The organism is Halorussus caseinilyticus, assembly GCF_029338395.1.
In the GTDB taxonomy this organism is placed as follows: Archaea; Halobacteriota; Halobacteria; order Halobacteriales; family Haladaptataceae; genus Halorussus; species Halorussus caseinilyticus.
Genome location: NZ_CP119809.1, coordinates 1,334,652 through 1,390,345, shown reverse-complemented (window position 1 = coordinate 1,390,345; position 55,694 = coordinate 1,334,652). Strand labels below are relative to the sequence as shown.

Annotated in this window: 54 protein-coding genes, 2 tRNA genes and 2 pseudogenes (1 of these 58 only partly in view); 33 read left to right on the top strand and 25 right to left on the bottom strand. The window is 64.7% G+C overall.

Annotated features, from left to right (window positions below; genetic code table 11):
• Window positions 1-144, top strand: the 3' portion of a protein-coding gene (locus P2T60_RS07070) for a PRC-barrel domain-containing protein (protein ID WP_276281845.1). Its footprint begins 150 nt before the window's first position; 144 of the gene's 294 nt are visible here — the last part of the coding sequence; its start codon lies beyond the left edge, outside the window; the stop codon is at window positions 142-144.
• 20 nt (window positions 145-164) lie between these two features.
• Here the strand turns inward: P2T60_RS07070 and P2T60_RS07065 are convergent, their stop codons facing one another.
• Both P2T60_RS07065 and P2T60_RS07060 read right to left on the bottom strand, forming a co-directional pair.
• Window positions 165-902, bottom strand: coding sequence for a hypothetical protein (locus P2T60_RS07065; RefSeq protein ID WP_276281844.1), 738 nt, complete (start codon window positions 900-902; stop codon window positions 165-167).
• Window positions 903-1,008: 106 nt separating this feature from the next.
• On the bottom strand, window positions 1,009-2,460 hold the full coding sequence (locus tag P2T60_RS07060; RefSeq protein WP_276281843.1) for a DHH family phosphoesterase: 1,452 nt from the start codon (window positions 2,458-2,460) through the stop codon (window positions 1,009-1,011).
• A gap of 182 nt (window positions 2,461-2,642) precedes the next feature.
• Here P2T60_RS07060 and P2T60_RS07055 point away from each other — a divergent pair.
• The 4 genes from P2T60_RS07055 (at window position 2,643) to P2T60_RS07040 (ending at window position 9,344) form a co-directional block, all read left to right on the top strand.
• Window positions 2,643-2,716 (top strand) — tRNA-Lys (locus P2T60_RS07055).
• 280 nt (window positions 2,717-2,996) lie between these two features.
• On the top strand, window positions 2,997-5,762 hold the full coding sequence (locus P2T60_RS07050) for a DUF1156 domain-containing protein (RefSeq protein ID WP_276281842.1): 2,766 nt from the start codon (window positions 2,997-2,999) through the stop codon (window positions 5,760-5,762).
• A gap of 86 nt (window positions 5,763-5,848) precedes the next feature.
• Complete coding sequence (locus P2T60_RS07045; protein ID WP_276281841.1) at window positions 5,849-7,840, top strand: AAA family ATPase; 1,992 nt, start codon at window positions 5,849-5,851, stop codon at window positions 7,838-7,840.
• Window positions 7,833-9,344 (top strand): hypothetical protein, encoded by a 1,512-nt coding sequence (locus tag P2T60_RS07040; protein ID WP_276281840.1) that lies wholly within the window; start codon window positions 7,833-7,835, stop codon window positions 9,342-9,344. The genes P2T60_RS07045 and P2T60_RS07040 overlap by 8 nt, the downstream gene beginning before the upstream one ends.
• Before the next feature lie 488 nt (window positions 9,345-9,832).
• Here the strand turns inward: P2T60_RS07040 and guaB are convergent, their stop codons facing one another.
• Entirely contained in the window at window positions 9,833-11,326 is a 1,494-nt protein-coding gene (gene guaB / locus P2T60_RS07035) for an IMP dehydrogenase (RefSeq protein WP_276281839.1), read from the bottom strand.
• Between the two features lie 254 nt (window positions 11,327-11,580).
• Here guaB and P2T60_RS21960 point away from each other — a divergent pair, with 254 nt between their 5' ends.
• The 7 genes from P2T60_RS21960 (at window position 11,581) to dinB (ending at window position 16,611) form a co-directional block, all read left to right on the top strand.
• On the top strand, window positions 11,581-11,790 hold the full coding sequence (locus P2T60_RS21960; protein WP_465261657.1) for a DUF8099 family protein: 210 nt from the start codon (window positions 11,581-11,583) through the stop codon (window positions 11,788-11,790).
• 6 nt (window positions 11,791-11,796) lie between these two features.
• Window positions 11,797-12,732, top strand: coding sequence for a DUF5794 domain-containing protein (locus P2T60_RS07030; protein ID WP_276281838.1), 936 nt, complete (start codon window positions 11,797-11,799; stop codon window positions 12,730-12,732).
• Between the two features lie 101 nt (window positions 12,733-12,833).
• Window positions 12,834-13,061: a DUF5795 family protein gene (locus P2T60_RS07025; protein WP_276281837.1), complete on the top strand. Its 228-nt coding sequence runs from the start codon at window positions 12,834-12,836 to the stop codon at window positions 13,059-13,061.
• A 45-nt stretch (window positions 13,062-13,106) separates the two neighbouring features.
• Window positions 13,107-13,286 (top strand) — tRNA-Trp (locus tag P2T60_RS07020).
• Between the two features lie 467 nt (window positions 13,287-13,753).
• On the top strand, window positions 13,754-14,272 hold the full coding sequence (locus P2T60_RS07015; protein ID WP_276281836.1) for a hypothetical protein: 519 nt from the start codon (window positions 13,754-13,756) through the stop codon (window positions 14,270-14,272).
• Window positions 14,273-14,568: 296 nt separating this feature from the next.
• Window positions 14,569-14,979 (top strand): hypothetical protein, encoded by a 411-nt coding sequence (locus P2T60_RS07010; protein WP_276281835.1) that lies wholly within the window; start codon window positions 14,569-14,571, stop codon window positions 14,977-14,979.
• Between the two features lie 105 nt (window positions 14,980-15,084).
• Complete coding sequence (dinB, locus tag P2T60_RS07005) at window positions 15,085-16,611, top strand: DNA polymerase IV (protein ID WP_276281834.1); 1,527 nt, start codon at window positions 15,085-15,087, stop codon at window positions 16,609-16,611.
• A 19-nt stretch (window positions 16,612-16,630) separates the two neighbouring features.
• Here the strand turns inward: dinB and P2T60_RS07000 are convergent, their stop codons facing one another.
• Window positions 16,631-17,548, bottom strand: coding sequence for a DMT family transporter (locus P2T60_RS07000; RefSeq protein WP_276281833.1), 918 nt, complete (start codon window positions 17,546-17,548; stop codon window positions 16,631-16,633).
• Between the two features lie 89 nt (window positions 17,549-17,637).
• On the opposite strand from P2T60_RS07000, the gene P2T60_RS06995 reads away from it, so the two are divergent.
• From P2T60_RS06995 to tpiA, 4 genes are all read left to right on the top strand, one after another.
• Entirely contained in the window at window positions 17,638-19,191 is a 1,554-nt protein-coding gene (locus tag P2T60_RS06995; protein WP_276281832.1) for an ATP-binding protein, read from the top strand.
• 487 nt (window positions 19,192-19,678) lie between these two features.
• The gene (locus P2T60_RS06990; RefSeq protein WP_276281831.1) at window positions 19,679-19,957 is read left to right on the top strand and encodes a hypothetical protein; all 279 of its coding nucleotides are present in this window, start codon (window positions 19,679-19,681) and stop codon (window positions 19,955-19,957) included.
• Window positions 19,958-20,091: 134 nt separating this feature from the next.
• Window positions 20,092-22,047: a PQQ-dependent sugar dehydrogenase gene (locus P2T60_RS06985; RefSeq protein WP_276281830.1), complete on the top strand. Its 1,956-nt coding sequence runs from the start codon at window positions 20,092-20,094 to the stop codon at window positions 22,045-22,047.
• Between the two features lie 263 nt (window positions 22,048-22,310).
• The gene (tpiA, locus tag P2T60_RS06980) at window positions 22,311-22,955 is read left to right on the top strand and encodes a triose-phosphate isomerase (RefSeq protein ID WP_276281829.1); all 645 of its coding nucleotides are present in this window, start codon (window positions 22,311-22,313) and stop codon (window positions 22,953-22,955) included.
• 418 nt (window positions 22,956-23,373) lie between these two features.
• On the opposite strand, the gene P2T60_RS06975 is transcribed toward tpiA, so the two are convergent.
• From P2T60_RS06975 to P2T60_RS06950, 6 genes are all read right to left on the bottom strand, one after another.
• Window positions 23,374-23,898, bottom strand: a complete 525-nt coding sequence (locus tag P2T60_RS06975) for a multiprotein bridging factor aMBF1 (protein ID WP_276281828.1) — start codon at window positions 23,896-23,898, stop codon at window positions 23,374-23,376.
• A gap of 84 nt (window positions 23,899-23,982) precedes the next feature.
• Complete coding sequence (locus P2T60_RS06970; protein ID WP_276281827.1) at window positions 23,983-24,237, bottom strand: hypothetical protein; 255 nt, start codon at window positions 24,235-24,237, stop codon at window positions 23,983-23,985.
• A gap of 85 nt (window positions 24,238-24,322) precedes the next feature.
• Window positions 24,323-24,931, bottom strand: coding sequence for a CDP-alcohol phosphatidyltransferase family protein (locus P2T60_RS06965; RefSeq protein WP_276281826.1), 609 nt, complete (start codon window positions 24,929-24,931; stop codon window positions 24,323-24,325).
• On the bottom strand, window positions 24,928-25,455 hold the full coding sequence (locus P2T60_RS06960) for an adenylate kinase family protein (protein WP_276281825.1): 528 nt from the start codon (window positions 25,453-25,455) through the stop codon (window positions 24,928-24,930). The genes P2T60_RS06965 and P2T60_RS06960 overlap by 4 nt, the downstream gene beginning before the upstream one ends.
• Window positions 25,452-26,525: a histidinol-phosphate transaminase gene (hisC, locus tag P2T60_RS06955; protein ID WP_276281824.1), complete on the bottom strand. Its 1,074-nt coding sequence runs from the start codon at window positions 26,523-26,525 to the stop codon at window positions 25,452-25,454. Before hisC ends, P2T60_RS06960 begins: the two co-directional genes overlap by 4 nt.
• A 368-nt stretch (window positions 26,526-26,893) precedes the next feature.
• Window positions 26,894-27,160 (bottom strand): hypothetical protein, encoded by a 267-nt coding sequence (locus P2T60_RS06950; protein ID WP_276281823.1) that lies wholly within the window; start codon window positions 27,158-27,160, stop codon window positions 26,894-26,896.
• Between P2T60_RS06950 and P2T60_RS06945 the strand changes: the two genes are divergently transcribed.
• The 4 genes and pseudogenes from P2T60_RS06945 (at window position 27,128) to P2T60_RS21855 (ending at window position 31,292) form a co-directional block, all read left to right on the top strand.
• Window positions 27,128-27,490, top strand: coding sequence for a hypothetical protein (locus P2T60_RS06945; RefSeq protein ID WP_276281822.1), 363 nt, complete (start codon window positions 27,128-27,130; stop codon window positions 27,488-27,490). The genes P2T60_RS06950 and P2T60_RS06945 overlap by 33 nt on opposite strands.
• A 150-nt stretch (window positions 27,491-27,640) precedes the next feature.
• Window positions 27,641-29,320 carry an NADH-quinone oxidoreductase subunit D gene (locus tag P2T60_RS06940; protein ID WP_276281821.1) on the top strand — a complete coding sequence of 560 codons (1,680 nt, stop codon included), beginning with the start codon at window positions 27,641-27,643 and terminating at the stop codon, window positions 29,318-29,320.
• Between the two features lie 189 nt (window positions 29,321-29,509).
• Window positions 29,510-30,364 (top strand): hypothetical protein, encoded by an 855-nt coding sequence (locus tag P2T60_RS06935; RefSeq protein ID WP_276281820.1) that lies wholly within the window; start codon window positions 29,510-29,512, stop codon window positions 30,362-30,364.
• 58 nt (window positions 30,365-30,422) lie between these two features.
• Window positions 30,423-31,292, top strand: a pseudogene (locus tag P2T60_RS21855) (TIGR03557 family F420-dependent LLM class oxidoreductase).
• A 30-nt stretch (window positions 31,293-31,322) separates the two neighbouring features.
• Here the strand turns inward: P2T60_RS21855 and P2T60_RS06925 are convergent.
• Together P2T60_RS06925 and P2T60_RS06920 are read right to left on the bottom strand one after the other, a co-directional pair.
• Complete coding sequence (locus P2T60_RS06925) at window positions 31,323-32,192, bottom strand: universal stress protein (protein WP_276281819.1); 870 nt, start codon at window positions 32,190-32,192, stop codon at window positions 31,323-31,325.
• Window positions 32,193-32,264: 72 nt separating this feature from the next.
• A complete protein-coding gene (locus P2T60_RS06920) occupies window positions 32,265-33,653 on the bottom strand; it encodes a hemolysin family protein (RefSeq protein WP_382209629.1) in 1,389 nt (462 codons plus the stop codon).
• Between the two features lie 261 nt (window positions 33,654-33,914).
• On the opposite strand from P2T60_RS06920, the gene P2T60_RS06915 reads away from it, so the two are divergent.
• On the top strand, window positions 33,915-34,868 hold the full coding sequence (locus P2T60_RS06915; protein ID WP_276281817.1) for a DUF4349 domain-containing protein: 954 nt from the start codon (window positions 33,915-33,917) through the stop codon (window positions 34,866-34,868).
• Window positions 34,869-35,057: 189 nt separating this feature from the next.
• Here P2T60_RS06915 and ndk read toward each other — a convergent pair whose 3' ends face one another.
• From ndk to rpl7ae, 4 genes are read right to left on the bottom strand one after another with little or no spacing between them, the layout of a single operon-like run.
• Window positions 35,058-35,522, bottom strand: coding sequence for a nucleoside-diphosphate kinase (gene ndk, locus P2T60_RS06910; protein WP_276281816.1), 465 nt, complete (start codon window positions 35,520-35,522; stop codon window positions 35,058-35,060).
• Window positions 35,519-35,710, bottom strand: coding sequence for a 50S ribosomal protein L24e (locus tag P2T60_RS06905; protein WP_276281815.1), 192 nt, complete (start codon window positions 35,708-35,710; stop codon window positions 35,519-35,521). Before P2T60_RS06905 ends, ndk begins: the two co-directional genes overlap by 4 nt.
• Window positions 35,711-35,713: 3 nt before the next feature.
• Entirely contained in the window at window positions 35,714-35,941 is a 228-nt protein-coding gene (locus P2T60_RS06900) for a 30S ribosomal protein S28e (RefSeq protein ID WP_137287534.1), read from the bottom strand.
• Between the two features lie 12 nt (window positions 35,942-35,953).
• On the bottom strand, window positions 35,954-36,316 hold the full coding sequence (rpl7ae, locus tag P2T60_RS06895; protein WP_276281814.1) for a 50S ribosomal protein L7Ae: 363 nt from the start codon (window positions 36,314-36,316) through the stop codon (window positions 35,954-35,956).
• Between the two features lie 285 nt (window positions 36,317-36,601).
• On the opposite strand from rpl7ae, the pseudogene tmcA reads away from it, so the two are divergent.
• A pseudogene (gene tmcA, locus P2T60_RS06890) lies at window positions 36,602-38,964 on the top strand (tRNA(Met) cytidine acetyltransferase TmcA).
• 57 nt (window positions 38,965-39,021) lie between these two features.
• Here the strand turns inward: tmcA and P2T60_RS06885 are convergent.
• The gene (locus P2T60_RS06885) at window positions 39,022-39,318 is read right to left on the bottom strand and encodes a DdfA family disk-determining factor (protein WP_276281813.1); all 297 of its coding nucleotides are present in this window, start codon (window positions 39,316-39,318) and stop codon (window positions 39,022-39,024) included.
• A gap of 101 nt (window positions 39,319-39,419) precedes the next feature.
• Here P2T60_RS06885 and P2T60_RS06880 point away from each other — a divergent pair, with 101 nt between their 5' ends.
• The 3 genes from P2T60_RS06880 (at window position 39,420) to P2T60_RS06870 (ending at window position 41,917) form a co-directional block, all read left to right on the top strand.
• Complete coding sequence (locus P2T60_RS06880) at window positions 39,420-39,578, top strand: DUF8014 family protein (protein WP_465261680.1); 159 nt, start codon at window positions 39,420-39,422, stop codon at window positions 39,576-39,578.
• A gap of 593 nt (window positions 39,579-40,171) precedes the next feature.
• Window positions 40,172-41,008 (top strand): hypothetical protein, encoded by an 837-nt coding sequence (locus tag P2T60_RS06875; RefSeq protein ID WP_276281812.1) that lies wholly within the window; start codon window positions 40,172-40,174, stop codon window positions 41,006-41,008.
• A gap of 207 nt (window positions 41,009-41,215) precedes the next feature.
• The gene (locus P2T60_RS06870) at window positions 41,216-41,917 is read left to right on the top strand and encodes a TMEM165/GDT1 family protein (protein WP_276281811.1); all 702 of its coding nucleotides are present in this window, start codon (window positions 41,216-41,218) and stop codon (window positions 41,915-41,917) included.
• 13 nt (window positions 41,918-41,930) lie between these two features.
• On the opposite strand, the gene P2T60_RS06865 is transcribed toward P2T60_RS06870, so the two are convergent.
• Both P2T60_RS06865 and P2T60_RS06860 read right to left on the bottom strand, forming a co-directional pair.
• Window positions 41,931-42,326: a hypothetical protein gene (locus P2T60_RS06865; protein ID WP_276281810.1), complete on the bottom strand. Its 396-nt coding sequence runs from the start codon at window positions 42,324-42,326 to the stop codon at window positions 41,931-41,933.
• Window positions 42,327-42,872: 546 nt separating this feature from the next.
• Entirely contained in the window at window positions 42,873-44,288 is a 1,416-nt protein-coding gene (locus P2T60_RS06860; RefSeq protein ID WP_276281809.1) for a class II fumarate hydratase, read from the bottom strand.
• 331 nt (window positions 44,289-44,619) lie between these two features.
• Here P2T60_RS06860 and P2T60_RS06855 point away from each other — a divergent pair, with 331 nt between their 5' ends.
• From P2T60_RS06855 to P2T60_RS06840, 4 genes are read left to right on the top strand one after another with little or no spacing between them, the layout of a single operon-like run.
• Window positions 44,620-46,005 (top strand): ABC transporter substrate-binding protein, encoded by a 1,386-nt coding sequence (locus P2T60_RS06855; RefSeq protein WP_276281808.1) that lies wholly within the window; start codon window positions 44,620-44,622, stop codon window positions 46,003-46,005.
• A gap of 27 nt (window positions 46,006-46,032) precedes the next feature.
• Window positions 46,033-47,058 (top strand): carbohydrate ABC transporter permease, encoded by a 1,026-nt coding sequence (locus P2T60_RS06850; RefSeq protein ID WP_276281807.1) that lies wholly within the window; start codon window positions 46,033-46,035, stop codon window positions 47,056-47,058.
• Window positions 47,055-47,996, top strand: a complete 942-nt coding sequence (locus P2T60_RS06845; RefSeq protein ID WP_276281806.1) for a carbohydrate ABC transporter permease — start codon at window positions 47,055-47,057, stop codon at window positions 47,994-47,996. Before P2T60_RS06850 ends, P2T60_RS06845 begins: the two co-directional genes overlap by 4 nt.
• 49 nt (window positions 47,997-48,045) lie before the next feature.
• Window positions 48,046-49,209, top strand: a complete 1,164-nt coding sequence (locus tag P2T60_RS06840; RefSeq protein ID WP_276281805.1) for an ABC transporter ATP-binding protein — start codon at window positions 48,046-48,048, stop codon at window positions 49,207-49,209.
• A 191-nt stretch (window positions 49,210-49,400) separates the two neighbouring features.
• Here the strand turns inward: P2T60_RS06840 and P2T60_RS06835 are convergent, their stop codons facing one another.
• From P2T60_RS06835 to P2T60_RS06820, 4 genes are all read right to left on the bottom strand, one after another.
• A complete protein-coding gene (locus P2T60_RS06835) occupies window positions 49,401-49,949 on the bottom strand; it encodes a hypothetical protein (protein WP_276281804.1) in 549 nt (182 codons plus the stop codon).
• A gap of 145 nt (window positions 49,950-50,094) precedes the next feature.
• The gene (locus P2T60_RS06830; RefSeq protein ID WP_276281803.1) at window positions 50,095-50,349 is read right to left on the bottom strand and encodes a BolA family protein; all 255 of its coding nucleotides are present in this window, start codon (window positions 50,347-50,349) and stop codon (window positions 50,095-50,097) included.
• A gap of 315 nt (window positions 50,350-50,664) precedes the next feature.
• Window positions 50,665-50,898, bottom strand: a complete 234-nt coding sequence (locus P2T60_RS06825; protein WP_276281802.1) for a hypothetical protein — start codon at window positions 50,896-50,898, stop codon at window positions 50,665-50,667.
• Between the two features lie 192 nt (window positions 50,899-51,090).
• The gene (locus tag P2T60_RS06820; protein WP_276281801.1) at window positions 51,091-51,387 is read right to left on the bottom strand and encodes a hypothetical protein; all 297 of its coding nucleotides are present in this window, start codon (window positions 51,385-51,387) and stop codon (window positions 51,091-51,093) included.
• A 158-nt stretch (window positions 51,388-51,545) separates the two neighbouring features.
• Between P2T60_RS06820 and P2T60_RS06815 the strand changes: the two genes are divergently transcribed.
• Window positions 51,546-52,013: a hypothetical protein gene (locus tag P2T60_RS06815; RefSeq protein WP_276281800.1), complete on the top strand. Its 468-nt coding sequence runs from the start codon at window positions 51,546-51,548 to the stop codon at window positions 52,011-52,013.
• Between the two features lie 71 nt (window positions 52,014-52,084).
• Here the strand turns inward: P2T60_RS06815 and P2T60_RS06810 are convergent, their stop codons facing one another.
• Window positions 52,085-52,360 carry a MarR family transcriptional regulator gene (locus P2T60_RS06810; protein WP_276281799.1) on the bottom strand — a complete coding sequence of 92 codons (276 nt, stop codon included), beginning with the start codon at window positions 52,358-52,360 and terminating at the stop codon, window positions 52,085-52,087.
• Between the two features lie 174 nt (window positions 52,361-52,534).
• On the opposite strand from P2T60_RS06810, the gene pan1 reads away from it, so the two are divergent.
• Window positions 52,535-53,749 carry a proteasome-activating nucleotidase Pan1 gene (gene pan1, locus P2T60_RS06805; RefSeq protein ID WP_276281798.1) on the top strand — a complete coding sequence of 405 codons (1,215 nt, stop codon included), beginning with the start codon at window positions 52,535-52,537 and terminating at the stop codon, window positions 53,747-53,749.
• A 202-nt stretch (window positions 53,750-53,951) separates the two neighbouring features.
• Here pan1 and P2T60_RS06800 read toward each other — a convergent pair whose 3' ends face one another.
• Window positions 53,952-54,329, bottom strand: a complete 378-nt coding sequence (locus P2T60_RS06800) for a DUF555 domain-containing protein (RefSeq protein WP_276281797.1) — start codon at window positions 54,327-54,329, stop codon at window positions 53,952-53,954.
• 302 nt (window positions 54,330-54,631) lie between these two features.
• Between P2T60_RS06800 and P2T60_RS06795 the strand changes: the two genes are divergently transcribed.
• Together P2T60_RS06795 and P2T60_RS06790 are read left to right on the top strand one after the other, a co-directional pair.
• A complete protein-coding gene (locus P2T60_RS06795; protein ID WP_276281796.1) occupies window positions 54,632-54,799 on the top strand; it encodes a hypothetical protein in 168 nt (55 codons plus the stop codon).
• Between the two features lie 142 nt (window positions 54,800-54,941).
• Window positions 54,942-55,658 (top strand): Ntn hydrolase family protein, encoded by a 717-nt coding sequence (locus P2T60_RS06790; protein WP_276281795.1) that lies wholly within the window; start codon window positions 54,942-54,944, stop codon window positions 55,656-55,658.
• Window positions 55,659-55,694: the final 36 nt, after the last annotated feature.

Here is a 55,694-nt window from a genome sequence, read left to right as displayed (position 1 = left end):
TTGTTCTCGGACGTAGTCGGCAACGAGAACGGCGTGATGATTCCGTATCGGTGGGTACGCGCCGTCGGCGACGTGGTTCTCATCAACGACACCATCGAACGACTCCAGCAACCCGCGGGCGACGACGAGGAAGTCACGGTCTGACTCGGGCGGACGCCGACTGCTCAGTTATCGCCGCTGGTTATCCGTTGGACGACCAACACCGCGACGGCCGAGAGACCCGCCGCGATGACCTCCGTCGGGAGACCGCCGGTCGGGAGTTTGCTTACGAACTCGTCCGAGGACTCCGACTTCGAGACCGTCGATTCGGTAGCTTCTGACTGTGAGACTGTCGATTCGGTAGCCCTTCGAGCGGTTTTCCTCTCGGAAGTGTCCCGCACGGTGGTCGCGGAAACGTCGTCGCTCGCCGTCGTGCGCGTCGCTCTCTCGTCGGACCTCGGAGTCCCGGTCGTCGCAGGCGTTGCCTCCGTGGTCGTGGTACTTTCCGGTGTCGCGGTTTCGCGCTCGAACGGGACTCTCTCGCAGTCGATTTCCCCGCCGCGCGTGAAGTACTTCTCGTCCTTCCCGCTTTCGTGGTAGATGTAGATAATGTCCGACGTGAACGCGTCGGAAACGTCCGCGCGCCGCCCGTTGTCGTAAAAGTCGCCGTCGGGCGTCGAGTAGACGTAGTTCGTCTCGGCCGGACCCGATTCGATGTCTTCCAGTACCCTGACTCGTTCTCGGGCGAGTTCGTCGCCCCAATCGGCGAGGATGTTCCGTATCTGCCCGTCCGTGAACTCGTAGAACAGACAGTCGGTGTCCTGCGCGCTGGCCCGACCCGATTGCAGGGAGACGATTTCGGTCGTGACGACGCCAGCGAGAAGTGTCCGCCGAGATAACTTTCCGTAACTTTCCGAACTCATTCTGTCTCGTTCTGCTTCGAGTATTTCGGATTAGATTAAAATACCTCTGACATTCGTCCGTGTTCGACTGTCACCGGAAAAGAGCGCCGGAACGCGGAACTCCGATTTAGCTTCCGTTCGACCCTTCGCCGCTCTCGACGCCCATCGCGTCGAAGAGCTTTCGCTTGACGGCTTCCTCGGTCAGCGAGAGCAGGGTGTCGCGGTTGTCGTCGGTGGTCTCGATGCCGGTGAAGATGCCGAGCGGAATCTCGACGCTGGCCTGCGTCGAGTGGCCCGCGGCCTCGCCGATTTCGGCGAAGGCGTCCTGAAGCACCTTCCCGATGTTCATCCGGATGTCCTTCGACCGGGCGGCCAGATAGATGGTCTCCTCGGCGATGCCGAAGACGGCCGTCGTCGTGATGCCCTCCAGATTCAGCAGGTGGGAGGCGGCCTGCGTGAGTGCGTCCCGGTCGCGGATGAACCCCGCGTTCGAGACGAGGTGGCTTCCCTGCACCTCGCGATTGGTGATGGCCTCCGCGAGTACGTCCAGCGTCTCGGGCGACATGCTGGGCGACTCGACCTGTTCGAGCGTGTCGTGGTTGGCGAACGGATAGAGGTACGCCGCGGAGGTGAGGTCGGCGGGCGTCGTGTCGCGTTTGAAGTCCAGCGTCTCGGCTCGAATCCCGTAGAGAAGCGCGGTAGCGACCTCCTCGCTGACGTTGAGGTCGAACTCTTGGATGTACTTCGTCATGATGGTGGAGGTCGAACTCACGGACGGCCGGATGTCAACGAAGTCGGCCTCGTACTCCTCGTCGGGTTCGAAGTGGTCGATGAAGATGTCCACCGGCCGGTCGAACGTCGCTTCGGTCGCCTTCGCGTGGTCCACCAGCGCCACGGTGTCGTACTCGTCGGGGTCGGCCTCGGCGTAGGGGAGCAGTTCGATGCCCAGTAGGTTGACGAACGCGCGGTTCTCCTGATGGCCGATGTCGCCGATGTAGAGGATGTCGGCCTCGACGCCGAGGGTGTCGGCGATGGCCTGTAGCGCGACCGCACTGGCGATAGAGTCGGGGTCGGGGTTGTCGTGGGTGACGATAGAGAGACGCTCGTCGGTGTCCTCGATGACCTCCGCGAGCTGTTGGGCCTTGTACTCTAGCTCCCCGGTTTCGAGCGCGCGCAGGGCGGAGTCGGCGATGACTTCCGAGGGGTTGATAACCACGTCTGCGCCCAACTCGGTGAGTTCGTCCTCGGAAACGGGGTCGCTCGCGCGCACGACGATGAACTGTTCGCCGCCGTTCTCCCGGATGTTCTCGACGGCTTCCTTGTTGGTCTCTACGTCCGAGGCGAGGATGAGGATGACCTCGTTGTCGGCGACAGTCTCGTGGAGGTCTTCCTCCCGGATGTCGGCGGTCTGGGCGTTGAGGTCTTGGTCGCGCAGGGCTTCTACGCGGTCGGCGTCCCGGTCGATGATAAGTACGTCTTTGCCCTGCTCGACCAGTTCCTCGGCGACCGCGTGCCCGACGCTACCACAGCCCAAGATAGCGTAGTCGGACATCGAGGAGATGGTAATCCCGGCGCTCATGATACTGTGGCGTAGCTTCGGACCGTACTTAACGTTCCCGGAGAGGTTCTATGCGGAAAATCCGTCGGAGCGCCGACTTCCACCGGGGAGCCGTCGGCCAGTTTCGCGCCGAATCGAAAGGAGTAACACTCCGGCGAAACGGAAACGTATTTACGTCCCACCCGGTAACTTCAGGATGCGTTGGGCCGGTAGCTCAGTTAGGGAGAGCGTCTGACTCTTAATCAGACGGTCAGGGGTTCAAATCCCTTCCGGCCCGTATTCTTTCGCCGCTCGCAACACACCGAGAATCGCGACTGCGGTTCTCGGTAATTACGCGAGCGGCGAGAATCGTTCGACGGAAGGATTTGAAGTAGACGAGACGAAAGCCCGGAATGGCGCGAAGCGCCACACGCCCGGACCGTCTCGGCGTGGTTCAAATCCCTTCCGGCCCGTGATTTTACCGCGAGTTACACCGTGAGGCACTCGTCGGTGTCTCTTCGACCACTGCGTCGGACCGAAAGGTTATACACGCTCTCACTCCGAGAAGCGGAACGTCAATGGCGCAGGAATCGGGGCGGTCTGCGGACGACGAGCGGAATACCCTTCCCATCGAGAGAGGGTTTCCGATAGAGCGGGTGAACGAAATCGCGGCGAAGGAAGGCCGCGCGAAGATTCACTACCGCCCGATTGCCACGATGCACAAGTGGTGGGCGCGCCGCCTCGGATGCGTCTTCCGCACTATCTGTCTCTACGCGCTGGTGGACGACCCAGAGACGGTGAGCGTCCGCGAACCCGGTCGGAACGCCTCGCTCGACAGTTTCGTCGGCGGGACGAGCGACGTGCAACGACTGGTCGAGAGCGTGGACCTCTCGGACCCCGAGTCGCTCTGGGAACTCTACCCGAAGGACGTGCAGGTCGAGGGCAAGAAGATTCTGGACCCCTTCATGGGCGGGGGAACCTCGCTGGTGGAAGCCTCCCGGTTCGGCGTCGAGTCGGTGGGCTACGACCTGAACCCGGTCGCGTGGCTAGTCACGAAGAAGCAACTCGAAGCGGGCCGAACCGACCTCGGCGAGTTGGACGCCGCGTTCGAGAGTGTCGAAGACGACGTGCGCGAGGAGATAACTCGCTACTACCGGACGCCCTGTCCCAACGCCGAGCGCGAGGACCCGAGGGCGGACGACGACCCCGCCGCGGACGACCTCCTCGGTCTGGACGCCGACTTCGAGTACGAGATAGGTGACGACGCCCGCGACGAACTCGCGGCCCACGACCACCACGCCGAGGTGATGTACGAGTTCTGGGTCAAGGAACTCGACTGCGTTTCGTGCGGGACGACCGTTCCCCTCTTCAAGGACTACCGAGTCGCCAGCGGCCGTTACGAGGACGACGGCCGGTACAACGTCTTCTGTCCGGCCTGCGAGTCGGTCGTGGTGGTAGACGACTGGCAGTCCGAATCGACCTGTAGCGAGTGCGGTCACGAGTGGGTCCCCGAACGGGGCACCGTCTCCCGCGGCAGGGAGTACACCTGCACCGACTGCGGGCAACGCTACGCCATCACCGACGCGATACGGGAACAGGGAGGATTCGACCTGCGTCAGTACGCCGTCGAGTACTACTGTGAGACCTGCGACGACCGCGGATTGGACCGGAGCGAGGTGAAAGGCTACAAGTCCGTCGGGGCGTTCGACGAGGCCCTCTACGACGCCGCGGAACAGGCGTGGGAGGAACGCGACGAGTTGCGCGAGTACGTCCCCGACGAGGCGATTCCCGAGGGCCACCTGACCGCCGAGCGCAACCCGATATTCGACCACGGCTACCACGACTGGACGGACATGTTCAACGCGAGACAGCTTCTCTGTCTGTCGTCGCTCCTGCGCTCGATAGACCGCATCGAGGACCGCAACCTCCGGGAGTTGCTCCTGCTGACGTTCTCGGACTCGCTGATGTTCCAGAGTACGTTCACCATCTACAACCTCGCCGCGAACAAGATAGAGGGGACCTTCCGCCTGAACTCGTTCGTGCCGCAGGTCGAAATCGTCGAGAACAACGTCTGGGGGACGCGGGCGGGCAGGGGGACGTTCTCGAACACCTACGAGAAGGTCCGGCGTGCGGTCGAGTACGCCGCGAACCCGACCGAACGCTACGTCTCGGACGGCGAAACCGTCGAGACCCCGCCGTTCGCCAAGCCGATAGGCGACGACGCCAGCGTCTATCAGGGCGACATGCGGACGATAGACGCCGAAGACGAGTACGACGCGGTCATCACGGACCCGCCGTACTACGACAACCTGATGTACTCGGAGGTGTCGGACTACTTCTACGTCTGGCAGAAGCTCCTGCTCGAAGACGAGTACGACTGGTTCGAGTACGACAAAACCCCGCGTGCCGAGTCCATCGTCACGAACCCGTTCCTCGACAAGACCACCGAGGACTTCGAGTCGGAACTCCACGAGGCGTTCACGGTCATCCATCGGGCGCTGAAAGACGACGGGGTGCTGGCGTTCACGTACCACCACAGCGATTCGGAATCGTGGGGCGAACTCCTCGCGGCCCTCTGTGACGTTGGCTTCGAAGTCACCGCGACGGCCCCCGTCTCGGCCGACAGCAACAAGTTCATCTCGGGCGAAGCGGTCGAGTTCGACATCGTTATCGTCGCGCGTCCCGCCGACGAACGCGAACCCATCTCGTGGAACTCCCTGCGACGGCGAATCTACCGGACCGCCGAGGAGACCCGCGAGCGCCTCGAAACCGACCGCAACCTCGCGCAGGGCGACATCGGCGTCGTGGAGATGGGCCGGTGTTTCCACGAGTACTCCAAACACCACGGCGAGGTCCGGCGCGCGGGGGACATCATGACCGCCAAGGAAGTCGTCGAGGAAATCTACGGCGTCGTCCAGCACGGGAGCGACATCGGCGAAATCGACCTCTTCTTGGACTTGCTGGAGGTCCCCGACCCCACCTTCGACGACCTGAACAAACTCGCCCGCGGAACCGACGCCACCCCCGAGCAACTGGAAGACGCCCGCCTCTACCGGACCGAGGACGGCGACTTCCGACTCGGGACGTGGGACGACGACAAGCGCATCGCCTACCTCCGAGACCGGGTGGAGAGCGACCGGGACGGGGACGGCGCGGACCTCACGGACCTCGACAAGGCCCAGTTCCTGCGCTATCGGTGGGAACACGACAAGTCGCTCGCGGAGTACGTAGACCGCTGGTCAGTCACCGACGACCTGCGGGCGTTGTGCGAGGGACTGGCCGACGCCACCGGCGACGACGCCTACCGGAAGCTTCTGGAAGCGCGGTTGGGCGAGTTCGAGTAGCGGGTCGCGCGAAACCGAGACGGACTGCGTTCGATGTTCTCGCGAAGTAAGAAGATATATACCATCCTACTGTTTCGCTTCTCAGCATGTCGAACGGTCGGATTTCCCGCGACGTTCTCAACCGAACATTCGAGGACGCCCTCGACCCGCACGTCGAGCGTAGTTCGGGGCCGGACGAAAAGCCGCTCGAACTCGAACTGTCGCCGCCACTCCCCGAGAAACTCCGGGTCTACCTCTACAGTCTGACGGACTCTACGCGGGGAAACGAGTACAACGTTCAGGTCATAGTGTCTTCGTGGGACGGGGATGGGGGGTCGTTAGACGACTCGGGGGACTACTTCGTCGTTCTCGCGGGATACAACGAGGAAAAAGACGTATTCGCGCTGTGGGACGCCGACCTCCGGCGGGAGTTCTCGTACTCCGAGACGGTGCAAATAAAGGAAAAAACACTCGACGGAGCCGTCGAGAACGGAATCGAGACGCAGATTCGGGACTTAAAAAAGAGACCGGAAAAGGAAGTCGCAATCGCGGCGACCCCCGACTCGCTCCGGGAGGCCATCGTCCGGCGCGCGCGCCGCGAACACGTCCGGTCGCTCGCCGACGAGCATCTTCCCGACGATTGGAACGACTCGCCGTCGAAACACTACCAGATAGAGGAGGTCGTCCTGCGATTTCTGCTAGACGACCGAGAAGACCTCACGACCGAGGAACGCCGGTTACTCGTCCAACAGTCGGTAGCCGACGACCTTAACGTGAATCTCAGTACTATACAGGACAAGTGCGGCCGGAAACTGTATCGGGACGAAGACGGGACCGATTATCACCCCGACTACTTCGACTCCGACCTCGAAGCAATCGAGGGCGACTGGGAGGCCAGCGACGACCCGTGGCAGGGGTGGGACGCGGGCGAGGCCGACGCTTCCACCGCGGACGCCGCCACTCTTGAGGCGACCGACGCCTCCGGTATGGACGACACCGCCGCGAAAACCGACTCGGAACCGGACTGGGGAAGTTGGGACCTCCCACGGGACGCGTTCGAGACGGTCGAAGGCCCGCCAACCGCCGAGAGGCTACACTTCCCCGCCGAAGACGACGAACCGCCCGTCACCCACCAGATTCACGACGCACTTCGGAGCGGCAAGCACGTCGTCCTGACGGGGCCGCCGGGGTCGGGCAAGACCGAACTCGCCGAAGTCGTCTGCGACCACTACGTCGGCGACGACTACGAGTTGGCCACCGCGACCGACGACTGGACCACCTTCGACACCATCGGCGGGTACCGCCAACAGCGCGACGACGGCCGACTCGAGTTCGAACCCGGCGTCTTCCTGCGGCGCTTTCTCGACCCCGGCTTGCGGAAGGCCGACGCCGAACCCGAACCCGAAAACGAGTGGCTGGTAATCGACGAACTCAACCGCGCCGACATCGACAAGGCCTTCGGGTCGCTGTTCTCGGCGCTGACGGGGAACAACGTCACCCTCCCGTTCGACACCGAAGGCGGGTCGGTCACGCTCCACGGCGACCCCGACGACGACCCGCCCGTGACCGACCACGACTACTACGTCCCCGACGACTGGCGACTGCTGGCCACGATGAACACCGACGACAAGTCGTCGCTCTATCGCCTGAGTTACGCGTTCATGCGCCGGTTCGCCTTCGTCTCCGTGCCGGTCCCGACCGAGGCCGACGAGATTTCGCCCGAACTCGTCGGCGAGTACTTCGACCACTGGGACACCGAACTCCCCGACGAGGACGCCATCGGCGCGGACGGAGACGACCTCGAAACGCGACTCCGCGATGACCTCGCGGACATCTGGTCGGCGGTCCAAGCGGTCCGTCCGGTCGGTCCGGCGCTGGTGGAGGACGTGCTGAACCACGCCGTCCAGACGATGGAGGCCCGCGGCGTCGTGGAGTACGGCCCCGCAGTCGCGGCCCACGTCCTCCCGCAACTCGACGGCGTTCGCGGCGACGAGATAGACGACCTGCTCGGCGAGATGGAGACCGTGGAGGGGTTCGACCGCGCCAGCGCCGAGCGGTTCGCCGAGGACTTCCTCGACGCCGACCTGAGCGATGAGTGAGAAACCCGACAGGGACCGCCTCGTCGAGGAGACCGCGCGGTACCTCGTCAGTTACGTCGGCCGAGTGGCGAGTATCCGGCGGTTCCTCGACGGTCTCGACCCGATGGTCCGCATCGAGGGCCTGACCGAGTTGCTCGAATATCGCTTCCTGCGGACCGGTAACCTCGGGTCGGAGGGTCTCACCGACCGCGCCGAGTTGGACCTCGACGCCCGAGAGACCGCCGGAATCACCGACGGGGAGGGCGAACCGGTCGGCGTGCTGGACTTCGTTGCCCTTCTGCCCCACCGCCTCCGGTCGCTCGAACCGACGGTTCGCCAGCGCCTCGACACCTTCGAGGGGGAGGTCCGGGGCCACGTCGATTGGAACCGGACGGTCAAGCGTCGGCGCGCGACCGGCGACGTTCGGGGTCAGAGTTTCGTCTGTCGGGTCCCGAACCGGAGCGTCGTCACGTCGAGAAACAAGGTACTCGTGGAACTGTTGGCGACCATCAAGCGGGTCTACGAGCGATTCGACCGGAACTTCACGGGCGACGACGAGTCGGACCGGCCGGGATGGTTCTCGGAGTGGGCACCCGGCGCTCGCGCCCGGAGAATCGTCCGGTCGGCGCTGGAGAACGCCCACCTCGACAACTTCGACGCCGAGTCGGTGTCGGTCTCGGACCGCGAACTCGCCGCCGTCCTCGGCGACCGCAACCCCCTCTACCGGGAGGCCGCCGCCCTGCTCGAGGACTACCGGCGCATCACGGGGGGCGACCTCCGGGAGGAAGACGCCAAGCGACTGCTCTCGATGGAGGTGTTCGAACCGGACGACGACGACGTGACGAACCCGGACCTCTTCGAGTTGTACTGGATTTTCCGAATCGTGGACGAGTTCGAGAACTCGCGCCTGCGCCAGATAGACGCGAAGGGCCGCGAGGAGTTCGTCGCCGCGTGGGAGGGCGGCGGGAAGGAGTATCTCCTGTTCAACGACTGGAAGGGCACCCACCAGTGGACCGACGACGACGAGGAGCGCGAGTACGTCGAAATCACCCTCCCGGAGTACCCCGACGGCGAGGCGTATCCGAGCGACGACGACCCCCGGCCGACGCTCCGGAGCGGGTACCTCCTGCGCTACACCCAACAGATTCGCGCGGAGGCCTTCGACTACGACGCCGACCGGAAGTATCCCGACATTGCGTTACTCCGCCTCGACACGACGGCCGAGCAAGCCACGCTGGAGAAACTGTTTCTCGCCGAAGTGAAACACAGCGTCGGGAGGGGTCGCTTGCGCGAAAAGGCACAGCAACTGCTGACCTACGGGTGTTACGCGAAAGTCGGCGAAGACCTTCGAATCGACCGCGACGCCGACAGCGAGTTCGTCGCCAGCGACCCCGACGTGGTGGCGTCCCCGGAGGTGGAACTGGGCTACTTCGTCGGCGCGTCGGAGTCGGTCGAGGACGTGGAACTCGACGGGATTCAGGTGAAGGGGTTCGGCGACGACCCGGAACTCCCGTTCGCGGACTGAACGTCGGAAAGTCCCGAGCGTTCCGGAGCGTGGGATTTTTGACTCCGCCGACCGACATCCCCGCCCGCGATGTCGGACTTCGAGACTTACACCTGCGAGAACTGCGGTACCGACTTCAAAGCGCACGAGAGCGCGAACGCCGCGGAGAACGCCTACTGTAGTCCGAAGTGCCAGACCAGCAGTTGAAGTCGGCGGCTGGCTCGTCGTTTCGTTTTTTGTCAGGGTTCGGTTCGTATTCGGAGAGACCGCAGAAATTGATGGGACAGCAACGTCCTCGAAAGCCCTCGCGCGGTTCGCGGTCGCACAGCAACATATCCTCGACTCACCTTCGCTTCGCTCGGTTCGTCTCGGATAGGGGTCGCTGAGACGACCACGTAAACGCGAACCGCGCTCGCCCTTTCATTCCACCAGGAATGTTGATTGTGGCACCGAGCGAAGCAGATTTGTCAGGGTCGTCTAACCCTCACTCCTGACTCGGTTCCGGGTGTTTATTCGCTGGGACTGTAGTTCGGCGCTTCGTCGGTAATCATCACGTCGTGGGGGTGGCCCTCGGTCTGGCCCGCCGAGGAGACCCGGACGAACTCGCTACGTTGCTTGAACGCCGGAATCGTTTCCGCGCCGACGTAGCCCATGCCCGACTGCATCCCGCCGACGAGTTGGTGAAGTTCGCTTTCGAGGCTCCCCTTGTAGGGTTCGGCCGCCTCGACGCCCTCGGGGACGTACTCCTCGTCCTCGTCGGGTTCGTCCTTGAGGTAGCGGTCGCCGTCGCCCGACTGCATCGCGCCGACCGACCCCATGCCGCGGTACTGCTTGTACTTTTTGCCGTCCACGGTGATGACCCGGCCCGGCGCTTCGTCGGTGCCCGCGAAGTACGACCCGAGCATCACCGCGTCAGCGCCCGCGGCGATTGCTTTGATGGCGTCGCCCGAGTATCGGATGCCGCCGTCGGCGATGACCGGCACGTCCTCGTCGGCGGCAACGTCGGCGACTTCCGCGATGGCCGTAATCTGGGGCATGCCCGCGCCGGAGACGACTCGCGTCGTGCAGATGGACCCCGGTCCGATGCCGACCTTGATGCCGTCGGCGAAGTCCACCACGTCCTCGGCGGCCTCTCGGGTTCCGACGTTGCCGACCACCACGTCGGCCTCGACGGACTCCTGAATCTCGCGCGCGCCGTCGATGACGTTGAGGTTGTGCGCGTGCGCACAGTCGATAAAGAGTACGTCCGCACCCGCCTCGTCCACGGTGACTGCGCGGTCGGTCTCGAAGGGACCGACGGCCACGCCGACGCGCAGGTGGCCGCCCTCGTCGCGGGCGGCGTTGCCGTACTCCCTGCGCTGGAGGATGCCCTGCATCGTGACGAGTCCGGTCAGGTGGCCGTCGTCGTCAACGATGGGGACGCGCTCGATTTTGTGTTCGTACATGAGTTCGAGGGCTTCGCGGGCGGTCACGTCCTCGCCCGCGGTGACAACTTCGTCGGTCATCGCCTCGCGCACCTCGTCGCTCTCGCCGACTTCGAGGTAGGGTCGGATGTCGGTGCCCGAGATGATGCCCAACACGTCGCCCTCCTCGTCGGTGACGGGCGCGCCCGAGACGCCCTTTCGCTCCATCATCGTGTCCACCTCGCGGACGGTCTGGTCGGGGTCGGCCGTCACCACGTCGCGGATGACGAGTTCGTCCGCGCGCTTGACGCGTTCGACCTCGGCGGCGGCCTCGTCAACGTCCAGATTACGGTGGAGGACGCCGAGTCCGCCCTGTCGGGCCATGGCGATAGCCATCTCGCTCTCGGTCACGGTGTCCATCGCGGCCGAGAGAATCGGGACGTTGACCTCGACGTTGGTCGAGACGCGGGTCGAAACGTCGGCCTCGTCGGGTTCGACGCGACTCTCCTTCGGTCGCAAAAGTACGTCGTCGAAGGTCAGTGCCTCGGGCACGCGGAGCTTGTCGGTGAACTGGCCTCTCCGCTGAGAGTCTTTTTCCATGTAAGGCGAAGGTCTCGCCCCGTGAAAAATGTTGCGAGATGTTGCACGTTTCGATACCCCATACCTCCAACATGTGCATGGTCGTGCAACGGTGACTCACGATTCGGAAGCCGAGACCACCGAACGAATCGTAGATTATGGCGGGTGTAAATCTACGATATTAATCCTACAGCAAGTAGTGTTCCTATTTATAATTGTTGTCTGAGGTTGTCTCTCACGCAACGTTTATACTCGAAACCCGATTTGTAACGTGTATGGACTCTACCAGTCCCACCGCCGCGCGTACTGCAGGTCAGACGATGGCTACCTCCGGTAGCTCCTGCAAACCGATTTTTGCGCTGGCATTCCTTACACTGGTAGAGAATACATTCGTGGGACGGCGATGGACTCTCGGAAACGGCGACCATCGCAGGTACCGCGACTATCACCACCGTTCGGCCGATGGACACGGCCACGCCAGTTAGTGTTCCATGAGTAGTTCACAACATCCGGTCGCTCTTCGCCTAGAGCAACAGGTAGGTGGCGCGACCAAGTTGCTGGCGACCGTCATGGGTCTGCCGCTGGTAGACGGTATCTTCCCGGCGCTCGTCCTCGCGGGCGGCGTCGAGACGCTCGCGGGCGTCCTTCAAGTCGGCCTGCTGGTCTTCGGCGGGAGCGCGACCGTCGCGGTCATCCTCGCCGAGATGGACGGCACGCCCCGCGAACAGGCGGCGTCGGTGCTGGTAGTCGGCGTCGGCATCGTCGCCGTCGCCGCCGTCGAAGCGGCGTTCGCGCCGACCATCGAGAGCGTGCTTCACACCGAGACGTTCGAGCGATTCGCCGCGCTCGTCATGCTGGCCATCGCCGCCAAGACCGCGAGTTCGCGGGTCGGCGAGTATCTGCCCCGCCCGGCGGTCATCGTCGGCTTGGGCATGATAGCCAGCTTCCAGCCCTCGGGATTCACCGTGGCGACGGTCGATCACGCGCTCATCCTGAAGGCGACTGCGGCGGCCGGGTCCGGCGTCGCGTTCGCGCTGGCCGTCGCGCTGACCTCGCCGTGGCTTCGCGGTGTCGTGGACATAGACCGCTTCCGGTTCGGGAGCGCCGTCGCGCTGGGCGTCCTGCCGCTGAGTCTGCTCGGGTTCGCGCCCGGACGCGCGCCGCTGGCGGTCCTCGCCGTCACCAGTCTGCTCGCGTTCGACCCCAACTCGGCCGAGGAAGCCGAACCCGACGAGACCGACGAGGACGACGAGACGACCGCCGCCGCGGAAGCGATGGCGGCCGAAATCTCGAACCCCGCCGACCCCTCGAACCCCGCCGGTTCGCAGGCGGTCGCTACCGATGGCTCGGGCGGGTCCGAGTCCGACGACGCGGGCTACGGCTACCCCGGCGAGGAAGACGGCGACGAGCGCGAACCGTGGCTGTGAGGCCGCGCGCGAACCGAAACTGACTGCTTCTGACTCCTCTCGTCCCGACAGTGCCGACAGCGACGGGAAAGCTTACCCGGACGGACCTGCTTCGTTCCGACATGGCCGACAACCGCGTCGTGCAGGGTCGCATGGTGACGCCCGAGAGCCTCGCCGAACTCGTCGAGGGCGAAGACGTGATGGACGCAGAAGCCATCGAGGAGACCGACCGCGAGTGCCCCGACTGCGGCGGCGACGTTCTCGAAGTGGGCTACATGCCGAGCGTGACCGAGTTCGTCACCGGGTGGAAGTGCCAAGACTGCGATTGGTCCGAGACCGACCGCGAGTAAGAAAATCGAAACTCCTTTAGTGCGTATGGACCAACGAATTCGTGCGGGGTCGTGGCCAAGTCAGGGATGGCGACTGACTCCAGAGGCTACGCGCCCGGGACGAAACTCCAGCTGATATACCGAGCGGCCGACTGATCATCGGTCCGCGACGACGACCCTCTGGAGTTCCGAGGCGCACACACCGGAGATATCAGTCGATCGGGGGTTCAAATCCCTCCGACCCCACTGAATTTTACCGCGAGTAACACGGCGAGCGCCTCGTGCGCTCGCCACTCCGTGAGCGGCAACGTCTGTTCGGAGGGGGATTTGAACTAGACAAGAGGCATGCCCGCGCAACGAAGTGAGCAGGAACCTCTTGCCGTAGTTCACAATCCCTCCGACCCCACTGAATTTTACCGCGAGTAACACGGCGAGCGGTTAGTTTTTCGGATAACGGAAGCAGTGATAATAAGTGAAGTCCCAGACGGTGGTGAGTGACGACGAGTCGAGGTGGCGGCGGTCGCGGGCGGTTCGGTTTGCACACCGGTGGTCGGCGAGATGTGTAATTTCCGCAGTTTGATGCTGTAATACTGGAATCAGACTTTATCGGACATGATTATCCTATGCGTAGAGCGCACGTCGTCCCCCCGACAAGAAACTCCAACCCCACGCCACAACAGTCACCCGTCCTCGTCCACTACCCAACATACCCAATGACCGTCCATCACACCGCGTCGTGGCTCGTCAAACACAGCGACGTTCCGCTGGCCGTCCTGAAACCCGTCGCCACCAAACTCGGCGTCTCGACCAACCACCTCGGCGCGGCGCTGTTCGCGGGCCAACTCGTCTACGAGAATCAGGGGACCATCGTGGAGTACGCCGACAGAGGCGGGGTGACGGTCGGCGAGTTCCTGCGCGACAAATCGGCCGAACGCTACGGCGACGACCACCCCTTGACCGACTACCTCGGCGAGAACGTCGCGGCGCTGGACGAGGCGTTCGACGGGAGCGAGGAGGAGGCGACGACGTTCGCGGAGTTCTACCGCCGGTTCCGGGCCGTGGACCGCGACACGCCGGACCTCGCGCCGACCGGACTGCTGACCGGCGTCAGTGGCGCAGTGGAGGGCGCGAAGGGCGCGATGCCCGACCCGAGAGACGCTCTCTCCGACGCGACGGACGACACCGAGAGCGACACCGTGGAGATTCCGGTCACGGATAAAAGAAATAAATAGATTTCTTTCAAATTTGTATTTCTTGCTTAGAGAAGCAATTACAATTGTTAAATATTTCCATACTATTCTCCACGCGGCGACGAGCGTCCGGAACGTCCTCGCCCGCGCTCCGACCTGCTACAGCGACGAACGCCTCGAAAGCCCCCTCCCGAGCAGACACTCCGCGGTTTGCAGGTTCGAGCGTCTCCCGGCGGTCGGTCAGTCGAGCGCGCCCCGGCGTTCGGCCCGTCGCGTCTCCGCACGTCGCCGACGCGGTACCCCACGAACTAATTGCCCAGCCTCCGAACCCCCGGCCGATGAAGTCCCCCGAACACGCGACTCTCGGCGCGATAGCCTCCCTACTTCTCGTCGTCGCGCTCCCGGTTTCGATTCCGCTCGAAGCCGCGGTGCTGGTCGGCTACGGTCTCCTGCTCTCGGTCTTCATCGACCTCGACCACTTCGTCCTCGCGCGGGTCCACGCTGGCGACTGGTCACACCTCCGGCGGTGCGTGACCGACCCCGTGTTCGCGTTCACCGAACAGGAACGGGTCTTCGAGGGCGTGGACACCCGGTCGCTGGAGGTCCACCGCCTGCTCAGTCACATGGTCCTCGGCGGGGCGTTGGTCGCGGCGCTGGCGCTCGTCGCGCCCGTCTACGCGCTGTTCACGGCGGGGGTCCTCTACGTCCACGTCGTCGCCGACCTGCTCCGGGACGGGAAAATCGCCTGAGTTCGGACCGACGCCGAGTGACACCGGGGCGACTCCGGCCGGTCGCACGGCGACCGGCCGGTCTCGAACTGAAGTTTTAACCCACCGCGGCGAACATCCCCGGACATGACTGGAGGTGGGTCGCGCCTGCCGGGGACGCCCGACGAAGAGGGCGACGACCCAATCGTCCTCCACGTGGACATGGACTGCTTCTACGCGGCCTGCGAGCGCCGCCGGGACCCCGAGTTGGAGGGCGAACCCGTCGTCGTCGGGATGGGCTACGAGGGCGGCGAGACCCACGGCGCGGTCGCCACCGCGAGCTACGAGGCCCGCGAGTACGGCGTCGAGAGCGCCCAAGCCATCAGTACCGCGCTGGAGCGTCTGCCCCGGAAGGCGGACGCCGACGACCCCGATTCGGACGCCGACCCCGACGACACGGGCCACTACCGGCCGGTGGACATGGACTACTACGAGGCGGTGAGCGCGGAGGTCAAGGAGATTCTCCACGAGTCGGCCGAGGTGGTCCGGGAGGTCAGCATCGACGAGGCGTACCTCGACGTGACCGACCGGACCGGGTGGGAGGTCGCCGAGGGGTTCGCCCGCCACGTCAAACACCGCATCGACCGCGAGGTGGGCGTCACCGCCAGCGTGGGAGTCGCGCCGAACATGGCGACGGCGAAAATCGCCAGCGACTTCGACAAGCCCGACGGCTTGGTCGTGGTGGAACCCGGCGAGGTCCGGGACTTCTTGGCACCGCTCGACGCGGGCGAGATTCACGGCGTCGGCCCGGTCACGGCCCGCGAGTTGCGCGGGATGGGCATCGACACCGCGGCGGACCTCGCGGCGGCAGACCGGGGAGAACTCGAAGCCCGGTTCGGCGAACGCGGCGCGGAGATGCACCGCCGCGCCCGCGGCGAGGACGACCGGGAGGTCACGCCGAGAGGCCGCCCGAAGAGTCTCTCGCGGGAGTCGGCGTTCACCGAAGCGACCGACGACGACGAGGAAAAGCGCGACCGGATTCGGACCCTCGCGGAGGCGGTGGCCGACCGCGCCCGCCGGAAGGGAGCGATGTATCGGACCATCGGCATCAAGGCCGTGACGCCGCCCTACGACGTGAACACCCGCGCGAAGTCGCTTCCGGGACCCGTCGAGGACCCCAGACTGGTCGAGGAAGTCGCACTGGAGTTGTTCGGCGAGTTCGACGGCGAGGCGGTCCGGAAGGTGGGCGTCAGGGTCTCGAACCTCTCGTTCGCCGACGGCGAGCAGGCGAGTCTCGGCGACAGGTGGGGGTCCGGCGAGGTCGAAACGGAACCCACGGCGTCCGAAACCGACGACGGCCAGCGTTCGCTCGGCGAACAGTGGGAGACCGACCGCGGCGAGTCCGGGGAGGGGGACGGAGACGCGGCGGCGGGGCCGGACGCCGCCCGCGACGGCCAGTTGTCGCTGGAGGCCGAGTGGGACGCGGCCGCCTCCGACGGGTCGGAGGCGGCCGACGGGGACGGCGAGACCGATTCGGCGACCGATGTCACCCTCGACGCCTTCGCCGAGTCCGGGGGTTCCGACTCGGGCGGCGACGACTCCGATACCGTCGCGGAGGACCCCGACTCGACGGGTGGCGCGGACGGACAGGTGCCGCTCGGCGACTTCGGATAGCGCGGGGAGTCGTCTCCCGTCACCGCGCCGCGCCGCGATACTTCGCCAACTCCGCGGCCAGTTCCCGGTCTTTCAGGAGGGCGAACCCCGCGACGATGACGCCGAACCCCGCGAGCGTCGAGGGGGAGACGGGTTCGCCGAGCAACACCCACCCGACGACGACCGAGACCACCGGCACGAGATACGACACCAGATTCACCTCCAGCGGTCCGACCCGCGAGAGCAGGTCGAAGTAGACCACGAACCCGACGCCGCTGGCCAGCACCGCGAGGTACGCCAGCGCGAGGACCGCCGCCGGGTCGAAGCGAGCCGACGCGAACGATTCGCCGACGGCCACGCCCAGCGCGACCTGTATCACCGCGCCGAGTACCATCGACCACCCGGTCAGCGCCACCACCGGCATCGGCGGGTCGCTCCGGCGGACCAGCACCGTCCCGAGGGTGACGCTGAGTGCCGCGAGGAAGACCAGCACCTCGCCGACCAGACCCGCGCCGAGCTTCGACCCGCCCGATTCGGGTCGGACCACGATTGCGACTCCGACGACCCCGACCACGAGACCCACCGCGCCGCGCCGGGAGACGCGTTCGCCGGGGAGCAGGACGTGGCCGACCACGACTGTCAGAATAGGAATCGCGCTGAAGACGACCGCCGCGGTCCCCGCAGTGGTGTACTGCTGGCCGACGAAGGTCAGGCCGCTCCCGCCGATGAAGAAGACGCCGCCCGCCAGCACCGCCGCGAAGTCGGCCCGGACGCGGGGCCGCCAGTCGTCGGTCCGAACGAGGGCGTAACCGAGCAGTAGCGCGCCGGAGACGCCGTACCGAACCCCGGCGAGCAGAAGCGGCGGGAGCGAGCGCAGGCCGACCTCGATGGCGGGGAACGCTCCGCCGAACAGGAGCGCCATCAGCAGGAAGGCGGCGATGTCGCGGGCGCGGGACACGTCGCGGGGTACGCCGGAGTCGGGGAAAGCAGTTCGGGAGCGTCGCCCCGACCGTTTATGAGGAACCGGCGAGAGGTAGCCCGCAAGGAATGTCCCGAGAGACCATCGACGTGGCCGAGGTGAGCGCCGGGAAAGGGGGCACCGCTGGCGACCCCGGCGACCCCGTGAGACTGCCCGTCGTAGAGGTGCTTACCGGCCGGGCGTTCATCACCGGAAAGTCCGGAAGCGGGAAGTCGAATACCGCGTCAGTCGTCGCGGAGAAGCTCTTAGACGGTGGATATCCGGTAATACTCGTTGACACAGATGGTGAGTACTACGGTCTCAAAGAAGAGTACGAACTTTTACACGCCGGGGCCGACGACGAGTGCGACATACAGGTCAACCCCGAACACGCCGAGCGACTCGCGTCGCTCGCGCTGGAGGACAACGTGCCCATCATCCTCGACGTGTCGGGCTACCTGAACGAGGACGAGGGCAAGGAACTGCTGACCGAAGTCGCGCGCCACCTCTTCGCCAAGGAGAAGAAGCTGAAGAAGCCGTTCCTGATGGTGGTAGAGGAGGTCCACGAGTACATCCCAGAGGGGGCCGGGTTGGGCGAGTGCGGCCGGATGCTCATCAAAATCGGCAAGCGCGGGCGCAAGCACGGACTCGGCATCGCGGGCATCAGCCAGCGCCCCGCCGACGTGAAGAAGGACTTCATCACCCAGTGCGACTGGCTGGTGTGGCACCGACTGACGTGGAACAACGACACGAAGGTCGTCGGGCGCATCCTCGGGAGCGAGTACGCCGACGCCATCGAGGACATGGGCGACGGCGAGGCGTTCCTGACGACCGACTGGTCCGAGGAGACCCGCCGGGTCCAGTTCCACCGCAAGCGGACGTTCGACGCGGGGGCCACGCCGGGTCTCGACGACTTCGAGCGTCCGGACCTCAAGTCGGTCAGCGACGACCTCGTGGGCGACCTCCGGGAGATAAGCGAGGCCGAGACTCGCCGGGAGGACGAAATCGAGGAACTGAAGCGGGAACTTCAGAAGAAAGACGAACGCATCGCCGACCTCGAACGCCGACTGGAGGAGGCCCGCGAGATGGAGGAAGTCGCCGACAAGTTCGCCAAGGCGATGCTCGACACCTCCCGGAATCGGCGCGCGAACCCCTACATCGACACCGACGGGGCCGAGCAGGAAGGGCAAGCCCCGCCGGAAGTCCGACAGGGCGGGAAAGCCCAGCAAGCGGACCTCGGCGGATTCGATGCGGGCGAGGACGCCTCCGAGAGCGACGGCGCGACCGGAAGCGAAGACGGCGATAGCGAGCGCGGCGACGACCCCCTCGACGCCATCCGCGCGGAACTCGACGCCCTCGAACCGGTCGAGCGCGCGATGCTGGCCTACTACCTCCGGGAGGGACCGGCGAGTCCGGACGAGACCCACGCCGCCGCGGGCGGTTCCGAGGACCGCGAACTCGCCTACAGTCACAACCGGACGCTCCGCCAGCGCGGGTTCGTCCAACACGCCGGAGGCGGGGAGTACGTCGCGGCCCTGCCGAGTCTGCTCGCGGCGCTGACCGACGGCGAGATGGACGACGAGACCCGCCAAGAGGCGCTCTCGACGGTGGCCGAGGAACTTCCCGACGTGGAAGAGGCGTAGGAAAGGTTAGCGGATTTACTACAGGATTTACTACAGTCGTCGGCGCGCGCGGGCGCGACCGCGCAAGCGTGTCGCGCCCGTCCGCGCGAGGGACGAGCATCGCAAGGAGAAGCGACCGGAGGGAGCGACGACCGAGACGCACAGGAGGTTGGGGAGGAGGAGGCGCGGTGCTGTGCGGTGCCGTGCGGTCCTGATTGGTTCAAGCCTGAAGCTAGCCGCCCCCTCGACCCCATCCAACACCGACGGCTCACTCACACCGACTCCATCCGCAACCTCGACCCCATCCAACACCGACGGCTCACTCACACCGACTCCATCCGCAACCTCGACCCCATCCAACACCGACGGCTCACTCACACCGACTCCATCCGCAACCTCGACTCCATCCAACACCGACGACCTACTCGCACCGCCACCGACGACCCACCACACCGACTGGGAAGCCGTAGCGAGGAACCTTTTACCGTCACGCCGACAACCCCCGGACATGAACACACTGGCGCGGGCCGAAGACGGCGACGACCGGTGGCGACTCCCCCAGCACGCTTACGTGGTCGTCTACGACGAGCGGGAGACCGAACTGCTGACAATCTACGACTGCGGCGCGGCCCAGAAACCGCCCTCGGCGCGGGTACTGGGAAACCTCGTCCGGGTGAAGGCCGACCACGAACTGGAGAACACCGTCACCGGCTACGTCGTCCGGATGCGCGAGGAGTCGGTGCTGGAGAAGCAGGACGACGACCACTGGATTATCCTCGCCGAGTGAAGCCACCCCGAGGCCGGGCGGCGAGTAAGCCGAGTACAACCCGGATATAACCCGCATTTCGACCCGGAAACGCCGCGTTAGATTGGGAGAACGATACTTTCGGCTTATGTGGGCGTCCCGCGTGCGAACTGCCGATGACGGGGAATCCGGACGCGACGGACGAAGGAGAGAGCGACGAACAAAAGGGCGAGACCGGAGCGTATCTCGGGTCGCGCCGGACCTTCTTGAAGGCGACTGCGGCCACGGGCACAGTCGTCGGCGTCGGGGCGGTCGTGACCGCCGGACAGGAACGACAGGAGTTCCGACTCGGCGGCGAAGTCGCGGGGTGGCAGGGCCGCGCGCCGTCGGAAATCGAGGGCCAGACTAATCCGACGCTCCAGTTGGAGGAGGGCCAAGAGTACGCGATTACGTGGGAGAACTTGGACGGTCTACCCCACAACGTCGCCATCCTCAATCGGGAGGGCGAGGCCGTAGAGCGCACCGAAATCATCGCCGAACAGGGCGCGACCCAGACTCTGCAGTTCACCGCCAGCACGAACATGGCCGAGTACGTCTGCGAGGTCCACCCCGCGTCGATGCGCGGGAACCTCCGGTTCGAGGGGGCGGCGACGACTCAGACCGACGAAGCGGAGCGGTTCATGCCCCGCGGGGCGGGCGTCGGCGTCCAGCGAGTCGCCGACGGATTCGTCTCGCCGGTCGGGTTCGAGGTCCCGCCGGGTGATTCGGACCGCAGATTCATCTTGGACCAAGTGGGCCAGATTTACGTCCACGACGCCGACGGACTCCGCGAGGAGCCGTTCATGGACATCGCCGACCGACTCGTGGACGTTGGGGGCCGCGAGGGGAGCGACTTCGACGAGCGGGGACTGCTCGGTCTGACCTTCCACCCCGACTTCCAGAACAACCGGCGGTTGTTCGTCCGGTACAGCGCGCCGATGGGCGAACCGCCGTTCGTGAGTAGCGCCGATTGGAGCGAGACGCCGCGGTTGGACGAGTACGACCACGTGGAAGTTCTCTCGGAGTTCCGCGCGAGCGAGGACCTGAGTCGTGGCGTCCCCGACTCCGAGCGCCGACTGCTGGAGATGCCCTCGCCGCAGTTCAACCACAACGCGGGGGACCTCGCGTTCGGGCCGGACGGCTACCTCTACGTGCCGACCGGCGACGGCGGCGGGGCCGACGACGTGGGACTCGGGCACGTCGAAGACTGGTACGACCGCAACGCGGGCGGCAACGGACAGGACGTGACCGAGAACCTGATGGGGAGCATCCTGCGCATCGACGTGGACGGCGAGCAAGGCGACCTGCCGTACGCTATCCCCGAGGACAACCCCTTCGCGGGCGACGGCGCGGGCCTGCCCGAACACTTCGCGTGGGGCTTTCGGAACCCGTGGCGGGCGTCGTTCGACCCCGACGGCAACTTCCTCGTGGCGTCGAACGGCCAGAACCTCTTCGAGCAGGTGGACATCGCGCAACTCGGCGGCAACCACGCGTGGAACGTCAAGGAGGCGACCCACTGCTTCAGCACCGAGAACCCGAACCAACCGCCCGAGCAGTGCCCGAGTCGGACGCCCGACGACGTGCGCGGCGGCGAGGAGTTCGTCGAACCCGTGATAGAGTACCCCCACACGTTCCAAGGCCGAGGGGTCGGCGTCTCGGTCATCGGGGGCTACACGTACACCAACGACGCCATCTCGGACATCGGGGGAAAGTACGTCTTCGGCGACTACAGTCGGACGGGGGCCGACCCCGCGGGTCGAATCTTCGCCGCCACGCGTTCGGACAGCGAGGGCGAACTCTGGTCGCTGGAGGAGTTGCAGGTCGCCAACTCGCCGAACGGGAAACTGAACAAGTTCATTCTCGCGTTCGGGCAGGACAACGCGGGGCAACTCTACGTCCTCGGGAGCGACACCGGCGTCATCACGGGCGAGACGGGCGAGGTGTTCCGCATCGTCCCGCCGGGCGAGGGCGAGCGACTGACTGCGGGCGAGGCGACGACGACCAGCGCCACGACGACCGGACAGGCAGAAACGACGACGGAGGGCGGCGAGACGACGACCGGACAGGTAGAAACGACGACTGACGGTAGTTGACCGACTCGCCGAACGCGAAGCGAACGACGGCGAGACAGGCCGACCAAACCACGGCGAACGCTCGGCTAGCCGACCGCCGGTCGGGATGGATGAAAGCCCCGCCCGGTCGCGTGACCGCGACCGGGCGGGGGCTTTCGGGGCGTTCTCGTCACGATACCGGTGCGTAGCACATCACCGAGAACCGCCCGGAAAAACCCGACTTCCGACCCCCAATCTTGCCCGTTCTCGCAACCTATTAGTCGCGTCCGCCGGTCGATTCGGGTATGAAAGTCGTCGTCAACCTGAAAGCGTACCCCTGTAACCCAGTCGAAGTAGCGACCGCCGCCCGCGAAGTCAGCGACGAGTCGGGCGTCGCCATCGCCGTCGCGCCACAGGCCGCCCACCTCCAGCGTGTCGCCGACACGGGCGTCGAGACGTGGGCACAGCACGTCAGCGCGGTCGAACACGGCAGTCACACCGGGTCCACGCTGGCCGAGGCCGCCGCCGACGCGGGTGCGACCGGAACCCTGCTCAACCACTCCGAGCGACGACTGAAACTCGCGGACATCGACGCCGCACTCGACGCCGCCGAGCGCGCGGACCTCGAAACCTGCGTCTGCGCGAACGACCCCGACCAAATCGGGGCCGTCGCCGCCCTCGGCCCGGACGCGGTGGCCGTCGAACCGCCGGAACTCATCGGCACCGGCACGCCCGTCAGCAAGGCCGACCCCGACATCGTTACGGACGCGGTAGCGGCCGCCGAGAGCGTAGACGACTCCGTGCCGGTCTACTGCGGTGCCGGGATTTCCACCGGCGAGGACCTGACCGCCGCCCAAGACCTCGGCGCGGAGGGCGTTCTGCTCGCCAGCGGCGTAGCGAAGGCCGACGACCCGAAGGCGGCGCTGGAAGACCTCGTTGCGCCGCTGTAGAGAACGGTATTAGTTTCTCAAACGATTGTATTCGTTTCCCCGAGCAAGGTATGGATTTGTTAGATGGGAGTGCAGATTTCTCTCCCGTCGTGCCGCACCGTCGGGAACGCGACGGCGACCGCAGGAACCGCCACCGCAACCGTGGCAATCGCTACAGGGAACTCCCAGAAAGCCCCCCGCGCGCTCGACTCCCGCGGCTCGGTGCGGTCCTCGGCCGTCACTGCGTTCCTTCCGTCGCCGGGTGGAAAGCTCGAAACGAGCGTTCGTGGAACCGAAAGAAGCCGGAGCGGACCGAAAAGTCGGAGCGCACGCTATCCATCGCTTCGCGGAACGGACCGAGAACCCCGGCCGTCGCGCGGAATCGCGGCGACGCCGCGATTCCGCCGAGCGTCGGTCGTGGTCTCGGAGACGCTCGTCGCTAGTCCTTGCGCTTCACTACGTCGCCGAGCGTGTACTCGCCCGTCGAACTGCCGCCGCTCCACTCCTCGTCGTCGGCGGAGCCACCGGCCGTGAGCGTGATGTCGAGTTGGCTTTCGAGCTTTTGCTGAACTTCGTCGCTCGGAAGCACGTCGCCCCGTTCCAGTTTCCGGATGAGACTGGCCTTCTCGTTGAGTTCGTCGGCGAGGTCCTCCTGAGTCAATCCGGCGCTCTCGCGGGCGTTCCGGATGCGGTCGTCGTAGTCTTGGGCGATTTCGTCCATGTCGTCGAACATGTCCGAGCGCCGCGACTGGGAGGAACTCGACGACGTACTCGCCGACGAGGAGGAAGAACTTCCCGACGACGAGGAAGTCGAGTACTTCGTAGAGGTGGAGCTAGAGTCGTCTTGGGTCTTGACTTCGGTCCCGAAATCCGAGCAGTTGTCGCAAACGTCCAGCTCGGCCCCTTCGACCTTGATGGTCTTCGGGGAACTCGTCTCGGCACCGCACATCTCACACTGAACCATACTGATGGGTAGTCTGTCGCCGCTCTTAAATTACACGCCGCGACGACCGCCGAATCCCACGGTCGGCGTCGTTCGGGACCGCGCTCACGGCAGTCGGTCGTCGTTTCGCTTGTCCCGCAGGTAGCCGAACCCCTGCTTGACTTCCTCGCTTCGCTCGAAGTACTTCAGCACGCGCCGACAAGTCTCCCGCGAAAGCCGGGTTTCGCGGCTCAACTCGAACAGCGAGTCCACTTCCTCGGCCACTTCGAGAAACTCGTCCATAGTGATGTGGCTGTTCGCCGGTAGTATCTCTTCTAAGTCCACGTTGATACCCGATTCACCCGGTCTTTCATCCGTCATGACACTTCGCTACCTCGCTTGATTTCGAGGATAGCAGGGTAAAAAAGATAACTAATTCCCGACCAACCGTCGTGACCTGTCGAACCTACGACAGCGCGCGCCACGCGTAGTAAAACCGCTGAAGCGCCGTGACGTGGCCCACGACGGCGAACACGACCAAGAGCCACCCGACGACTGTCAGACCGGCGACGGTCCCCGACACCGCGGCGGCGAGGACACCCGTCACGCCGATGAGCGCGAGTCGGTCCGCGCGCCCGAGCAGTCCGCCGTACACCCGGTCGAGTCCGACCGCTTGGGCCTGCGTCCCGAGGTAGGATGTCATCAGCACGCCCGTCACCGCGGCGAGACCGAGCGCGTACCTGCTGATTCCGGCCGCCAGACCCGCAATCATCACGAGGTCGGCGTAGCGGTCCAGCACGTGGTCCAGCAGGTCGCCCGCCTTCGAGTCGGTGCCGAGTTCCCGCGCCAGCGCGCCGTCTAACAGGTCCAACCACCCGTTCAGGAAGACGAGGACCGCGCCCGCGAGGTACCAGACGGGTGCCTGCTCGCCCAAGTAGAACGCGCCGCCAGCACCGCCCGCCAGCACGAAGGCGACGACGCTAACCGCGTCGGGGGTCAGGCCGAGTCTGGTCGAGACCGACACCAGCGGGTCGAGTATCCGGTCGGCGACGTGTCGGAACTGGTCGAGGGTCATAGGTAGTCGATGTACGAGACGGTTCCGGCGCTCGGTTCTCGGTCGCCCGCGACGACTGCCGCGATTGCGGCGGCCACCTCGTCGGGCGACCGGTCGGTGGTCTCGACCTCGTAGACGTTCTCGACGCCGTGGCGGTTCACGGTCTCGGACAGAATAACGTCGAGAGCCTCGCTCTCGGCGTTTTCGGCGGCTTTCGCGTCGGACTCCCCACGCTCGGTGAGGCGGCGCTCTAACTCCTCGGGGTGACACCGCAGGACGACCACCCTGTCGGCGTCGAGGTGGTGAGCGAGATGAGACTCGACCAGCAACTCCTCGCGGTCGGCCAGTCGCTCGGCCACCGCGTCGAGGTCCGCGACGAGACTATCGCGCGCTTCGTCGCGTTCGTCCCAGAGGTCTTCGTCTCGAATCAGGTCGTTGAGGTGGACGACTTCGAGACCGGATTCTCCGAATCCGGTCTCGTCTTCGAGGGCTTCGACCGCCGAAGTCTTGCCCGTTCCGGGCGTGCCGGTGACGGCGACCCTCACGACGACAGCACCTCGTTGAGTTCCGACACCGCGCGTCGGGTCTCGTCTTTCGTCCCGCAGGTGATGCGGACGCACTCGGGCAGGCCGAAGCTCGTGCAGTCCCGGACGATGACCCCCCGGCGCTGGAGAACGTCTGCGACGCCAGCGGCGTCGCCGACTTCTGCGAGGACGAAGTTCGCGTGGCTCTCCCACGTGGGCGCGTCCAGACGCTCGTAGACGTACTCGCGCGCCCACGCCGCGGTCTCGACGGTCTTCTCGGCGTGGTCGTCGTCGTCCAGCGCGGCGAGTCCGGCCCGGCACGCGACTTCGCTCGCGGCGAAGGGCGTGTTGACGCGGGCGTAGGCGTCGGCCCACGTCTCGGGCACGACGCCGTAGCCGAGTCGGACGCCCGCGAGTCCGTACACCTTCGAGAACGTCCGGAGGACCGCCACGTCGTCGCGCGAGTCCACGAGCTCGACCGCACTCGGCCCCTCCGCGAACTCGCCGTAGGCCTCGTCAACGACGACCAGCGTATCCTCGCCGGTCTCGTCGGCGACCGTCTCGACCGCTTCGAGGTCGAACCGCCCGCCGGTCGGGTTGTGGGGACTCGTGAGGTAGACGACTCGCTCGTCGTCGTAGTCCGAGAGGACCGTCTCGGCGGTCAGCGCGAAGTCGTCGGCCTTCGAGAGGTGGTAGCGTTCGACCTCGCCGTGGTGAAAGCGGGCGCTCATCCCGTAGTAGGCGAACCCCGGTTCGGGGACGAGAACGGTGTCGCCGGGTTCGAGCATCGCGCGCGCGAGGTAATCGAGTACGCCGTCGCCGCCGTTGCCGAGCCAAATTTGGCCGGGCGAGACGCCCCACTCGTCGGCCAACTTCTCGGTGAGGTCGGCGTGGGAGGCCTTGGGGTACGAACTGGCGGTAGCGGCCGCCTCCCGGATGGCTTCGACCGCGGCAGGACTCGGGCCGAAGGGGTTCTCGTTCGAGGCGAGTTTCACGAGGTCGTCGGGGTCCAACCCGAGGTCGCGAGCGACCTCTTCGATGCCCCGTCCGGCCTGATACACCGTGTGCGCGGAGAGGTCCCGTGGTTCCATGTGAGAGAGGTGTGGGCGACCCGTCTTAAGAGTGCTTACCTCGGTAGCGCGTCGGCGTCTGAGAGGCGCGCCGGAGGGACGACGACTGCCTGAAGGGGTCGAAACTCCGGCGGGTCTCGGCTCTCCGTCCCGACGCCCGGCCGCACTTCTGTCAGTATCCGCCCAGTATACATAAGGAAAGTCCTGCGTACTCTCTCTACGGGGGATTCATCATGGCACGAGAAAACCGCAACCGCTGGGGGAGAGACAAACCGGAATCGAGTCGTCAGCAACGTAGCGAACAGGGTGAAGGTGACACCCGAGGCGGCCGATACTCCTCGGGCGGCCGAGAACAGCAGTCCGGCCACCGACAGTCCGGACGCCAGAACCTACCCGGCCAGCATCAGACCGGACCGGGCCATCAGTCGGGCCGAGAACAGCAGTCCGGCCGACAGCAGAAGCGATACGGGAGCAGTCGCCAGCAAGGTGGACAGCACCAGCAGGCCGAACGAGAGCAGACAGGACAACAGCAGACAGGACAACAGCAGTCCGGTCGACAGCAGAAGCGATATGGAAGCAGTCGCCAGCAAGGTGGACAGCACCAGCAATCCGGCCAGCAGAACGTGCCCGGCCAGCACCAGACGGGTCAACAGCACGGCGGGCAGACGACCAGCCAGCACCAGCAGTTCGGGAACGACCAACCGACTGGACAGCAGTCCGGCGGCCACCAGCAAACAGGCGGCCACCAGCAGACCGGACAACACGGCCGACAGGAGCAGGGCCAGAACCAGTACGGCGGTAGCTCCGAGAGCGGATTCAGTCCGGCCCAACAGACCATGATGCGCGGGCAGGAACACCACGGCCGCCAGAGCCAGCGCAAGTACGGCAGTCAGTCGTCCCAGAGCCAGTCGTCCCAGAGTCGAAGCGGCGAGACCGAGCGCCACGGCAGTCGTAGCGAGGAACGCCACCGACGCCTGCAGTACTGAGTCGGTCGCACGAACGCGCTTTTTTTCCGGAAATCGCCGACGGTGAGAGACGTTAGCACTATTGCCGTTCGGTGCCGAGATTCGGTGGGGGAATGGGAATGTTTGCACTACTCGCTACGGACAGTCCGGTCCGTCATCACGGGGGAGACGATGAGCGACGCACCTGAGACCGACCCCGACGTGGCGGCGTCGGACCAACGGGGAGCGGTCGATTACGACGAACTCGAAACACTGCTCGGCGACCGAGTACTCGGGCGCGAGACGCATCTCGACGCCGAGGGATTCGTCGTCCGACCCGACGAGGTGGAGTCGGTCCTCCGGACGCTCCGCCACGAAGCGGGGTTCGACCACCTCTCGCTGTTGACCGCCCAGCAGTACGAGGACCGCTACGAGAGCATCTATCACCTCAAGAAGTACGACGACCCGACCCAAGCGGTCAGCGTCGTCGTCCCGACGGACTCGGACGACCCGTGGAACGAGTCGGCGGCGTCGGTCTACAAGACCGCCGAGTGGCACGAGCGCGAAGCCTACGACTTAGTGGGTATCGAGTACAGGGGCCATCCGGACCTCCGGCGAATTCTCCTGCCCGAGACGTGGCAGGGCCACCCGCTCGCGCTCGACTACGACCAGAACAAGCCCCAGATGGTCGCCCTGCGCGAACACGTCAATCCCATCGCGGAGAGTCGGAAGGGAACCGACTCGGAATCTGACACGATGTTCCTCAACATCGGGCCACACCACCCCGCGACTCACGGCGTCCTCCACCTCAAGACGGTGCTGGACGGCGAGCAGGTCGCCGACGTGGAACCAGACATCGGCTATCTCCACCGGTGCGAGGAGCAGATGTGCCAGCAGGACAACTACCGCTACCAGATTATGCCGTACCCCGACCGGTGGGACTACACCGCGAACATGCCCAACGAGTGGGCGTACGCCCGCACCGCCGAGACGCTGGCCGACATCGACGTGCCCGAGTACGCGCAGGTCATCCGGACGATGGCGACGGAACTCGGGCGCATCATGGGCCACATGCTCGCGGTCGGGACGTTCGCGCTCGACGTGTACGGCGACTTCACGGCCATCTTCATGTACGCGGTCCGGGACCGAGAAATCGTCCAGAACATCTTAGAAGACCTGACGGGCCAGCGGATGATGTTCAACTACTTCCGACTCGGCGGGGTCGTCTGGGACCTGCCCGAACCCCGCGAGGAGTTCTTCGAGAAGATTCGGGACTTCCTCGACGGCCTGCCACGCCACGTCGACGAGTACCACGACATGCTGACCGGCAACGAAATCTTCCAGAAGCGGACGGTGGACACCGGGGTCATCAGCGCGGAGACCGCAAAGCAGTACGGCTGTACGGGACCGGTCGCTCGCGGGTCGGGCGTCGACTACGACCTGCGCCGGGACGACCCCTACGGCTACTACGACGAACTCGACTGGAACGTCGTCACCGAACCCCACGGCGACAACTACTCGCGAGTGTTGGTCCGACTGCAGGAAGTCGAGGAGTCGGCCAAAATCATCGGTCAGTGCGTTGATATTCTGGAGGACTGGCCCGAAGACGAGCGCAACATCCAGTCGAACGTCCCGCGGACGCTCAAACCCGACCCCGACACGGAAGTCTACAAAGCGGTCGAGGCCGCGAAAGGCGAGATGGGCGTCTACATCCGGTCCGACGGCACCTCGAAGCCAGCACGGTTCAAGATTCGGAGTCCGTGCTTCAACAACCTGCACGCGCTCGGGGCGATGGCCGAGGGCGAGTACGTGCCCGACCTAGTGGCGGCGCTCGGCAGTCTGGACATCGTGCTGGGGTCGGTGGACAGATGAGTTCCGCGTTCTCCGTCTGAACTTCTTTGGCTCGCCGCATCAGCGTTCCGATTGCAAGAAAAACATTCGGAATAGAATGGAAAATATTTATTAAAAAATTAAATACATTGCTCCGACTCCAGTCCAGAGTCCAGAGATACTTGTCATCTGCTCTTGTTTGTCGAGGTAACTTTCGGAGAGGGAGAACGCATGGTCAGACGACGTACGTTCTTGAAGCGGTCCGGGGGAGCGTTTCCTATCCTGACAGGGACGGAGATTTTCGGGTCGGTACGAAAACGACAGCAACGTCTGTGGAACCTTCCAATCGAAGAGGTGAAAGAGCGGAAGGCTCCTGTCGAATCGTACGGATTTACCGGGGAAGGGGAAGATAGAGAAATAAAGCGGAACGAAGTTTTCGGTAACTCGAACGGTGTTTCACAGTTCGAGCTGGAGGCATTCTGTTACGGTACCGGGACGGTCGGGATGGCCGGAGCGACGACGTTTGGAACGACTTGGGAAGCCCCAGAGTCCGGCGAGTATACACTCACGGCGAACTACTGGGGTAACGGTTCGTACTTTCCGGGAGCCAGCGACCCTTGGGAACTCGACATCGACACGGCTGGCACCGGGGAAGTCAACCTCGCGGTCGTGAATTCGCAAGAATCCGTCGTCGGGAAACAGACACAGGTCCACCTCGGAAGCGCACTGGACCCCCGGTCGGAGGAGGCCTTCGAACGAGTCGTCGGTTTCCTCGCAAAACGACTCATCAGTGTCTATTTCGGGTTTGTCGGTGTACTCATTGCTACGTTTTTGATGTACGCCTTCGAACCGAACCTCCAGTTGCTCCGTAGCAAAGAGTTCTGGATAGAGCCGTTAGAGGGACGTAATATCAAAGCGACCTTTTCGGCGAGAGCAGGAGAGACCTACGACGTGTTCTTCACGCCGTGCGTCAGTTTCGGTCTCGAATCGCGGGAGGGTCCGTATCCACCGTACGGACCTCGAATCGGTGCGAAGTACACTCTCGACTCGCTTCGCATCGAAAAAGGCGACGACGGTCTCTTCTGAAGAACTACCTTCGCTTCCGGGCCACAACCACCTTACCGACCACTACCGTCCCACCTCCATGGTCGAACTCGGTTACACCCTCTCCAGTGAGGAACACGGCCCGTCGGACCTCGTGAACCACGCCGTCCGCGCCGAGGAGGTCGGCTTCGACTTCGCGTCGATTTCGGACCACTTCCACCCGTGGATTGACCAGCAGGGGAACGCGCCCTACGTCTAGTCCACGCTCGGCGGGGTCGCCGCGATGGTTGAGGACTCGGGCCAACAGTTCTCCTTCGGCGTCGGCACCGGCGAGAACCTGAACGAACACGTCACCGGCGAGCGATGGCCCTCCCACAACGTCCGCCTCGACATGCTCGAAGAGGCCGTCGAGGTGATTCGGAAGCTCTGGACCGGCGAGATGGTCAACCACTACGGCGACCACTACACCGTCGAGAACGCGAAACTGTTCACGCACCCCGAGGAGAACCCGCCGGTCTGCGTCTCGGCCTACGGCGACCGGACCGCCGCCCGCGCCGCCGACTTCGGCGACGGGTTCTGGTCGGTCGGCCCGCAGGACGTAGTGGAGACCTTCGAGGACGAGGGCGGCGAGGGACCGAAACTCAGTCAGTTGACTGTCTGCTACGCCGACGACGAGGACGAAGCAGTCGAGACTGCTCACGAGTACTGACCGAACGGTCTCCTGCCGGGCCAACTCGCCACCGAACTCGGCATCCCCGAGTTCTTCGAGCAGGCCTGCCAGATGGTCGAGAAAGAAGACGTGCGCGAGACCGACAGCATCGTGACCGACCCCGACCCGCAGGCCCACGTCGAGAGTATCCGAGAGTTCGTGGACGCGGACTACGACCACGTGTACGTCCACCAAGTCGGTCCGAATCAGGACGACTTCTTGGACTTCTACGAGAGCGAGATTCTGCCCGAATTCCGGTGAACGCGACCTCGGTCGAGGTCCCGTCCGCCCTCACTCCGGTTGCGCGACAGTCAGGACGGGGACTGGTGCCGAGCGCACGGTCTTTTCAGCGACACTACCGAGCAGGATACGGTCCGTGCCACGTCTCCCCGTCGTTCCCATACCGACGACGTGGATGTCGTTCGAGTCGATGCAGTCGAGAATCTCCTCGACGGGCGTTCCGTGTTCGATGTGGCGGACAGTACTCGTAACCCCACGTGACTCGGCCTCCGAGACGACAGTCTCGACAGCGTCGGTCGCGGCCCCTTCACTCTCCTTTCCGGATGTCGTGGACCTGACATCCATCCCGAGTGCGGTGTCGTCCACGACAGACAAGACGTGGACGGTCGCGTCCAGCGCCGCCGCAAACTCGACGAGATGACTGGCCGCGTGCGTCGAAGCAGTACTCCCGTCGGTCGGGATGAGGATGTTCTCGTAAGGGAATACCAGCGACTCGTCGGGTTGCATGCGGACAGTGAGTACGGGAACCGACGAGAGACGGACGACCTTCTCGGAGACGCTTCCGATGAGGTATCGTGAGACCCCTTCGCGGCCGTGGGTCGGCATCACGACCAAATCCTGACCGTACTTCTCGGCGTACTCGACGATTGTCTGGGCCGGATTACCCTGAACGATTTCGGTCTCGTACGAAACACCCAGAGTGTCCAGCGTTTTCGTTGCTTCCTCAACGATGTCCTCACCCTGTTGTACGAGCGCATCGACAGTCTGGCCCTCAACGACCGTAACGCTGTCGCGCGTCGTGTCGGCAACGTAGAGCAGGTGGATTGTCGCGTCGGCCCAATGTGCGATTTCGCTGGCATGATGGAGTACCTCGGCGGCACCCTCGCTACCGTCGAATGGGAGGAGAATGTTCTCGTACATGACCTCGATAAGACGGACTACGTTTGCTGGCCTTCTAATGGTTTTCACCTGTCTCACGAGAGAGGAGACGAGTTACTGGATTTCGTCCCCGTCGCCCGGCGACTGCTCTTCGACCGGATTGGCGGTGTCGCGGTCGACGGTCACTCGGACCTTCTGAATGCGGGTGTTTTCCACCTGTTCGGCTCGCATCATCACGTTCTCGTAGACGAATTCCTCGCCTTGCTCGACGAGGCGACCCGCACGGTTGAAGAGGAACCCGGCGATGGTCTCGAATTCCTCGCCCTCGGGGAGGTCGATTTCGAGGGTGTCGTTGACCTCGTCGACGTTGACATCGCCGCGGACCAGCACCTCCGTGTCGTCGACGAACTCAACCGGGTGTTCCTCGTCACCAACCAGTATCTCGCCGACGATTTCCTCGAGCAGGTCCTCCATCGTGATGAGACCCTCGGTAGCGCCGAACTCGTCGATGACGATGACCATGTGCATCCGGTTCTCGCGCATCTCCGAGAGGAGGTCGTCCACGTTCTTGGACTCCGGGACGTGAAGCGTCGGGTTGATAACGTCCCCCACCTCGAGGTCGGCGAAGGTGCCGTAGTCGGAACTCTCCAGTTCACGGATGTCGAAGACGCCGATTACGTTGTCCAGCGACCCGGCGTAAACCGGCAGGCGGGCGTGCCCCGCCTGCATACATTCTTGGATGGCCTCCTCAACGGTCGCGTCTTTGGAGATGGCCGCCATGTCGAGTCGGGGAGTCATCACCTCCTTGGCGGTAGCGTCGGTGAATCGAAGGGTACGCTGGAGCATCTGGCGCTCCTCCTCGTCGAGGATTCCCTCGCGCTCGCCCGTCTTTATCATGTTCCGAATCTCGTCACGAGAGACGTACGACGACTCGATGGACGAGTCGCCGCCGGTGACCTTGTTAATGGCGCTCGTTAGATAGTAGAACAGGGTGATGAGCGGCCACAGCACTTTCTCGACTATCCTCAGCCCTCGGGCGACGCGCCGTGCGTGCAATTCGGTGTTCTCGACGGCGTAGGACTTGGGCGCGCTCTCGCCGAACAGCAGGACCATCGACGTGATACCGAACGACGATACGAGTACTGCCGTTCCCGCGTCGAAGTAGAAGCCGACGATGGTAGTCGAGATAGAGGACATCGTGATGTTGACCATATTGTTCCCCACGAGAATCGTCACGAGCAAGCGGTGGGGGTCGTCTTTAAGCGATTTGACTGCGCGCGCGCCACGCTCGCCCTTCTCAATCATCGCGTCTATCTGGTGCGGAGATAGAGAGAACATGGCAATTTCCGACGACGAGAAGAACCCCGACCCCGTGAGGAGCAACAGAATCAGGAAGATGCCGACCACGGTAACTTCCATTTGCCCCAGTTCGATACCGACGACCGGCACAGTATATAACGTGATACCGGCCTCAGCTGTTGCTGTGAGTACTGATGACATCATCAGTGTCCTATATTTTTAGAGTGGCAAAGTAAGCCTTGTGTAACTCCCCTCGAAATCGCTGTAGAAATCGACTTCGGGGCGGTCCCAAACGCGGTCGGCAACCGACTTCGGGACCCGACCATCACGGTTCGGCGGAACGTCGGCACGTCGTCGCGCGCAAACACGGGTTCAACTGAAGGTTGGGTCTCTCGATTCGGCGTGGCTCAAACACCGGTTTCACTCATCCGCAGTTTTACGTCAGTCGAGTTTCGTGTAGGGTACATGGCACGCGAAGTACGGCGGTGGCTGGTCCCCGTAGCGCTCACGGTTCTCCTCGTTCTGGCCGGGTGTTCCGGCGGCGGTAGCGGCGACGCCCTGAGCGCCACCGCGGGCGACGAGGGAGCGAGTTCCGAGCGGGGCGGAAAGCAAACGGCGTCCGCGAGCGGGCCGAACGCCGATTCCGGAAGCGCGACCTTTCAGGCGCGCCAACGCGCGCTGATTCGCACCGGGGCGGTCGAAGTCGAGGTGGACGACTACGACGCCGCCCGGCGCAACCTCTCGGGGGCGACCCGGCGATTCGGCGGGTTCGTCAGCGACTCGTCCGAGCAGGTCCACACGCGGGGTAATCGGTCGTGGACCTCCGGAAAACTCGTCCTCCGGGTTCCGAAGGGCAACTTCTCGGCGCTGGTCTCGCGCGCGAAGCGGGCCGGGGAAGTACGGGAGGCAAGCACCGGCACGAAGGACGTGACGAAGAAACTGGTGGACATAGAGGCCCGGCTGAAGAACCTGAAGGCCCAGCGCGAGAAACTCCGGACCCTCTACGAGGAGGCCAACGACACCGAGACGATACTCGACGTACAGGAGCGACTCTCGGAAGTCCAGTCGGAAATCGAGCGACTCGAAGCCCAGCGCAAGTCGCTGAAGCGGCAGGTCGCATACTCGACGCTGACGGTCCGCCTGCACGAGCGACCGCCTGACCCCGCGACCGACGACGGCCCGAGCGCGTGGTACGAGACGGGCTTGCTGGCGGCGTTCGTCTCGTCGGCCCACGGCGTCGTGGTCGTCGCCCGTGGTCTCGCGGTGGGCGCGGCCTACGCGCTCCCGTACGCCCTCGCGCTCGGCGTCCCGGTGGTCGGCGGGGTCGCCCTCTGGCGGCGGCGACGCTCGGGCGACCCGGCGGGCGCGGACCGTTCCGACGCTCCCGAACCGGCCGACGAGTCCGGAGACGACGACTGACCGGGAGCCAGTACCGACTTTCCGACCCTTCCGGTCCGGCACGCGCTGGCGCGGCGTACGTACGCCGCGCCAGCGCGCACGAAACAGAATACTATCTAATTCGAGTCTCTAATCTGATACCGAATTCGAGCCTCGACGCTCTCGGACCGTCGTTCGCAAAAAAGAAACGCAAAACCGCCGGGCGCTACGTTACTCGTAGAGCCACGTCTCGTCGATGCGCTCGTAATCGACCAGTTCCTCCTCGTCGAAGAACAGGTCGATTTCGCGCTCGTTCGCGCCTTCGTCCTCGTGGTCGGACCCGTGGATGACGTTGCGACCGAGGTCGAGACCGAAGTCGCCGCGGATGGTGCCGGGCGCGGACTCGGCGGGGTCGGTCTGGCCCATCATCTTGCGGACCTGACGGGTCGCGTCCTGACCTTCCCACACCATAGCGAAGACGGGACCGGACGTGATGAAGTCCACGAGACCCTCGAAGAAGGGCTTGCCCTCGTGTTCGCCGTAGTGTTCGTGTGCGAGGTCCTCGTCTATCTGCATGAACTTCCCGGCGACCATCTTCAGGCCGCGTTCCTCGAAGCGGGAGACGATTTCCCCGATGAGACCGCGCTGGACGCCGTCGGGCTTGACCATGACGAACGTGCGCTCGGTCTCGCTCATTGTTCACCCTGCTCGGAACTGCCGTCCTCGGTCCATTCGAGGTCTCGGGGTTCGCGGCCGAGGTCGGCGTTCTTCTCGCACTTCGCCGAGCAGAAGTGGACCGTACTGCCGTCGGTGCGGACGAACATCGTGCCCGTGCCGGGTTCGATGTCGTCGCCGCAGAAGTCACAGACTCGGGACTGGGGCATTGGTTACTGACCTCCGATGGAGTCGGCTTCGCGGGCAGTCTCGCGCAGTTGCAACACGTCGCCCTCTCGGACGGGACCGAGGCAGTTCCGCGTGATGATGCGGCCCTGATTCTCGCCCTCTCGGATGCGGCACTTGACCTGCATGGCCTCGCCGTGCATCCCCGTCTTGCCGACGATTTCTATCACTTCGGCGGGCGTGGAGCTTTCTTCTTCAGTTTCCTCTGCACTCATGACTCAACCACCTCAGCGAAGTTCCTCGAGCTTGTCGGCGATGTCCTCTACGTCGTCTTCGGCCTCGCCGGAGTCGGTGACGGCCGCGGCCGCACTGCCGACTTCCAGACCGGCGGCGTGACCGATGTCGTCCTGCGTCTCGACGAAGATGAAGGGGATGCCCTTCTCGTCGGCGAGTTCCGGAAGGTGCATGACGATTTCTTCCGGCTGAACGTCCTCGGCGATGTAGACGAGGTCGGCGTTGCCGCGCTCGACTGCTTTGGTCGTCTCGTTGGTTCCTTTCTTGACGGTACCTGTGTCTCGGGCGACCTCGAGCGCCTCGACAGCGCGGTCTTGGAGGTCGGCCGGAACGTCGAAGTTTACGTACACTGGCATAGGTTGTTCACCTCCCTGCACGTCGGCTCAGGCTCCCCTGCCGGAGTAATCCTGTGCGGCTAGGAGCATCATCAACCGCGCGCAGGTCGTACCCTTGCGTAGTTCGTCCCCCCTTAAAAGCGCTTTCAAATGCTACGGCGGCTTGCGAAACCGGCGCACGGGCGCGGAGCCACGACTCGACGTGGTAGACGGGTCCGGGCGTGCCCGAAGCGACGGAGCGCCGGGCCGAATCGTTTCGGAAAGACGAAGGAAAGCCCCTTGTCCGACTCCCGCCAAGGGGCGGGCATGACACTCGCCGAGGTCGTCTCTGCGCTCCGCGAGGAGGCCGAGGCGACCAACGAGCGCCGACTGCTCGTCCTCGCTGGCGAGCGAGACGCCTGCTACGCGGCCGCCGACCGGACGCTCGACGCGGCCGAAATCGACCGCGAGGCGACCACTCTCGTCGGAACCGGGAGACTGGGGTGTGAGCGCGTCGGCCCGAAGCGCGCCGACCGACTGCTCGGGACGACCCGCGACTGCGTGGTGTTGGACTGCCACGCCGACTTCCGGCCGAACGCGGTCGGCCGAGTCGTGGGTGCGGTGGACGGCGGCGGCCTGTTCGTCCTGCTGGCGCCGGACCTCGACGGGTGGCCCGACCGCCGGACCGACTTCGACCGGACCTTGGCGGTGCCGCCCGCCGACGCCGACGACGTGACGGGCCGCTTCCGGCGGCGGTTCGCCGAGACCCTGCGCGCCCATCCGGGGGTCGCGGTCCTCGACGTTGACGCCGACGAGCGGTCCGACGGAAGTCCCGACGAGCGGTCCGACGCGGACGCCGAAATCGGCGTCCGCGTCGAGCGCGACGGCCTGACGAACCCGGCACCGCGGCTTTCGACCGGTGACGAATCCCCGACCGCCCCGAAGGGCGCACCTTCCCCGAGGCGGCCTACGACGCCTGTCTCACGGCCGACCAGATGACGGTCGTCCGGCAACTGGAGGCGCTTCGGGCCGACGACGGCTCGGAGGAAACCGCCGTCGTCGTGGAGGCCGACCGGGGCCGGGGCAAGTCCAGCGCCGCGGGTCTCGCGGCCGGGAGTCTGGCCGCGGAGGGCGCAGACGTGCTGGTGACGGCCCCCGAGTGCCGGAGCGCCCGCGAGGTGTTCGTCCGGGCCGCGGCGCTGTTGGAGGCGCTCGGCCGGGAGTTCGAGACCGACCGCGACCCGCCGCGCGAGATTCGAATTCGGGGCGCGGGGAGCGTTCGGTTCGAGACGCCGACGGAGGCCGCAGAGTCGGTAGGCGAGGGGGCCGCCGACGCTCCCGATGCCGTCTTCGTGGACGAGGCCGCGGCGCTCTCGGTCCGGTTGCTCGAACGGTTGCTAGCCGCGCCGCGGGTCGCGTTCACGACGACGATTCACGGCTACGAGGGCGCGGGCCGGGGCTTTTCGGTCCGGTTCCGCGACCGACTCGCCGACGGCGACCACGAGGTAGTCGAAACTCGACTCGACGAACCAATCCGGTACGCGGCGGGCGACCCCGTGGAGGTGTGGGCCTTCGACGCGCTTCTGCTGGACGCTCGGCCGCCGGTCGATGAGGTGGTCCGGGACGCCGACCCCGAGTCCGTCGAGTACCGCGAGTTCTCCCCCGAGGAGTTGCTGGCCGACGGGAACCTGCTCCGGGAGGTGTTCGGCCTGCTGGTGTTGGCTCACTACCGGACCGAACCCGACGACCTCGCGCGCCTGTTGGACGCGCCGAACCTGACGGTTCGGGCGCTCCGTCACGAGGGCCACGTCGTCGGGGTCGCACTGCTGGCCCGCGAGGGGAATCTCCCCGCGGACGTGCGCGAACACATGTACGAAGGCGGGCGCGTGCGGGGCAACATGCTCCCGGACGTGCTGACCTCCCAAATCCGGGACGAGCATGCCGGAACCCCGGTCGGGATGCGAGTGATGCGCATCGCCACCCACCACGCCGTGCGCTCGCGCGGACTCGGGTCGCGCCTGCTCGGGGACGTGCGGGCGGAGTTCGACGGCGAACTCGACTGGCTCGGGGTCGGATACGGCGCGACCCCGCAACTCCTCCGGTTCTGGCGCGAGAACGGCTATCGCGCGGTCCAACTCTCGACCACGCGAAACGACACCAGCGGGGAGTACTCGGCGCTCATGCTCGACCCGCTCTCGGAGGCGGGTCGGGACCTCCACGACCGGCACGCCCGGTGGTTCGCTTCCCGCGTCGGGTCGATGCTGGCCGACCCCCTGCGGGACGCCGACCCCGACGTGGTGCGGGCGCTCCTCCGGTCGGTCGAAGCCCCGGTTTCGCTGGACCTCTCGGCGTGGGACTGGCGGACCGTCGTGTCGAGCGCGTACGGGCCGGGCCTGTACGACGCCGCGCCCCGACCCTTCCGCCGGGTGGCGCTCAAGCACTTCGTGGACCCCGAGAGCGGTCGGGGACCGGGGAGCGAACCGGAAGACGCCGGTCCGCTCTCGGCCCGCGAGGAGCGGATACTGGTCCGGAAGGTCCTACAGGGTCACCCGTGGCCCGACGTGGCCGACGAACTCGGCTTCCACTCGGCGGGCCAGTGCATGCGTGCGCTCGGTGACGCCTACGAACCGCTAGTGGACCGCTACGGCGACGAGGCGGCCGAAGAAGAGAAGCGGCGATACGGCGAGTGAACCGCGACTCCGGGCGGACGACGCGCACCTGACCGCGGACCGTTCCGAACGCCGATGTCAGTCGTCCGCGTCGGGGGTCACCTCCACTACCACGTCGTCGGGACCCAACAGCGCCACCGTACAGTCGCAGTAGTCGAAGACGGCGTGGCCCCCTTCGCGGCGACCCCCGGACATCGTGTCGTCGAACAGGTCGTCGAGTGCGTCGGGGTCTATCGTGCCGTTCAGCGGCGGGAGGTCGGTGGGTTCGCAGTCGCGGGCCTCGGCCACGGTTCGAACGACCGCTTCGCTCGGGGCGCTGTCGCCGACGTGACGCTTCTCGGTGGCGTCGTTCGGACAGAATGCTCCGTCGTCCATGGATTATTTACGGCCCGTAGCGGTGTGAGCTATCGGCTTGATTAGTGAGGACCCTTTTACCAGCGCCAGAACCATGTGACTGAATGGCGTACGTGCCGACGATGGAGTGCGCCGAGTCGGGATGTTCGGAGTCGGCGACAGTCAGACTTCACGTTCCGTGGGCCGAGAACCGCGAGGTGTGCGCGGGCCACGCCCGCGTGCTGGTGCGACAGGACGGCGTGGTCGCCGACCCCCTCACGAACGGCGACGAGTGGCCGTGAGCGAAGTCCGCGACCCGTCGAGCGTCCGAAGACTGCGCACCGGCAAGCGTCCGGCGAGCGAGTCGCGTCAGCGACGAGCGTGCGCCCCCGAGGCGGCTCTCAGCAATAAATACCATCTTTAAAGCAACTCATACATATATTTAGACGTTACATTTCTTGCTGAGCTACGCCGACGGGTCTGCGCAAGCGTCGTTCGCGTCGTCGTTCCAGCGGTGGACGACGGGACCGTTCAGGTCCCCGTCACGAATCGCGGCCTCGACGCTGTAGCACTCGGACGACTGGTCGGCCGGGAGACGGTACCGGTCGCCGAACGTGCGGTCGTCGTGGTGGTTGTGGTTACTGTTTCTGCGGTCGGCCTCCGCGTTTCCGAAGTCGTCGGAGTAGATAGTTCAGGTCGTTCTCCTCCGCTACGTCACAGCACTGCGACCGCCGAAATCGCCAGAAAGAGGTCCTCGAAAGCCCCCAGCCGCGAGCGGGCGGCCCCTTTATCCCGCCCCGTGGTCTGGTTGGTCTGTCGCGCTTCCCGACCCCTACGCTCTCCCGGCCGACTCGCCTCCCCGAGATTTATATCAACCGTTTGTGAAAGGCCGCGCATGGAAAGCCAGCGCGGAGGACCCGAGGGAGGTGAACCGACCGACCGCGCACGGGACGAACCCACCGGCCGCGGCGACTCCAGCGAGCGTGGCGAGTTCGGCGACAGCGCAGATACCGACGACAGCGCAGATACCGACGACGGTGCAGACTCCGGCCGCGTCCACGTCCGGCGGCTCGACGTGGTGGACACCCTCCGGTGGTCGTGGCACGTCCTGCGCGAACACCGGAACCTCGTCGGTGTCGCACTCGCGGCCCACCTCCCGGCAGTCGTGGCCGCGTCGGGCGTCTCGTGGCCCGACCCGTCCGCGACCCCGGAGTTCGCCGGGTGGGTCCTGCCGACGTATCTCCTCCAGTTGGTCGTCACCGTCGTCGCGGGCGGCGTCTTCTACCTGACCGCGGCCGACGCCGTGGCCGAGCGTCCGCGACCCCTCCGCGAGCGAGTCGTGACCGCCGCGAAGCGCGTCCCCGCGCTGGTCGCCACCGCGCTGTTGCTGATTCCGCTCGTCGTCGCCGGACTCGCCGTGCTGGTCCTGCCGGGCGTCTACCTCTTCCACCGTCTCGTGGTGGCATTCCCGGCCTGCGTCATCGACGGCACCGGACCGGTCGCCAGTCTGACGACGAGTTGGCGGATTGCCGGGGGAACCGTGACGAAGATTTTCGGCGTCGGACTGGTCTACGTCGGCGTCGGGGTTGCGTCCGGCGTCGTCTCGGGCGCAATCGGCGGCCCGTACAGCGTGGTCAGCGCCGCGGCGACGGCCATCGTCGGAACCGCGATGTTCCCGCTGTTCGGTCTCGCGCTCGGCCACCTCTACCTCGAAAGTAGCCGCAATCAGTGACCCGCGTCGGGGATTTTCGGCGTCGGTAGCGACCCTCCGAGAGCGACGTAAACATATCAGTCTCCAATAACGAACGGGACGAGTCACTACTTTAGGAGAACAACTTTTTTAGTTTAGACTCGTCTAAACTCTGGTAACGATGCTATCTGAAACCACGGTCGTTTCGGGCGGACGCCCGTCCGGACCTTCCGCGGAGGTGTCGTCTCTATGACTGGTTGGCTCGAAATCCTCGTCGTCGCGGCGACTGCGCAGTTGGCCGTCCTCCCCGGCGAGAAGGTCCAGTTCATCATCGCCGGACTCTCGACTCGGTACAACCCGTGGGTCGTCGTCGCCGCCGCCGGAAGCGCGTTCGCCGGGTGGACCGCGCTCGAAATCTGGTTCGGAAGCGCGCTGAAGGGCGCGCTCCCGCCGGTCTACCTCGACTCGTTCACCGCCGTCCTCTTCCTCGTCTTCGCGGTTCTGCTCGTCCGGTCGGCACCGGACCCCGGCGAGGGTCTCGCCGAAACCGACGGCGGCGTCATGGGCGCGGGCGAACTCGACGTGTCGGTGTTCGGCCGCGAGGTCCCGAACGCTCTCGGGGGCTTTCTGCCCATCTTCGCTATGATGGCGGCCGGTGAGTTCGGCGACAAGACCCAACTGGTCACTATCGGACTCGCGGTTCAGTACGGCGCGAACCCGGCAATCTGGGCGGGCGAGATGCTGGCCATCATCCCCGTCAGCATCGCTAACGCCTTCTTCTTCCACAAGTTCTCCCACGCCTTCGACGTGCGGAAGGCCCACTACGCTGGCGCGGTGTTGTTCCTCTTTTTCGGTCTCGACACCGTGCTGGCAATCGTCACCGGGTTCTCGGTGTGGGAGACCATCGTCGGCACCGTCGCCGGTGCGATTACCGCCGCGATTCCGGTCTGAACGCCGGTGGCTTCTACCCGTTCCCGAACGAGTTGGCGATTCGCTCGCGCACGTTCTCGGCGGTCCCGGCGTTCTCGTGGCTCTCGCCCAACTCGAAACTGGCGAGCGCGTCGGTCACGGCGTTCGCCTCGGCGCGCGAGAGTTCGATGGTCTCGGTGTCGTCGGGGTCGTTGCCGCCGAAGATGGAGTCGTTGTCGAGCCATCCCGTGTCGTCGCCTGCGGCCATCTCACCCTTCTCGACGCCGCGATGCTCGTCGAAGTCGAACTCGGCCGCGAGGTGGTCTTGGACGTTCTGGATGCGCATCCCCCGGTCGTCGGAAGCGGTCATCTCCTCGCCGGACAGCGCGGCGATGACGACCCGCGCCTCGTTGCGCGTCATCTCGAAGGTGGCGGTGTCTCGGTCGGACATGGACTAGTCGGACGGTAGCCAGTCTGAAACTGTTGGTGGGCGATTCGGGTGGGTTTTCGTGCTGGGTTCGTCTCTGTGGTAGTGTACGTTTTTGCGGTCGTCGGAGTCGTCGTGGTTGTCGTCGGTGTTGAAGTTGCTGTTTCCGCGGTTCCTGCGGTCTCGGTCGTCGGAGTCAGAGTCGTCACTGTTGATTCTGCGGTCGTCGGAGTCGGAGAGAACGCCCAGAAAGCCCCCGCCCGCTCGCTCTGCAACAGTGTTGTGACCGCGAAAACCGTAGCGAAGAAGTCCTCGAAAGCCCCCGCCCGCTCGCGGTCGCTCAGCGACATATCCTCGCTCGCTTCGCTCGCTCGGATAGGGGTCGCTGAGACGACTGAAGTGGACGCGAGCGGGCGGCCCCTTTATCCACCCCTTCGGTTGGTCAGTCGGGCGTTCGCTGTCGGTTGGTCGGCCGAGCGTTCGCTGGCGGTTGTGTCACCGAGCGCAACTGGTGGGACCGCCACCGGTACGATTCGGGGCAGAAAAACGGGAATCCGCGGGTCGGCGTCCTCAGTCGTCGCTGCCGAGGATTCCGCGGTGGGTCATCTTCTCGGGGTCGATGACTTCCTCGGCCTCCTCCTCGCTGAGGTAGCCCTTCTCCACGACGACTTCCTTGACCGTCTTGCCCTCCTTCAGGGCGGTCTTGGCGGCGTCGCTGGCCTTGTCGTAGCCGATGTGGGGGTTGAGCGCCGTGGCGAGCGCCATGCTCTGTTCGACCTGCCGTTCGCAGTGTTCCTCGTTTGCCTCCAGTTTCCGGACGAACTTCTCGCCGAAGACTTCCGAGGCGTTGGCGAGCATCTCCGCCGACTGGAGGAAGTTGTGCGCGAGGACCGGCTTGTAGAGGTTGAGGTCGATTTGGCCCTCCGCCGCGCCCGCGCTCACCGCGGCGTCGTTGCCCACGACCTGCTTGTGGACCTGATTGACCGCCTCGGCGACGACGGGGTTGATTTTGCCGGGCATGATGGAGCTACCGGGCTGGTTCTCGGGCTGTTCGAGTTCGCCGAGACCGTTTCGCGGACCCGAGGCCAGCAGTCGGAGGTCGTTGGCGATTTTGTTGAGCGACCCCGCGATGGTCCGAAGCGCGCCGTGGGCCTCCGACATCGCGTCGTGGGCGGCCTGCGCTTCGAAGTGGTTGTCGGCCTCGCGGAACTCGACGCCTGTCTCCTCGGAGATGTACTCGGCCGCCTTCTCGGGGAACTCGGGGTGGGTGTTCAGGCCCGTCCCGACCGCGGTCCCGCCGAGCGCCAACTCCGAGAGGTGGTCGCGAACTTGGTCGAGGCGCGCGAGACCCTTCTCGACCTGCGTCCGGTAGCCGCCGAACTCCTGTCCGAGGCGGATGGGCGTGGCGTCTTGCAGGTGGGTGCGGCCGGTCTTGACCACGTTGTCGAACTCGGATTCCTTGGCCTCCAGCGCCTCGCGGAGCGAGTCGAGCGCGGGCAGGAGGTCCTTCTCGACGGCTTCGAGCGACGCGACGTGCATCGCGGTCGGAATCACGTCGTTGCTCGACTGGCCGAAGTTCACGTGGTCGTTGGGGTGAATCTCGCGCGTGCCGAGTTCCCCGCCGTAGATTTCCGTGGCGCGGTTGGCGATGACCTCGTTGGCGTTCATGTTCGAGGACGTGCCCGAACCGGTCTGGAACACGTCCACTGGGAACTGGTCGTCGTGTTCGCCCGCGATAACCTCGTCTGCGGCCTCCACGATGGCGTCGGCCTTGTCCTCGGGAATCAGTTCGAGGTCCCGGTTGGCCTCCGCCGCGGCCTTCTTCACGACGCCGAGTGCGCGCACGAACCGCCGCCCGAACGTGATACCCGAGACGGGGAAGTTCTGGAGCGCGCGCTGGGTCTGTGCGCCCCAGTAGGCGTCGGCCGGTACCTGCATCTCTCCGAGACTGTCCTCCTCTGTCCGGAAGTCCTCGTCGTCAGTCATCCGTTCGAAAGTCTACTTCCCGCAGATAAATATCGTGCGCACTCGGCGTCGGGGCACGGACCGAGCGGGGAGTCGGGTGATACGAATCGTCCCGACCGACCGAACGCCTAAGGGTCTCGGAATCGCCGTCGCGTCGGCGGTCCGCCGACGCGACGCGAAACTCTTCCGGTGTTTCGATTGTTGAATTTTATCTGGCTTCGGACTCGATACCCGATAGAGCGACGACAGCGGCCGATAGCGGGGCCGGGTGACACAATCTAACAATTTACTCGGTCTTACATTAATTTCAACAACGTTTAAGTGGCTGGTGTGTGATTCCCTTTCTTAGGTCATGACAGATGCCAACGAAGGTACCGACGTTTCTCGGCGCGACTATCTCAAAGTAGCCGGTGCAGGCACTATCGGCGTCACCGGACTGGCTGGTTGTATGGGCGGCGGCGGTGACGACGAGGAGACGACGACCGCGAGCGAAGGGACGACCGAAAGCGGGAACGCGGGCGGCGAGGAGACGACGACCGAAGGCGAGTCCTCGACCGACTACGAGACGCTGGAGGTCCAGCACTGGTGGACCGGCGGCGACGGCAACAAGGCCGTGACTGCGCTGTTCGAGGGCTTCGCGGAGAAGTATCCCGACATCGAGGTCAACCAGAACCCCGTCGCGGGCGGTGCGGGCCAGAACCTCAAGACCGTCATCAAGAAGCGCGTGCTGAACAACAACCCGCCGAGTACGTGGCAGGCGTGGCCGGGCGCGCACCTCCAACCGTTCGTGAACGCCGACAAACTCCAAGACATCGGTGACTCGGTGTGGGCGGAAAACGGCATGAAAGACGCCTACCTTCAGGGTCCAAAAGACGCCGCCAAGCCCGGCGGAAAGTTCGTCACGGTACCCATCAACATCCACCGCCTCAACAACCTCTTCTACAACAAGACGGTCGTCGAGAACGCGGGCGTTGACCCCTCTTCCATCTCGAAACCGAGCGACCTCGTGTCGGCGATGAAGACTGTCGAAGAGGAGACCGACGCGGTCGGTATGGCGAACCAAACCAAGTCGGCGTGGTCCACGGCCCAACTCTGGGCGCAGGTCCTCCTCGGCGAGTACGGCAAGGAGACCTACGTGGCCTTCACCGAGGGGAAGGTCGAAGCGAACAAAGAGGCCATCAAGGACTCGCTCAGCATCGTCAAGAAGTACAAGAACTACTTCAACGACGACGCCGGGTCCATCTCGTGGACCGAGGCGAACAAGAAAATCATCAACGGCGAAGCCGCCTTCTTCCATCAGGGCGACTGGGCCGCGGGCATGTACCGCGGACAGGACGGCTTCGAGTTCGAGTCCGAGTGGGGTCAGGTGCCGTTCCCCGGCACGGGTGGCATCTACGCGCTGAACATGGACTCGTTCCCCATGCCGAAGAACAACCCCTCGCCCGAGGCGGCCAAGAAGTTCCTCCAGTACTGCGGTTCGGTGGACGCCCAAGAGCGATTCAACCCCAAGAAGGGGTCCATCCCGCCGCGGACCGACGTTCCCAAAGACGAGTTCGGGCCGTTCCTCAGCAGACAGATGGACGACTTCGCCAACTCCGACGCGCAGGTCAAATCCATCCAGCACGGACTCGCCATCCCGCCGGAAGCCAAGAGCAACTTCGGCGAGGCGATGTCCACGTTCACGTCGGGTTGGAACGTAGACAAGACCTACAAGCAACTGAAACAGGCGTTCAACTGAAGACGGTTCCGACTGTTCCTTTTTCACATGCAATCACTCAAAGACGCGTTCCGACGATTAACCCCCGGACGAGGCGATAGCGGGGACGACAGCGGGGAGGTTCGAGCCGACGGCGGAACGACCGTAACCGGCGAACGCACCGAATCCGAGACCGGAACCGGCCGGTCGCTCCTGTCTAGCGACTTCGTTCAGTCGATGCCGTTCTGGTTGCCGCCGTTCCTGCTGATGGGCTTTTTCGTCTACGGGGCCATCGGGTGGAACCTCGTCATCTCGCTGACCGACTTCAGCGGACTCATCCTGCCGGAGTACGAGATTTCCGAGTTCGACTTGGAGATGTACCGGCAGGCGTTCTCGGACCCGTCGTTCTGGACGGCGGCCCAGAACACGCTGGTCCTGTTGGTGGCGTTCACCGCGGTCTGCCTGCTCTTTGGCCTGCTGTTGGCAATTCTGGTGGACCAAGAGATTCGGTTCGAGAACACCTTCCGAACCGTCTACCTCCTGCCGATGAGCCTCTCGTTCGTCGTGACCGCGAAGTTCTGGGCGTGGATGTACAACCCCCAAATCGGGATGATAAACGTCACGCTCCGCCAGTTTGGGCTGGACTTCCTGACGCTCCAGTGGATTTCGAACCCCGACACCAAACTGGCGGCGGTCATCTTCGCGCTCATCTGGCAGTTCTCGGGGTACGCGATGGTGGTCTACCTCGCGGGACTCCGAGCGATTCCGACCTCTCACTACGAGGCGGCGAAGGTTGACGGCGCGAGTACCATCAAGATGTACTGGCGGGTCATCCTGCCCCAACTCCGGGCCTCGACCATGAGCGCCGCGGTGGTGCTGATGGTGTTCGCGCTGAAGGCCTTCGACTTCCTCTACGTGATGTTCGGCAACAACCCCGGCCCGGCCGCCGACATCCTCGCGACGATGATGTTCCGCGAGGCGTTCGGGTCGAACAACTGGGCGTACGGGTCGGCCATCGCCATCGTGCTGTTCGGCATGGCGCTGGCGGTTGTCGCACCGTACCTCTACAGCGAATACCGACGAGGTGAACTATGAGCAGTCCGCCAGCTAGTCCGACGCCGGAAGACCACACGCGAAGGGAGCGAATCGAACGAGCGGTCCGAGACGCCGACGGCCGCCGGGTGGCGCTGTACGCCGTTCTCGCGGGTCTGGTCGGTTTCTATCTCGCGCCGCTCGAAGCGGGCCTGATGACCGCGTTCAAGACGACCGAGGCGTTCAACGAGACGGTTCCGTTCCTCCCGCCGTTCGGCGGCGGGTTCACCTTCGAGCCGTGGCAAATCGCGTTCGACGCGATGTCGAACGCGCTGATAAACAGCCTCCTGCTCGCGGTTCCGGCCACGATTCTGTCGGCGGGTCTCGGTTCCATCGCGGCCTACGGACTGACGACCATCGACTGGAAGTACCAGATGCCCATCGTCGCGCTGTTCGTCGCGGGCATCTTCATCCCGTATCAGGCGGTGCTGGTGCCGCTCTCGCGGTTGTTCGCCATCGTCAACACGCAGGAACTGCTGTCGGCGCTCTGGGGACTTCCGCTGATGCACGAACACTACGCGAGTATCGTCAATCTCGTCGTGACACACGTCGCGTACGGGATTCCCATCACGTTCCTGCTGTTCCGGGCGTACTATCAGTCGTTCTCCGACGAGATGATAGAGGCCGCGCGACTCGACGGCGCGAGCGTGTTCAGCATCTACCGGAACATCGTCCTGCCGCTGTCGAAACCGATGTTCGCGGTGACGCTCATCTACCAGTTCACCCAAATCTGGAACGACCTGCTGTTCGCGCTGGTCATCCTGCCCGCCGGGGGCGGTGCGGCCGCACCGGTGACGATTGCGCTCAACAGTCTGACTGGCGGAATCGTCGAATCGTTCAACACCCAGATGGCGGGCGCGTTCGTCGCGGCCCTGCCCACCCTGTTGGTGTACGTCCTGTTCGGCGAACAGTTCGCAAAAGGAGTCGCTGGAGAAGCATGACGATGTACGTGACAAAGGTTTACACTACTCTACGACGGAGGACAGCACGATGGCCGAACTGACCCTAGACGGGCTAACGAAGTGGTTCGACGACGACGGCGACCGCATCGTCGCGGTAGACGACGCCACCGTCGAAATCGAGGACGGCGAGTTCCTCGTGCTGGTCGGTCCCTCGGGGTGCGGGAAGTCCACCACGCTCCGGATGGTCGCCGGACTCGAAACCGTCTCGCAGGGCGACATTCGGCTCGGTGGTCACTCCATCACCGACGAACCGCCGACGACGCGGGACATCGCCATGGTGTTCCAGTCGTACGCGCTCTACCCCCACATGACCGTGCGGGAGAACATGAGCTTCGGGTTGGAGGAATCGACCGACATGCCCGACGACGAAATCGCCGCGCAGGTAGAGCAGACCGCCGGGATGATGGGCATCGCGGACCTGCTGGACCGCAAACCCGGCGAGCTGTCCGGCGGTCAGCAACAGCGGGTCGCCCTCGGGCGCGCCATCGTGCGCGACCCCGAGGTGTTCCTGATGGACGAACCGCTGTCGAACCTCGACGCGAAACTGCGCTCGCAGATGCGGACCGAACTCCAGCGATTGCAGGAGGAACTGGACGTGACGACGATGTACGTCACCCACGACCAGACCGAGGCGATGACGATGGGCGACCGCATCGCCATCCTGAACGACGGGGAACTCCAGCAGGTCGGCACGCCGCTGGAGTGCTACCACGAACCGCGAAACGTCTTCGTCGCGGGGTTCATCGGCGAACCCTCGATGAACTTCTTCGACGCGACGTTGGAGCGAGACACCCTCGTCGCCGACGAGTTCGAGTATCCGCTCTCGGACGACGTGCTGGCCGACGTGGAGGGCCACGACCGACTCGTCCTCGGCATCCGGCCGGAGGACATCGAACTCGTCGCGGAGGGCGACGACCCCCACGACTTCCGGACGCGCGTGGACGTGGTGGAGCCGATGGGCGACGAGAACAACGTCTACCTGACGTTCTCGGGCGCGGGGAGCGCCGAGGCGTCGGGCGACGACGCCGAGACGTTCGTCGCCACCGTCTCGGGCATGCGGAGCGTCGAGAGCGGACAGGAAGTCGTCGCTCGCATCCCGGAGAAAGCGATTCACGTCTTCGACCGGGACACCGGCGAGGCCCTGCACAACCGCGAGTTGGACCGGAGCGAAGTCGCACAGCCGAATCTCTGAGCGGTTCGGCGTGCGTTCTGACGCACTCTTCTCGTCGTTTTCTGCTTTCGTCGCTTCTTTCTCGTCGCGGCGCTCGGCCGACCAACCGACAGCCAACGCTCGGCCGACCAACCGCCGGGGCGGGGGCTTTCCGGGCGTTCGTCACGACGACTTCCGATTTCGAACCGGGAAGACCGAACGAACGCGACGACTCACTCCTCGTTTTCGACGGCCGATTCGAGCAGTACGTCGGCGGCGGTCCGGTCCGGCGGGCCGACCGATTCCTCGCGCGCGAATCTCGCTATCCGCTGTTGGGCGTCGGCGACGGTGGTCTCGCCGCGTTCGAGTTCCGGCAGGAGGTGCTTGTAGAGGTCGAGTTCGGCGTCGAGCGACCGGGCGAGTTCGGTTCGGGCCTCGCCGTAGGACTGCTCTTCCTCCAAGTAGACGAAGAGTTTGGTGCTGTACTCCCGGAGGCGCTGTTTCGTCTGGTCGTTCACGTCGGGGTGGTCGAGCAGGTCCTCGGCCGCGAGGTTGTCGCCGTCCGCGTCGTCGTTCGCGCCGCGAATCTCGTTTCTGGCGAGGGTCTTGGCCGTGTCGTACTTCGAGGAGAGTTCCGCGCGGGTCTCTTGGCTCGCTTCGGTCCACTGTTCGAGCAAGCCCAGCGCTTCGCCCAGCGTCTCGATGCGGTCGGCCAGTCGCCGGACGAACGCGGCGGCGTTGCCGTCCTCGACCGTCTGAATCTCTTCAACGAACGTCGGCATGGGCAGTGGTGGAGGGTTCGGTCGTTCTGAGTACCATACCGAAGTTACGTCGGCCCGGACCCTTGGTCTCTCGGGTCGCCGCACGTCTCTCGGCCCGGACGCTTCGTCTCGGCCCGGTCCGTCCCGGTCCGGTGTGCCCGGCGCGCTACTCGCCGTGTTCGGCGTACTCGTCGGGCGCGTAGGTCTTCAGTTCCAGCGCGTGGATGTCCTCGGTCATGTGGTCGCCGAGCGCGTCGTACACCATCTGGTGCTGGTCTACGAGGCTCTCGCCCTCGAACGCGGGCGAGACGACGGTGGCCGCGAGGTGGTCCTCGTCGTCGGGACCGCGCGGGTGCGTGACCGTCGCGTCGGCGTCTTCGAGGTTACGTTCGATGAGGTCGGCTACGTCGTCGGCGTTCATGGACGGGCGTACGCATCCGGCGGTGAAATGCGTGTGGATAGCCGCTACCGGGAGTGTCGGGTCCGTCGGTCGTCGGCGTCGTCGCTCTAACGATTCCAGATAATGCTAAAGAAAATAAAAATACGTCTTTAAAAATTGTATGTAATTGTCCCGAACTCAGTGCGCCACTTCAATCCAACACTGGCGACGAGACTCGATACAGATACTCCGGCAGGCGGGCGCGGCGCACACGCGCCGCGCCCGTACGCGAGAGGTCTGTCAAAGCGACTGAAGGTCAAAGCGATTGAAGGCCGTCATGCCCCGTGATTGCGGTGACTAGCTCTCTCGCGGTCGCTGACTCTCTCGCCATCGAAACCACGTCGATGAACGCTTCGAAACCCCCGTCCGCTCGCTCCGCAACCGCACCGCAACCGCCAGAATCGTGGCGAAGAATGCCCAGAAAGCCCCCGCGCGCTCGCTATGCGTCGTCAGGACGGTGAATGCGACCGCAAGAACCGTCGTAACGAACGCCCAGAAAGCCCCCGCGCGCTCGCGGTCGCTCAGCGACATATCCTCGCTCACTGCGTTCGCTCGGATAGGGGTCGCTGAGGCGACCACGGGCCTACGGCCCGCGAGCGCGCGGCCCCTTTATCCCGCCCCGGCGGTTGGTCGGTCGAGCGTTCGCTGTCGGTTGGTCGGTCGAGTGCATCCCGTGGTCCGAACGCTGTCGTTCGCCCGGAAAAAGAGCGTCGCGCTCCGCCGTCACTCGGGGACTGCGATGCGGTCGAGGCGACCCACCGTCTGGGTCTCGGGGTCGTCGCCGTCGTCGAGTCCGCCCTCGACGCGTTCGACCACCGGCTTTCGGTAGTCGGTGTAGACGTTGATGGCGTCGTCGCCGAGTTCGACCGTGAACCCCTGCACGTCGTCGTCCGGTCGCCAGACGCGAGTGACTTCGCCTTCGGCGTCGTCGCCGCGGCCCCGCCCACCGCGGGGCGACCACTCGACGCGGACGCGTCGTCCCTCTTCGAGGTCGTTCGGCTGAAGCTGGTCGGTCGTCACGGTGGCTCGAAGTTGGTTCCGCCGCCCCTCAAAACTTCGGGCACGGTCCGGGCGTGCGAGTAGCGACCGGCGTCGGACCGACCGGCGTCGGGTCGCCGATGCGCGCGACGGATTCCGTAACAGTTGAGTCGTTCCGACGGACACCGCCGTCAACGCCGATGCATCCCGCCCCCGACTGGTTCGCTCCCGCGCTCGACCTGTTCGCGCTCGGTGTCGTCCTGCTCGTCACCCTCGTCGTCGGCGTCTGCGTCCACGAACTCCTCCACGTCGTCCCGCTCCGCCTCGCCGACGCCGAGTACACCGTCACCGTCCTCCCGTCCGAGGACTTCGCTTCGCGGACCGCTCGGGCGACGCTCCAGCACGCCTTCTCCGGCGGACTCGTCCGGGTCGAAGTCACCCGCGCCCCGCCGTCCACGCCCGACTGGGTTCTCCGCGTGGCGGCGCTCCTACCGCTCGCGTTAGCCCTCCCGCTGGCGCTGGTCGCAATCGGTGTCCTTCCGAATCCCGTCGCGGCCAACGACGACGTGGCGACTGTCGCGCTGGTCGCGCTGACGGGGTGCGGTCTCCCGAGTCCCGCGGACTGGGCCGTCGTCTGGTACGGGCCGTACCTCGATGAGGACCGGTAGACGCCTGATAACGACCGATAGCGCCCGATTTCCGAGTCGCAGAAAGAGGCTCCCGAACCCGGTCGAGACCTTCAGTCGAGGTCAAGCGTGTAGAGACGCTTGCGAGCGTCCGAGAAGGAGAACCGAGAGTCCACGATTCCCTCGTCGTCCAACCGACTCAGCGCGTACCGGACCGTGCGGTCCGGAAGGAGCGACTCCTCGGCGATTTGGCTCTGAGTCATCGTGTCGTTGTACTCAAGCACCTTGGCGACGAGTTTAGCGCTCGGCGGCAGGTCCCGTATCTCCTCCGTCGCGTTCTCCCCCGTCAGCCGACTCTCCTCCGGTCGAGCAGTTTCTGACGCACTCATGCTATACGCCACTTTCGGATACAGGATAATAATATTTCTCCTTCTAATATATTACTGTGAAACATCCGTCTTGTCCGGGGAGTGACTGCCGTCACGTCAGATAAGCATGTGGTTGTTTGACATACATCACACCTACCCGAAGCCTCTTATGAGGGTGGGACCTAGAGCGTCGTGATGACCGACACTGTGGAAGACGTTGACCTCCCCTACGACGAGGAGAGCGCGTCCCAGCAGGACAAGATAGAGGCCCTTCAAGAGCGGTTGGAGGTTCTGGAGTCGCAAAACGAGGAGATGCGTGACAAGCTTCTGGACGCAAACGCCGAGAACAACAAGTACCAGCAGAAGCTCGAACGCCTGACTCACGAGAACAAGAAGCTCAAGCAGTCGCCGCTTTTCGTCGCCACCGTGCAGGAACTCACCGACGACGGCGTGATTATCAAGCAACACGGCAACAATCAGGAGGCCGTCACCGAGGTCACCGACGAGATGCGCGAGGACCTCGAACCCGACGACCGAGTGGCCGTCAACAACTCGCTATCTATCGTGAAGACGCTGGAGAACGAGACCGACGTTCGCGCCCGCGTCATGCAGGTCGAGGAGAGTCCCGAGGTCACCTACGAGGACATCGGGGGTCTCGAAGAGCAGATGAACGAAGTGCGCGAGACGGTCGAGATGCCCCTCGAAAGCCCCGAGATGTTCGGCGAGGTCGGCATCGAACCCCCGAGCGGCGTCCTGCTCTACGGCCCGCCCGGAACCGGCAAGACGATGCTGGCGAAGGCCGTCGCCAACCAGACCGACGCCACCTTCATCAAGATGGCCGGGTCGGAACTCGTCCACAAGTTCATCGGCGAGGGCGCGAAGCTCGTCCGCGACCTCTTCGAGGTCGCTCGCCAGCACGAACCCGCCGTGCTGTTCATCGACGAAATCGACGCCATCGCGGCCAAGCGCACCGACTCGAAGACCTCCGGCGACGCCGAGGTCCAGCGCACGATGATGCAACTGCTCAGCGAGATGGACGGCTTCGAAGAGCGCGGCGAAATCCGCATCATCGCCGCGACCAACCGCTTCGACATGTTGGACCGCGCCATCCTCCGTCCCGGCCGGTTCGACCGCCTCATCGAAGTGCCCAAGCCCAACCTCGAAGGCCGCGAGAAGATTTTCCGCATCCACACCCGCGACATGAACGTCAGCGACGACGTGGACTTCGAGAAACTCGCCAAGAACGCCGAGGACGCTTCGGGTGCTGACATCAAGGCCATCTGTACCGAGGCCGGGATGTTCGCCATCCGCGACGACCGGACCGAAATCCGGATGCAGGACTTCGAGGACGCCAAGGCCAAAATCGACGCCGAGGACGAAGAGGAAGAAATCTCGAAGACCTTCGCCTGACTCGGCCTCGTTTCTGGGACGCGACTCGTCGTCTTCTCTTTCGTTCGCTTTTCGGACGCCCCGCGAGAGCTATCGCCCCGGACGCATCTAGCCGTTCACTGGCGAACGATTCCGCCCGATTTCGCGCGCGTAGAACTACGCGCGCGAAATCGGGCGTGCCGAGACGACGAAAAGAGACGCCCCCGTTCGGTCCCCGAGTAGTCTACTCGTCGGTGCCGAGTTCGATGTCCTCGTCCTCGTCGTACTCGATAGTCTCCACGATTTCGAGGGGCACGTCTCGGAGCGCACCGCCGATTTCGCTCTTGGCGATGCGCTGGGCGTGTTCCTCGCTGTCGGCGTTGAACACCTTCATCTCCAACAGGAGACCCACGAGCGCGGTACCCGCCGCGATGAACGCCGAGTCGAACGGTTCGGCGCACGCGGGACAGGTCGTCGCGCCGACTTCGACTTCCACGTAGTCCATCTCTTGGTCGTTCAGTCGCTTTCCGGACTCGCTGACCGCGACGCCGATAGCGTCGTCTATGTCCTCTACGTCGCGTACCAACCATGCCGCCTCCATCGCAACGAGATAGTTGCTCATATCTGGGGGTCGTTCCGTGATGGTTCGTGTCTTTCGGTTTCGCGCGGCGTCGTGGGCCGAGAGGCGCGCGACTGCGCACGTGAACCGGATAATTCTCATAAGTTATGCGTACTCCCAACGTCGCCAAGTCGGTGCCTACGGCCGCGCGCTTCGGTATCTCGGTCGCGTTGGACGTAACGCAACCTGAGTTGAATCGCAAGAGGGCGGCGAGGTAGAACAAAAATATAGTTCATTATATAATTCATTTTTCAGTAACTCTTATATACTCAGTTGGCCCACCCTCGCCTGAGGTACGAACTCCGATGCCCACACGGATTTACCGTGCGACCCTGTTCGCCCTGTACCAGTTGAGCGTCGCCGCCAGCATCCTACTGTTGCCGCTGGCAATCGCCACCAGACAGGTCGGCTTCACGCTTCCCGCCCACCGGGTCGTGAGCCGACTCGAACAGGCCTACGACATGACGACGTGAGAACGTAGTTTTCCGGGGACCGAACTCGCCGAAGAGCCGTGGCTCCGGAGATTCCGGCCGGAATCTCGCCGCCACTCCCAGTTCGCCCGAAGAGTGGGTTTTATCAGTGCTGGCGAACTACACACCGGCAATGCGTAGCCCAATGCACGGTTCCGAATTCTCCCAGAACGCCGCGCGTTTCGAAGCCGACAGCACCAACCCGTACGAGCCGGAACTCGGCTCCCTCCCGAACCGCTCGGTCGACCCCGAAGACATCAAAGAACTGAAGACCGGCACCACGACCATCGGCCTGACGACTGCCGACGGCGTGGTGATGGTCACGGACAAGCGAGCGAGCATGGGGAACATGGTCTCCTCGAAGACCGCCCAGAAGGTCGAGGAAGTCCACCCGACCGGCGCGCTCACCATCTCCGGGTCCGTCTCGGCGGCCCAGTCGCTCATCCGGACGCTCGAAGTCGAGAACAACCTCTACGAGACCCGCCGCGGCGAGAACATGAGCATGGAAGCCCTCTCGACGCTGACGGGCAACCTCCTGCGCTCGGGCGGATTCCTCATCACGGTCCCGGTCCTCGGCGGCGTGGACGAAGATGGCGGTCACATCTACTCCTACGACGCCCTCGGCGGCGTGACCGAAGAGACCTACGCCGTCTCCGGGTCTGGGTCCCAGTTCGCGCTCGGCGTCCTCGAACAGGACTACGAGGAGGGAGTCAGTCAGGACGAGGCCCGCGACATCGCCATCCGCGGTCTCAAGAGCGCCGTCGAACGCGACGTGGCCTCCGGTAACGGTATGTGGCTCGCCGAAATCGACACGGAAGGCGTCGAGATTTCGAGCTACGACGACTACGACGCACCGCTGTAGAGCGGTTTTCGGTCTCCGATACGCGCTCGACGCCGA

Excerpts from the sequence above, each read along its gene's own strand:
- P2T60_RS07065 (WP_276281844.1), bottom strand. The coding sequence starts at position 902 with ATGAGTTCGGAAAGTTACGGAAAGTTATCTCGGCGGACACTTCTCGCT.
- P2T60_RS07060 (WP_276281843.1), bottom strand. The coding sequence starts at position 2,460 with ATGAGCGCCGGGATTACCATCTCCTCGATGTCCGACTACGCTATCTTG.
- P2T60_RS07050 (WP_276281842.1), top strand. The coding sequence starts at position 2,997 with ATGGCGCAGGAATCGGGGCGGTCTGCGGACGACGAGCGGAATACCCTT.
- P2T60_RS07045 (WP_276281841.1), top strand. The coding sequence starts at position 5,849 with ATGTCGAACGGTCGGATTTCCCGCGACGTTCTCAACCGAACATTCGAG.
- P2T60_RS07040 (WP_276281840.1), top strand. The coding sequence starts at position 7,833 with ATGAGTGAGAAACCCGACAGGGACCGCCTCGTCGAGGAGACCGCGCGG.
- guaB (WP_276281839.1), bottom strand. The coding sequence starts at position 11,326 with ATGGAAAAAGACTCTCAGCGGAGAGGCCAGTTCACCGACAAGCTCCGC.
- P2T60_RS21960 (WP_465261657.1), top strand. The coding sequence starts at position 11,581 with ATGGACTCTACCAGTCCCACCGCCGCGCGTACTGCAGGTCAGACGATG.
- P2T60_RS07030 (WP_276281838.1), top strand. The coding sequence starts at position 11,797 with ATGAGTAGTTCACAACATCCGGTCGCTCTTCGCCTAGAGCAACAGGTA.
- P2T60_RS07025 (WP_276281837.1), top strand. The coding sequence starts at position 12,834 with ATGGCCGACAACCGCGTCGTGCAGGGTCGCATGGTGACGCCCGAGAGC.
- P2T60_RS07015 (WP_276281836.1), top strand. The coding sequence starts at position 13,754 with ATGACCGTCCATCACACCGCGTCGTGGCTCGTCAAACACAGCGACGTT.
- P2T60_RS07010 (WP_276281835.1), top strand. The coding sequence starts at position 14,569 with ATGAAGTCCCCCGAACACGCGACTCTCGGCGCGATAGCCTCCCTACTT.
- dinB (WP_276281834.1), top strand. The coding sequence starts at position 15,085 with ATGACTGGAGGTGGGTCGCGCCTGCCGGGGACGCCCGACGAAGAGGGC.
- P2T60_RS06995 (WP_276281832.1), top strand. The coding sequence starts at position 17,638 with ATGTCCCGAGAGACCATCGACGTGGCCGAGGTGAGCGCCGGGAAAGGG.
- P2T60_RS06990 (WP_276281831.1), top strand. The coding sequence starts at position 19,679 with ATGAACACACTGGCGCGGGCCGAAGACGGCGACGACCGGTGGCGACTC.
- P2T60_RS06985 (WP_276281830.1), top strand. The coding sequence starts at position 20,092 with ATGACGGGGAATCCGGACGCGACGGACGAAGGAGAGAGCGACGAACAA.
- tpiA (WP_276281829.1), top strand. The coding sequence starts at position 22,311 with ATGAAAGTCGTCGTCAACCTGAAAGCGTACCCCTGTAACCCAGTCGAA.
- P2T60_RS06975 (WP_276281828.1), bottom strand. The coding sequence starts at position 23,898 with ATGGTTCAGTGTGAGATGTGCGGTGCCGAGACGAGTTCCCCGAAGACC.
- P2T60_RS06970 (WP_276281827.1), bottom strand. The coding sequence starts at position 24,237 with ATGACGGATGAAAGACCGGGTGAATCGGGTATCAACGTGGACTTAGAA.
- P2T60_RS06965 (WP_276281826.1), bottom strand. The coding sequence starts at position 24,931 with ATGACCCTCGACCAGTTCCGACACGTCGCCGACCGGATACTCGACCCG.
- hisC (WP_276281824.1), bottom strand. The coding sequence starts at position 26,525 with ATGGAACCACGGGACCTCTCCGCGCACACGGTGTATCAGGCCGGACGG.
- P2T60_RS06940 (WP_276281821.1), top strand. The coding sequence starts at position 27,641 with ATGAGCGACGCACCTGAGACCGACCCCGACGTGGCGGCGTCGGACCAA.
- P2T60_RS06935 (WP_276281820.1), top strand. The coding sequence starts at position 29,510 with ATGGTCAGACGACGTACGTTCTTGAAGCGGTCCGGGGGAGCGTTTCCT.
- P2T60_RS06925 (WP_276281819.1), bottom strand. The coding sequence starts at position 32,192 with ATGTACGAGAACATTCTCCTCCCATTCGACGGTAGCGAGGGTGCCGCC.
- P2T60_RS06920 (WP_382209629.1), bottom strand. The coding sequence starts at position 33,653 with ATGATGTCATCAGTACTCACAGCAACAGCTGAGGCCGGTATCACGTTA.
- P2T60_RS06915 (WP_276281817.1), top strand. The coding sequence starts at position 33,915 with ATGGCACGCGAAGTACGGCGGTGGCTGGTCCCCGTAGCGCTCACGGTT.
- ndk (WP_276281816.1), bottom strand. The coding sequence starts at position 35,522 with ATGAGCGAGACCGAGCGCACGTTCGTCATGGTCAAGCCCGACGGCGTC.
- P2T60_RS06905 (WP_276281815.1), bottom strand. The coding sequence starts at position 35,710 with ATGCCCCAGTCCCGAGTCTGTGACTTCTGCGGCGACGACATCGAACCC.
- P2T60_RS06900 (WP_137287534.1), bottom strand. The coding sequence starts at position 35,941 with ATGAGTGCAGAGGAAACTGAAGAAGAAAGCTCCACGCCCGCCGAAGTG.
- rpl7ae (WP_276281814.1), bottom strand. The coding sequence starts at position 36,316 with ATGCCAGTGTACGTAAACTTCGACGTTCCGGCCGACCTCCAAGACCGC.
- P2T60_RS06885 (WP_276281813.1), bottom strand. The coding sequence starts at position 39,318 with ATGGACGACGGAGCATTCTGTCCGAACGACGCCACCGAGAAGCGTCAC.
- P2T60_RS06880 (WP_465261680.1), top strand. The coding sequence starts at position 39,420 with ATGGAGTGCGCCGAGTCGGGATGTTCGGAGTCGGCGACAGTCAGACTT.
- P2T60_RS06875 (WP_276281812.1), top strand. The coding sequence starts at position 40,172 with ATGGAAAGCCAGCGCGGAGGACCCGAGGGAGGTGAACCGACCGACCGC.
- P2T60_RS06870 (WP_276281811.1), top strand. The coding sequence starts at position 41,216 with ATGACTGGTTGGCTCGAAATCCTCGTCGTCGCGGCGACTGCGCAGTTG.
- P2T60_RS06865 (WP_276281810.1), bottom strand. The coding sequence starts at position 42,326 with ATGTCCGACCGAGACACCGCCACCTTCGAGATGACGCGCAACGAGGCG.
- P2T60_RS06860 (WP_276281809.1), bottom strand. The coding sequence starts at position 44,288 with ATGACTGACGACGAGGACTTCCGGACAGAGGAGGACAGTCTCGGAGAG.
- P2T60_RS06855 (WP_276281808.1), top strand. The coding sequence starts at position 44,620 with ATGACAGATGCCAACGAAGGTACCGACGTTTCTCGGCGCGACTATCTC.
- P2T60_RS06850 (WP_276281807.1), top strand. The coding sequence starts at position 46,033 with ATGCAATCACTCAAAGACGCGTTCCGACGATTAACCCCCGGACGAGGC.
- P2T60_RS06845 (WP_276281806.1), top strand. The coding sequence starts at position 47,055 with ATGAGCAGTCCGCCAGCTAGTCCGACGCCGGAAGACCACACGCGAAGG.
- P2T60_RS06840 (WP_276281805.1), top strand. The coding sequence starts at position 48,046 with ATGGCCGAACTGACCCTAGACGGGCTAACGAAGTGGTTCGACGACGAC.
- P2T60_RS06835 (WP_276281804.1), bottom strand. The coding sequence starts at position 49,949 with ATGCCGACGTTCGTTGAAGAGATTCAGACGGTCGAGGACGGCAACGCC.
- P2T60_RS06830 (WP_276281803.1), bottom strand. The coding sequence starts at position 50,349 with ATGAACGCCGACGACGTAGCCGACCTCATCGAACGTAACCTCGAAGAC.
- P2T60_RS06825 (WP_276281802.1), bottom strand. The coding sequence starts at position 50,898 with ATGTCGCTGAGCGACCGCGAGCGCGCGGGGGCTTTCTGGGCGTTCGTT.
- P2T60_RS06815 (WP_276281800.1), top strand. The coding sequence starts at position 51,546 with ATGCATCCCGCCCCCGACTGGTTCGCTCCCGCGCTCGACCTGTTCGCG.
- P2T60_RS06810 (WP_276281799.1), bottom strand. The coding sequence starts at position 52,360 with ATGAGTGCGTCAGAAACTGCTCGACCGGAGGAGAGTCGGCTGACGGGG.
- pan1 (WP_276281798.1), top strand. The coding sequence starts at position 52,535 with ATGACCGACACTGTGGAAGACGTTGACCTCCCCTACGACGAGGAGAGC.
- P2T60_RS06800 (WP_276281797.1), bottom strand. The coding sequence starts at position 54,329 with ATGAGCAACTATCTCGTTGCGATGGAGGCGGCATGGTTGGTACGCGAC.
- P2T60_RS06795 (WP_276281796.1), top strand. The coding sequence starts at position 54,632 with ATGCCCACACGGATTTACCGTGCGACCCTGTTCGCCCTGTACCAGTTG.
- P2T60_RS06790 (WP_276281795.1), top strand. The coding sequence starts at position 54,942 with ATGCACGGTTCCGAATTCTCCCAGAACGCCGCGCGTTTCGAAGCCGAC.